This window comes from Photobacterium sp. ABD4_091, assembly GCF_056160145.1.
The window spans coordinates 1,702,627-1,759,623 of record NZ_JBSWWQ010000001.1 but is presented as its reverse complement, the minus strand read 5'-3'; the positions used below and the strand labels follow the sequence as shown (position 1 = coordinate 1,759,623).

Sequence of the window (56,997 nt, the reverse complement as noted above, 5' to 3'; positions counted from 1 at the left end):
TGCAGTGCGGTGACAATAAACGGCTTGGTACTGCTGCCAGTTGTCGGCTGCACGCCAGACAGGGCATTGAGGTTAAAGCAGGCCTGGCGGTCGATAATATCGCCGATAGCCTCGCCACCCTCCAGCGGATAGCGCTGGCCCTGGGTCGCCCACGCCTGACTCAGGTTGACCGTGTCGCTATCGTCGATGCCTTGCTTGATCGCCACTTTGGCCAACTCTTCCATTCCCTGTGCAAACCAATAAGCCTGCTGGTTCTGGATTTGGTTTTCGACCCGGTAAAAATTCAGGTGCAGCCGCTCGGTCATCTGCACCGCCAGCAAGGTCATCATCGACAATAGCAGCAGCACCACAATCAATGCGACGCCACGTTGCTGTTTGGGCGGGGCGAACTTATGTGTCATCGCTCGCCTCCAGTACCGAGGCCGGCAGCATGTAGACCCGTTCGATATCCCCGTAGTCCTCTAGGGTCAGCTTGATCATTACCCCCTCCGGCAGCGCCGCAGGCTTATTCCAGGTTTCCAGCCACTTCTTCTCGCTGTAAAAACGAAATGACAGCTCCTCGACCCCAGACAGGATAGGCCGAACCAATGCCTCGGTGCCCACTACGCTGTCAGGGTAGCGGAACCAGACCCGCTCAAGCTGCTCGTCGACAATCCGGTAACCGACCTTGACGTTTTCCCCGCGCGGGAACATCTGCTGCGGGTTCTGCCAACCGGTACGGGTGAACAAAATACCAAAGCTCGACGAGTCCAGCAGGTACTCACTGCTCTGGAAAATCCGATCGCTGGCCGTTTCGCCTTGGTTGCGAACCTTGCGGGCCACCACCTGGCGGAAATCATTGTCCATCACAACCATCGCCCGCTGGATATCCTTGAGCCGCTCGCTGTGCTCGCGCGACTGCTCGTCACTGCGCTGCACCCCGTTCATCACCTGGTAGGCAGACAGGCTCAGCATGGCAAACACCGCAATTGCCACCAGCACTTCGAGCAAGGTGAAACCGGCTTGCCTGGAACCCATTTGCTTAATACCTCGCAGGCGTGGTTCTCGCGGGTCAGAGGTCGTTTTAATTCTCAACATAAGTTCTCAGCGTCACCACCGACTGCTTGCGTGCTTCATCTGTCGCTACCGTGACGTCCAGCGCCCGCAGGAAGCCATCTGCCGTTTGGGTACTTTTAATCGACCAGTACCAGTCGCGCCCGGCCAACTCTGACTTGCCGCGTTTGGTCGAGGTGGGGATCTCCCCCGACAGCCGGATCTTGGCCATTTCGTTATCTGCCACCATGGCGGCAAAGGTTTTTTCCTCAAGGTAGCCGAGCGTGTTGAGGTGCTGGCTGACCGCTTTCATGACACTCAAGGCGGCTGTTGCAAATACGGCCAAGGCCACCAGCACTTCCAATAAGGTCAGACCCCGGGTGCGCCGGGCTGATGATAGCTGCTTCACGGCTGGTCATTCTCCTGCACGCTGGCAATGGTCTCGCCCGGCGGCAGCAGGAACAGCTGCCCCAGCTCATCGGCCTGTACCCGCCAGAACTGGTTTTCGCCGTTCACTTCAAACTCCAGCGTAAAAGGGGTGTATTCACCACTGGCCATCACCACCACCTGCGGTGGTTTAATCTTGTCTTTGTCAGTTTGCTCAGCAAACAAGTCTTCGTTAAACAGCGAACCCGGCTTGAACAGGCGATCCTTGTCCTGCCAGGAGTAACTGCCAATTTCGACAACCAAACGGATCTCCTCGGGCATCTCCACCTCGGTGAAGAACTTTGACGATTCCATTGGCTGCCATTCCTGACTGGTTAGCTGAAGAAACTGGTAACGGTTACGCTCAACCCGGACACCGTAGTCGTAACCGTTGAGCAAGGCATCCTCGCCCAGCAGCTGGACGAGGTAATGAAAGCGCGCAGCTTCCTCCCTGACTTTATCCTCCTTGCTCTCGGGCAAGGCCACGATGACTGCCACTGCACTGGTTGCCAGCAGCACCAGCACCAACAGTATCTCGATCAGGGTAAAACCCGCTGCACGCTTAGGCATCATCACAACTTAGAAGTCCAGCATGTTCCAGTTACCGATATCGGTATTGACACCTTCGCCGCCTTCTTGGCCATCAGCACCCAGGCTGAAGATATCAACCGGGCCGTGCTCGCCAGGCATCACGTACTGGTACGGGTTGCCCCATGGATCATTCGGCAGGCGGCGGATGTAGCCACCGTCACGGTAGTTGCGTGGCTCAGGGCTAGAAGACGGCTTGCTGACCAGCGCTTCAAGGCCCTGGTCGGTCGTTGGGTACACGCTGTTGTCCAGCTTGTACATGTCCAATGACTGCTCTAACGCACTGATATCGGTCACGACCTTCTGCTGGTCGGCTTTTTCCTTGTTCCCTAACAGGTTAGGTACGACCAAGCTGGCCAATACCCCAAGGATAACGATCACGACCATGACTTCCAGCAGCGTAAAGCCGCGTTGTTTGCGTTGCATTGAGAAAACCTCCAAAAATTACATTCCGACCATGTTGTTCAAAGCAATGATCGGCATAAGGGTAGCAATAACGATAAACATCACGATGCCAGCCATCGCGACGATCAATAAGGGTTCAAAAATCCCGAGAGCCATATTGACCAAGGACTCGAAGTCCCGATCCTGGTTATCGGCAGCCCGGGTAAGCATCTGTTCGAGCTCGCCGCTGCGCTCGCCACTGGCGATCATGTGCAGCATCATCGGCGGGAAGAGTTTGGTTTGCTCGAGCGAGACCCGCAGGCTAGAGCCTTCACGGACCTTGTCCGCCGCCTCGCGGATCTGCTGGTTGACCCAGGTATTGGTCATAACATCCGAGGCCACCTTCATGCCTTCCAGCAGAGGTATGGCACTCGAGGTACAAATAGACAGGGTGCGGGCAAAGCGTGACGTACTCAGGCCACGGGCAACTTTGCCAATCACCGGCAGGCGCATGACCCAGCGGTCCCACTTCAGCCGGAAGTCAGGGCGCCTGAGAGCCACCTTCACCAGCATGAACAAGGCTGCTATCACTAGCAGCACCACCAGCCCCCAGTTTTGGACAAAGTCACTGGCAGCAAGCAGGATTTCGGTAATAGTCGGCAGTTGCTGCCCCATCTGGACGAACTGGTCGACAATCTTCGGTACGACCGTCGCTAGCAGGAAGGCCACCACGGCAATCGCAATCAAGGTCAGCATGGTCGGGTAGATCATCGCCTGCTGCAGCTTACTGCGCATTTTCTGGCGATTCTCGGTGTAGTCCGCCAGGCGGTTAAGTACCGTATCCAGGTGGCCGGATTTCTCACCGGCTGCCACCATGGCGCGGAACAACTGGTCAAAAATATGTGGGTATTCCGCTAGTGAGTCAGACAGGGTATAACCTTCCACCACCCGTGAACGCACACCCAACAGCATGTTCTTCAGGCGTGGCTTTTCGCTCTGCTCCGCCACCGCCTTGAGGCATTCCTCAAGCGGCATCGACGCCTGAACCAAGGTCGCTAGCTGGCGGGTAATGAGGGACAGCTCCGTGGTGCTGATCCCGCGGCGCAGCTGAAAACCGCCGCTGGCTTTTTTCTTCTCGCGCTCGTGGGTCTGCACTACCTCGACCGGGATCATACCCTGCTCGCGCAGCTGCTGACGGATCTGCCTGGCGGTATCTCCTTCAAGAACGCCTTTTTTCTGGCGTCCCTTGGTATCCAGGGCTTTGTATTCAAACGCCGCCATCAGTTACCCCTCCTTGGTCACCCGCATCACTTCCTCAAGGGTAGTGATACCGGCCTTGACCTTGGCCAGGCCATCATCGCGAATACTCGGGGTATGGGCACGAATCGCTTTTTCAATCGCCATTTCGCCAGCCTCGCCATGGATCAGCTCCTGCACCTGGTCATCAATCATCAGCAACTCGTGGATACCGGTTCGACCGCGATAGCCCTTGTTGTTACAGGCTTCACAGCCCTTGGCATGGTAGAGGGTCAGGCTTTCATCTGCCGAAACGCCAAACAATTTCTTCTGCTCGGTATCCGCTTCATACGGCTCACGGCAGGTCGGGCACAGGGTCCGAACCAGGCGCTGGGCCAGTACGCCAAGCAATGACGATGAAACCAGGAAGGGCTCGATGCCCATATCGCGTAAACGCGTAATGGCACCAACCGCAGTATTGGTGTGCAGGGTCGACATTACCATGTGACCGGTCAGCGACGCCTGTACCGCAATCGAGGCGGTTTCGTGGTCACGGATCTCACCGACCATCACCACATCCGGATCCTGACGCAGGATAGCCCGCAGGCCACGGGCGAAGGTCATGTCCACCTTCGGGTTGACCTGGGTCTGGCCGATGCCGTCGATATCAAATTCGATCGGGTCTTCTACGGTGAGGATATTGCGCTCTTTACCATTGAGTTCCTGCAGGCCGGCATACAAGGTGGTCGACTTACCCGAACCGGTCGGGCCGGTTACCAGGATAATACCGTGCGGGCGCTCGATGATATGGCGGAAGTTGGCATGGTTGGCTTCGGTCATCCCCAAGCTGTAGAGATCCAGCCGGGTCGCATTCTTGTCAAGCAGACGCAATACTACCCGCTCACCATGGGAAGACGGCATGGTCGATACACGCACATCGACGGCACGGCCACCGATACGCAACGAGATACGGCCATCTTGCGGAACCCGCTTCTCGGCAATATCCAGCCGTGCCATAACCTTGATACGCGAAACCAACAGCGGTGACAGTTTACGGCTCGGCTGCAATACCTCGCGCAAGACACCATCGACCCGGAAACGGATCGACAGCACTTTCTCGAAGGTTTCGATATGGATATCCGATGCCGCCTCTTTGATCGCTTCGGCCAACATCGCATTGATCAGCTTGATGATCGGCGCGTCGTCCTCCGACTCCAGCAAATCTTCGGTTTCCGGCAGCTCTTCAGCCAGCGAGAAGAAGTCATCGCTGTCAGAGCCTAGGTCTTCCATCAGCTGGCGGGCTTCAGATGAGTCACGCTGGTAGGCTTCGGTCAGCTTAAGCTCGAATGCCTTGTCTTCCAGGGCATGGGGAACAAAGCTGCCCCCGGCCACCCGGCGGACTTCGGCCAGCACCGAACCAGACAGCTGGCCGCTATAGTAAAGCGCAACGTCCTGATCCAATGCCTCCAGCACCACCCGGTGGCGCTTGGCAAAAGAGAAAGGCAGCCGGAACAGCGGCTGCTTATCCTGCTCCTGGCTAACATCATGCATTACTGATCGTTCTCCAGCTGGGCAACAAAGGCACGTACTTCTGGCGGCAACGAGATATCTTCACCGTATTTCGGCAGTACCGGGGTTTCCGTGTTCGGCATCAGGCGCAAGCCCTGGTCCGCCTTGAATAGCTGCTCGGCACGGATGTAATTGTACTTGCGCTGGGTAATACCGTCCGCCGTCACCCCATCGCGGATAATGGTCGGCTTGATGAAGACCATCAGGTTGGTCTTGCCTGTGGTGGTGTTGGTCGATTTGAACAGGTGGCCAAGTACCGGGATATCACCCAGGATTGGGATTTTCTGCTCGCTTTCGTTGGTCTGCTCCTGGATCAAACCACCCAGAGCCAGCATCTGGCCGTCCTGGATCAGGACATTGGTGGTCAGCTGGCGTTTTGAGAAACGGACATCGACTGCACCATCGGCACCAAGAACGTTGGAAACTTCCTGCTCGATTTTGAGCTGGACCGAGTCCCCCTCGTTAATTTGCGGGGTCACGTTCAGCTTGATACCCACTTCCTTACGCTCGACGGTCTGGAATGGGTTGTCGTTGTTAGAGCTCGAGGTCGAGCCAGTCACAACAGGGACTTCCTCACCGACGATGAACGAGGCTTCGCCATTATCCATCACGGTAATACTTGGCGATGACAGGATATTGGAGTTTCGATCCGAGGCAACAGCATTGACCAGCATGGTCCAGTCGCCCATCACGATACCCAATGCAGCACCATTCACCCCGCCCAATACAGAGGCCAGGGTACTGAAATCACCATCTTCCTCGATAGTACGGGTCTGCTCGATACCATTGGCATCAAGGTAGGTTTCGGTTCGGGTTGAGCTTTGCGCCTCTTCCAGGCCAATCGCATACTGGGAAATCGGCACGCCGGAGTTACCGAACTGGATCACCCCGCCGTCTGTGGTACCCCACTGGACACCAAAGTTCACACCGTCACCCTCGGCAAGCTCGACAATCATCGCTTCAATCAGCACCTGGGCACGACGGATATCAAGCTGGGCAATGATATTTTCCAGCGCGCGCATGATATCTGGCGGCGCAGTCAAGATCAGCGAATTGGTATCGACGTGGGCCGAAATCATCACTTGGGAATTGCTGCTTGATGTGGCTTTGGCATTGCCTTGCTTTTCTGCCTGCAGATTATCGGACACCCCTTTAAGCACATCCACCATATCCTCAGCATTGGCATATTTCAGGTATACCACCCGGTTGTTGCCAGAGGAGGCCATCTCGACATCGAGCTGGCGGATCAGACGGCGCAGACGGTCACGCACCTGCGGGTCGCCCGACAGCAGCACCGAGTTAGTACGGTCATCCGCCACCAACTTAGGTTGCAAGAATTCTGGAGTCGATTTGGCATCCGCGGTCTTGTTCAGCGCTTCGACAATGCGGACCATTTCCGCTGCCGAGGCATTGCGCAGCTCAACCACATCGATTTCTTTGTCGCCGGCACGGTCAACACGCTCGATAATCTCCGCCAAGCGGTTTACTGTAGCAGCACGGCCTGTGATCATAATGATGTTGGCTGGGTCATAGTGCACCACGTTACCGGCACCGGCATTATCGTTAAGCTGGCGCAGCAAAGGGGACAGTTCACGGACCGATACATTGCGCACCGCAATCACGCGGGTCACAACCTGGTCGCCAGTGATATTGCTGTTGTCACCAACCACAGGGATGGCCGAGATCTTGGCGTCTTTGTCTCGGACAACCTTCAGTACGCCGTTGTCCATCTCAACGACAGCAAAACCGTAGACTTCGAGCACATTGAGGAAAAACTGGTAATACTGCTCATCGTTGAGCAAATCATAACTGCGAACATTGACCTGACCACGCACCGCCGGATCCACGATGATGGTTTTCTGCAGGTTACGACCAACAATGTTGATAAATTCCTGAATGTCTGTTCCTTTAAAGCTGGCACTAAACTCGCTGGCAAATGCAGAGCTGCACATCAAGCTGCCTAATAACCAGAGGGCACTTTTACCCATCCATTTTTTCACAAAAAACTCCTGCGCTATCGCATGTTCGCTTTGGCTACTATTGCAGCTCAATATAAATATCGTGTAGCTGACCCTCGCGCTCGACGGTCAAAGTGAAATCAGTGGCACTCGACAGTTCGGTCCACAGTTTCGCCATCACAGCAGCATCGGTCAGATCATTGCCGTTGAGACTCACGGCCAAGTCATTGGCCTTCAGGCCCACGGCGTCGAACAACGCCCGCTCTTTACCAGGGTTAACCCGGTATCCCACCAACTCGCCATCCCGTTTAACCTGGGACAGGCGAATATAGCTAAATAAGGTTTGCGGCTTTTCCAGGATTTCCTGCTTGATTCGGCTCAGGTCCGACGTTGGCTCAGCCGGCTCGGCTTGACGCGGCTCTGGCTGGCGGGGCCTTGCTGTCGTTTGCGAGGCTTTGCTGAAGTCCACACCATCAAGCATCAGGGTTTCATCCCGGCCGCTATTGCGAATAATCACCCGGTCAGGGTAGACGGCCTGCAAGGTGGCGCGGGTGCCCTCAATGGCCTCGTTAAGGCCGTAAGTGTTTTGCTTGCCACGGTGCGTGATTACGGCCAGTGCGGTTTGCGGGTTGGAGCTGGCGACCAAGCCAACCAAGGTCAAGTTAAGGCGGGTTTGCGGCGCATCCTGCTTCACTGGCTGCTTGCGCTCGACCACTGGCGCATTTTGCTGGAAGCGGCCAAACATGTTCATGTTCAGCACCTTGGCAATTTCACCACGGTCATTGCCCACATTGGACGAGACAGCCACAGCCGATGCCTGCCAGGATGCTGGAGCCGGGGTTGGTTGCAGGGCCAACCACACCATACGGCCAATGACCCAGGCGAGCATCACCACCAGCCCCCAAGTCAGGAAGCGGGTCAATGAAGAGATTGAGATCTTGCTTTTCGCTTGCAAGCTCCCTAACCAGTTTGCTGTTACCATGAAAAATCCATCATCCTGCGGAAATAAAAAACTAGCGCGTTATACCAAAATGTAATATCAAAACGTATTACTTCTTTCTGTAACCTTTCAATTTTCTGTAATAGTTTATCAAAGATAGGTAGAGAAAAGTTTCTCATACTATCAATAGACTAGCTATTTTCTGTGATTTATTCCCATTTTACTGTTGAAATCCCGATCCTATATCACCATTTATAAACTCTCGATGCCTGCTGACGCTCTGTCGGCAATGTGGTACTTTTAGCGCCCTTTCGGGTTAAGGAGCATACTGTGGGCCAACAAACAGCACATCCTGACAACGTTCAGGTCCGTCTTGATAAGTGGCTATGGGCGGCACGCTTTTACAAAACCCGTTCAATTGCCCGAACCATGGTCGATGGCGGCAAGGTGCAGTACAACGGCCAGCGCTCCAAGCCAAGCAAACTGGTAGAAGTCGGTGCTGAGATCCGTTTACGCCAAGGCAATGACGAAAAAACTATTATTATAGAGAAACTGTCAGACACCCGCCGCGGTGCACCTGAAGCACAAACTCTGTATCGGGAGACTGAAGAGAGCGCCAAGAAGCGCGAAGAGCATGCAAAAATGCGTCGCCTCCATGCCCACGGCAGCCCGAGCCCCGAAAAGCGCCCTGATAAAAAGCAGCGTCGCGATATAATTAAGTTTAAAAGTCATTCCGAATAACGGTATTAGATCAGTGTAGCGCAGAAAAGTTTCGTTATGTTGACGTGAAATACCAAAAATTGGTCAATTAGATACCTGCTGGAGAAATCAAGCTAATGACAAAAGATAGTCTATACCGTTACCTGTTTGACGGTGTATCCGTACGTGGTGAACTGGTTCAGTTGGGCGATACCTACCAACAGATCATTTCCAGCAAGGAATACCCAGCCCCAGTCCAGACCCTGTTGGGTGAACTGCTGGTTGCAACGAGCCTGCTGACCGCCACGCTGAAGTTCGAAGGTTCTATCACTGTCCAGCTGCAAGGCGATGGCCCGGTGAAGCTGGCAGTGATCAATGGCGACCATGACCAGAAACTACGCGGTGTAGCCCGCTGGGACGGTGATGTCCCTGCCGAAGGCAATATCCATGACCTGATGGGCAAGGGCCACATGGTGATCACCATTACCCCGACCAAGGGCGAACGCTACCAGGGCGTAGTTGGCCTTGAGGGCGACAGCCTTGCAGCTTGCCTTGAAGGTTACTTCGAGAACTCAGAGCAGCTGAAAACCCGTATCTGGCTACGCACCGGCGAGCACGAAGGCCAAGCCAAAGCGGCTGGCATGCTGCTGCAGATCCTACCGGACGGCCAGGGCCACGAAGGTGATTTCGAGCACCTTGAGCAGCTGACGGAAACCGTGAAAAACGAAGAGCTGTTCAGCCTGGAAGCACAGGATGTCCTGTACCGCCTGTACCACCAGGAAACCGTCAAGCTATTTGACCCGCAGGAAGTGATCTTCCAGTGTGGCTGTTCGCGCGAGCGCAGTGCCTCGGCTATCAGCTCTATCGAGCGTGCCGAAGTTGAGCGTATTGTAGCAGAGGAAGGCAAGGTTTCCCTGCATTGCGACTACTGTGGCACCAGCTATGATTTCGATAGCATTGATGTCGCAGCCCTGTTCGAACAAGCAGCGACGAACAACAGCAACCAGGTGCATTAATTATTCCTTTTAATAAAGCCTGAAATTGAATTACAAAAGCCGGACGATGTCCGGCTTTTTTTTTACCCAGAGCACAGTTTTGCTGGTTATTTTGTAATCAAGCAACACTCTAAGTGTCGCTTTTTTCAAGAAAAATATTAAAACTCAAGGGCTGGAAAAATCACTTCACACCACGGTAAAATCACCACCTACAATTAATTAAAGGATTTTACTTAACCTTAACTTTTTAATGGTTATTTTTTGATAAACCTCCCTGAATTACCCCTTTAGGGTTGCTAGCATGGTCAACAGTTAAACAACATCTTACCCAAGGAGCACCTATGACTGTCATGAACGTCGAAAAAAAGGTTGCAAAAGAATTAGATTTGTCTCAATACGGTATCGCTAATGTTGCGGAGATTGTTCGCAATCCGAGCTACGAAGTTCTGTTCGAAGAAGAGACCAAGCCAGGCCTGGAAGGATACGAAAAAGGTATCGTTACCGAGTTGGGTGCCGTCGCTGTCGATACCGGAATTTTCACTGGCCGTTCCCCGAAAGATAAGTTCATCGTCAAAGATGACACCACCCGCGATACCATGTGGTGGGCAGACCAAGGCAAAAACGATAATAAGAGCATTGGTGTTGAAGCGTGGAACGATCTGAAACAGCTTGTGACAGGCCAGCTTTCAGGCAAGCGCCTGTTTGTAATTGACGGATTCTGCGGTACCAACCCAGATACCCGCCTATGTATCCGTATCATCACTGAAGTTGCTTGGCAGGCACACTTCGTGAAAAACATGTTCATCCGCCCTACGGAAGAAGAGCTGCAAACTTTCGAGCCTGATTTCGTGGTCATGAACGGTGCCAAGTGCACCAACGAGAAGTGGAAAGAGCATGAAATGAACTCCGAAAACTTCACGGTGTTCAACCTGACTGAGAAAATGCAGCTGATCGGCGGTACATGGTACGGCGGCGAAATGAAGAAGGGTATGTTCGCGATGATGAACTACTTCCTGCCGCTTCGTGATATCGCATCGATGCACTGTTCTGCCAACATGGGTGAGAACGGTGATGTGGCGGTGTTCTTCGGCCTATCCGGCACAGGTAAAACGACTCTGTCGACCGATCCGAAGCGCGCCCTGATCGGTGATGACGAGCACGGCTGGGATGATAACGGCGTATTCAACTTCGAAGGCGGTTGCTACGCGAAAACCATCAACCTGTCGAAAGAAGCTGAGCCAGACATCTACAATGCAATCCGCCGTGATGCACTGCTAGAAAACGTAACGGTCCGCAGCGATGGTGCGATCGACTTCGATGACGGTTCGAAAACAGAAAACACCCGTGTTTCCTACCCGATCTACCACATTGAAAACATTGTTAAGCCAATCTCCAAGGGCGGCCATGCCAACAAGGTTATCTTCCTATCGGCTGATGCCTTCGGTGTATTGCCTCCTGTGTCCAAGCTGACACCTGAGCAGACCAAGTACCACTTCCTGTCTGGCTTCACAGCCAAACTAGCCGGTACCGAGCGTGGCATCACCGAGCCAACGCCGACTTTCTCGGCCTGTTTCGGCAATGCGTTCCTGACCCTGCACCCAACCAAGTACGCTGAAGTTCTGGTTAAGCGCATGGAAGCAGCGGGTGCCGAAGCTTACCTAGTCAACACTGGCTGGAACGGCTCTGGCAAGCGTATCTCTATCCAGGATACCCGTGCCATCATCGACGCTATCCTAGATGGCTCTATCGAGAACACAGAAACGAAGAATATCCCAATCTTCAACCTGGAAGTCCCAACATCGCTACCGCATGTTGACCCAGAAATCCTTGACCCTCGCGATACCTACACTGACCCACTGCAGTGGGAAAGCAAGGCGAAAGACTTGGCTGAGCGCTTTATCAACAACTTCGAGAAGTACACCGACAATACCGAAGGTGCCTCTCTGGTTGCTGCAGGCCCACAGCTAGACTAATAGCCAGCAGCTAACTGCTAGTCACTAAGCCCCTCTTGTGAGGGGCTTTTTCGTTAAATCAACGCCAAAATCCCTGCCCAGTACTTGCAGGTACAATAAAATTGCCGCCTAATAATCATTGCAACAGGTGCCGTTGTACTTGAGGCGATTGACTGGGAGTTGTCAGATGCAGGGAGCTATAATGCGTTTTATCGGGAAGATCATCGCCACCTTGGTTGTGCTTGGTGCGCTGGGAGCCACCATCATCCTAGCCTTGCTGCATACCCAATATGCCGCCCCCCTGCTCACCCAGGCCGTCAACCAACTGACCCCCCACCGCTTATTGCTTGATGACGTCAGCTACCATATCAGTGATCCGTGGCACCTTACCCTCGAGCGCCCAGCGCTTAACGTCCATAACAGCGAACAGCCAATCACCGCCAACCGGTTATCCGTTTGGTTAAACCCTAGCTCCCTGCCCATGTGGCGGTGGCAGTTTGACAGCCTATTGGTAGACGCGCCGGTAGTTCCGGCATCCACGGTATCCAACCTGGCGCTGCCGGAGATCCGCAGCCAGCGCCTCGCAATCAGCCGGTTGAACCTGCGCACCGGGCAGCTTGCCCTCGAGCAGGGAGAGCTCCAGCTCGACAGTTGGCACTATCAACCGAGCGACCCGGCTCCTTGGTGGCAACAGTTTGCAGGTAGTTTCCAGCTCGCCGCCGACAGTGCCCAATGGGAACAGTGGCAAGGCCAGCAGCTACTGCTGGACGGCAATTACACCAACAACCAGTGGACGCTCAATGGCTTTTCGTTCGAGTGGCAGCATGGCAGCGTCAATGGCCAGCTCGAGATTGCCATGGACAGCCATCTGGTCACGATCCACCAGCTCACCCTGTCCGGCCTGCAGGTGCAAGACAAGCTGCTCGCTGACTACCTCCAGCAGCAGGCAGAAACGCTGGCTGCTGGGCACTGGCAAGCCAGCGTCAAGCGGGTAGATATCCTCGACAGCAGCATCGAGCTCCCCTCTTTTGGCCTCAACCATGCCAACCTGTCGCTGACCGACTGGCACTGGCCAGCCAAGCCATTTTCCCAGCATGGCGCCTGGCTTTCTTTCAATGCCGAAAGCGGTAACTGGCACCAGCAGCCCTTTACCGATCCCCTGCTGGATATCAACTTCACCTCTGAGCTGATTACCCTTAAGGGAGCCTCCGTGCAGGCGCTCGAAGGTTACTGGCGCGCAGAGGGGCAACTCACCCCTGACACCCTGCAGCTCAGCAGCCTCACCAGCAAGGGGATAAAGTGGTTCCTGCCTGCCGATTGGGCTGTGCAGCTGGCAAAAGCAATCTCGTCCTACAAAGAGATACAAATAGATTCGCTGGATATCGGCTATGCCCAGCTGACTGCAGCTGACAGTGATATCCCTTGGTTTATCAACGGGCTCAACGTCAATGGCCGTAACCTTCAGCTCCGCCAGCAGCCGTATCCCAGCCTGTGGCAGGGCGATATAACGGCAACCGCCAGGCAAGTGAGCTTCAATACTGTCGACTTATTTGAGCCGCTCATTAAGATGGCCAGCGAACAAGGCCAATGGCAATTGAACCAAGCTTTCCTACCGTTCAAAGATGGATTGCTAGAAGCGACGGGGCAAATCGACCTGGGCAAGGAAGGGCTGCCGTGGCAGGCTGCACTGCAGGGGGATAGCCTGCCTGCCAGCGTTATACCGCAATGGCTATCGGTGCCCTGGCCTGCCAGCGGCCGTATCGATATGACTGCGGCTATCCAGGGGCTCGGCCAGAACTATACCAGCCTGGCCCATAGCCTTAACGGCGAGCTGCGTGCCACCTTCCGTGATAGTGAAGTCGAGCACGGCAGCCAGGCATTATTCGCCGCCTGGCAGAGCGCGCCTCAGAGTGAGGCGATAGCTACTGAGACCACAACCAGTGAGACCAACCCCCTTGAAACAGCAGCCAGTGAGACAATAACCAGCGAGGCAACAGCAGCGCCCGAGGCTACGCCATTGGCAATCACACCACTTAAAGTCACCAGTGACCGGGGGCGGATCACGGTGGCACCGCTCAGTATTACTGGCAAAGAGATCAATGCCGTCTTGAAGGGGCAATGGGATATGGCCTCCCCAGCCGGGCAGCAGATGCAACTGGAGGCGAAGTTAGGCTGCCAGCACCTGAGCAGGCGCTGGCAGGAGGGTCAGCAAACGGTATCCGGCTCGCTCTGCGACGGCAGCAGCATATAAGTACCCGTAAAGGTCGAGGCCAGCTCGTCCCCGCTGTAGACGTTAACCTTGACGATAGCCCGTCCCTTGCGGTTGCTCGCCAGCCGCTCCACATCGCCCTCGAGATCTTCTACCGTGACCACTGCGCGCGGTCGCTCCTTGACCGGAGAGCGGTAGCGGATATGGCTATCGACCAGCACGATATCGGCCTTGTACTTGCGCTCCTTGAGCAGCATCCAGACAAAGCCCCAGCCAGCTAGTGTCGCCATGGTGAAGATACTGCCGGCAAACATATTGGCTTTGGTATTGAGATTGGCGTTGATCAGGGCGCTGACTTCAAACCGGTAGCCGGTGTACTGGCTGATCTTCACGCCCATGCGCTCACTGATCGGGATTTGCGACTGCCACAGCTCCTGCAGCTCCTGGCACCAGTCCGGGTGGCGTACCACTTCGGTAAGCGGGTCAAGGTGCTTGAGCATCTGCTGGTGCCGTACCGGCCCTTTCTCCTCGCTCAGCTCCCCCTGATTGGTGAAGCCACTGCGCAAGTAAAATGGGATCGCATCCTCACGGGCATTACACACCAACCGCTTCGCCCCTTCCTCGCGGGCCAGTGACTCCAACGCCATCAGCACAATCGCCCCCATCCCCTGGTGGCGGTGATCCGGGTGAACCGCCATGTAGCGGATCTGGCCATCGTTATCCGGGGTCATGTACAGCCGGCCAATGGCTATGGTCTTGCCGTGGTCGCTGACAATCATCCGGTGGCTACTCAAATCATCATAGGCATCGCGCTCGGAGCCCACCGGCATGTGCCAGGGCTCACGAAGCATCTGCCAGCGAAAGTCATAGTAACTAGCCAGCTCTTCTTCGGTTTTGGGGGTGACAAGTCGAAACATGAAATCCTTCTCCAGCGTTCCTGAGGCAAAGGTGCCTTATAGATATTATACCTGCAACCAGAAGGTTACCGGGCCATCGTTGAGCAATGCTACTTTCATATCGGCAGCAAAGATGCCCGTCTCCGTCTTGATCCCTGTTTCCTTGCAGCAATCAACAAAATATTCATACATGCGCTCGGCATCTTGCGGTGCCGCACCATTGGAAAAGCCCGGGCGCATGCCTTTCTTGGTTTCGGCAGCTAGGGTAAATTGCGATACCACCAATACACTGCCACCGGCTTGCTGGACGTTGAGGTTCATCTTGCCCTCTTCATCCTCAAACACCCGATAGCCTAGCACTTTTTCGCGCAGGCGCTTGGCCTTGGCTTCATCATCACCTTTTTCGACGCCAAGCAGTACCAGCAAGCCTTTGCCGATAGCGCCAGTCACCTGGCCATCTACCGTTACACTCGCTTCGCTTACCCGTTGGATCAGTGCAATCATTCGTTGTTACCTTTGTCTATTGTTTCTTTTAAGTCAGTACGTTGAGGCTCTGCCTTTAGCCTGTCGGCCTGCTGTATCTCTGACAGTTCTGCCTGGGTTGGCACTGTCGTTTGCCACCCTTTGGCTTCGGGGTGCCAGTGGGTCTTCTCGCCCAGGCTGGCGGTGATCTCCGCGCCGAACAAGACAATACACCAACACAGGTACACCCAGACAAATAAAATCGGCACCACAGCCAGGGCACCGTAAATCACCTGGTAAGAGGGGAAATTGGTAATATAGAGGGCAAAGCCCTTCTTGCTCAGCTCAAATAGGATACTGGCTATCACCGCCCCGACCAAGGCATGGCGGAAGCGTACCTTGGTATTGGGCACCAGCAGGTAAAGCACGAGGAAAGCCGTACTCGACATCACCACCGGCAGCCAGCGCAAGGAGCGCTGCAGCAGGCCGTTGACCGCCTCGCTGCCCAGCAAGTTGAGCGACCCCAGATAAGAGCTAACCGCAATACTCGAGCCAACCAAGATCGGGCCGAGGGTCAATACCATCCAGTAGATCGAAAACGAAATCACCGGCCGGCGCTTTTCATGCACCCGCCAGATATAGTTGAGTGACTTGTCGATAGACGAGATCAGCATCATCGCCACCACGAACAAAGCAGCCACGCCCACCGCCGTCATCTTGCCGGCATTGGCCACAAACTCATTGAGGTACTGCTTGACCACCTCGCCCGCTGCCGGGACGAAATTCTCAATCACGAAATTTTGCAGCAGCTCGCCCAGCCCGGCGAAAACGGGGAAGGAAGACAGCGCCGACAGGACCACGGTGATCAGCGGCACCAGTGACAACAGGGTGACATAGGCCATCGAGCCCGCCGTCACAGTCAGGCGGTCATGGCCGATCCGGTGGTGCACATACCCGGTAAATGCCACCACGCTCAGCACTCTCTGTCGCCAGCTCTGCTTGCTAGATATCGTTTTGTCATCCATAGTCATGTCATTAATTGCTTTTATTTACAGTCACTTTTCACATATTAGGACACACGGAGTCAACTATGCCCTATTTGCTTGCCTTCCTTCTCAGCCTCACTGCCCTGACAGGTTGCCAAAGTGCCTACTACTCGGCCATGGAACAGGTCGGCATCCACAAACGCGATATCATGGTCGACCGGGTCGAGGACGCCAATGAAGCCCAGCAAGACGCCCAACAACAATTTACCAGCGCGCTCGATGCCCTCAAAGCACTCACCCAATTCGACGGCGGCGAGCTGGAAAGTGCCTATAACCAAGTCAACGACCAGTACGAGGCTAGCAATGATGCCGCCGAAAAAGTGCGCGAGCGCATCGCTGCGATTGAAGATGTCGCCGACGCCCTGTTCGACGAGTGGCAAGACGAACTGTCGCTCTACAGCAGCAGCAAATTGCGCCGCGACAGCGAGTCCAAGCTCAACAGCACCAAGGCTTCTTACCAGCGGATGCTCAGTGCCATGCACCGTGCCGAGCAGAAAATGGATCCGGTACTCGATACCCTACGCGATAACACTTTGTACTTAAAGCATAACCTCAATGCCGCCGCAATCGGTTCTCTACAGGGAGAATTCCAGTCACTGCAGCGCGATATCCAACGGGCAATCACCGATATGGAAGCGGCGATTACCGAGTCCGAGCGCTTTATTTCCCAGCTGCAACGCAGCTAACCAGCTGGGCGCTATCGTTCATCCTGTTTAAGCCGGGCCAGCAACCAACTGGCCCGCTGTTCAATGCCATCCCACGGAATATCGACCACCTCGTAGCCCAGCCCGCGGTAAGTCTCGATAAGTTGCTGATGGATCTGCTCAGCTTCGGCAAAGCTGTGCGGGCGCTCTTCATCCTGAATATAAATGTCGGCCTGCGGCGCGCAAACAAAGACCGTCGGGAAGTAGCCCTTGGCCATGGTTTGGTAATGCTCTTCCACTTCGATACCACCGATAGTCAAATAGGCACAGATATCACCGATTGCCCGGTCGACAAAGGCCGGCATGGTCCCACGCCTGGCCTGTTCGCGCTGGTTGCTCATCCTGTCGAGGCAAAGTGCGGCAAAGCGCGGTAGATCCGTCCAGGGCAGCACACCGCCAGGTAGGGCGGCCTGCTCGCGGATCAAGGTGCGGGACACTTCGGGGAAAGTCATGTACCCGCGCCGAGCCAGGGCATCGAGCAGCGAGGTTTTCCCGGCACCCGGTCCCCCGGTAATAATGATGGGTTGCATAGTCGTTCTTCTTTTTTTGTAGGGTTCAGATACAACAATCCCCCCATGGTAGCACCGATGGGGGGATGGTTTAACGGCTAACAGCTAGCAATTATTTTGCTGAGCGGCTTGCACGCTTACGATCAGTTTCTGTAAGTAGCTTCTTACGGATACGGATGCTTTCAGGTGTTACTTCCACTAGCTCGTCATCATCGATGAACTCCAGTGCCTGCTCAAGCGTGTACTTGATCGGCGGAGTCAGCACCTGCGCGTCATCAGTACCCGATGCACGAACGTTAGTTAGCTGCTTACCTTTCAGGGCGTTAACCGTCAGGTCGTTGTCACGGCTGTGAATACCGATGACCATACCTTCGTATACTTCTACACCGTGGCCGATGAACATGCGGCCACGCTCCTGCAGGTTGAACAGGGCGTTAGTCAGGGCTTTACCTGCTGCGTTAGCAATCAATACACCGTTGTTACGCTGACCGATGGTACCGCCTTTGTGTGGGCCGTAGTGGTCAAACGTGTGGTACATCAGGCCAGAACCAGAAGTCAGGGTCATGAACTCAGTCTGGAAACCAATCAGGCCACGAGAAGGCATCATGAAGTCCATACGTACACGGCCTTTACCGTCTGGTGCCATGTCAGTCAGCTCACCTTTACGCAGGCCGATGTTCTCCATGATACCGCCCTGGTGCTCTTCCACAACGTCGATAGTTACGGTTTCGAACGGTTCCATCAGCTGACCATCTTCTTCTTTGATGATAACTTCAGGACGAGATACCGCTAGCTCGAAGCCTTCACGACGCATGTTTTCGATCAGGATAGACAGGTGAAGCTCACCACGGCCAGATACGCGGAACTTGTCCGGGTCTTCCGTTTCTTCAACGCGCAGGGCAACGTTGTGTACCAATTCCTTCTGCAGGCGCTCAAGGATGTTACGTGAAGTTACGTACTTACCTTCTTTACCCGCGAACGGAGAAGTGTTTACCTGGAACGTCATGGTTACAGTTGGCTCGTCAACAGACAGAGCAGGTAGCGCTTCAACCGCGTTCACGTCACAGATAGTGTCAGAAATCTTCAGCTCGCCAAGGCCAGTGATTGCAATGATGTCGCCGGCAGTCGCCTGCTCAACTTCGTGACGCTCAAGGCCAAGGTAGCCAAGGATAGTACCCACTTTACCGTTGCGGGTTTTGCCGTCTGCACCGACAACAGTCACTTGCTGGTTTGGCTTCACGCTACCACGGGTAACACGGCCTACACCGATAACACCTACGTAAGAGCTGTAGTCAAGCTGAGAGATCTGCATCTGCAGAGAACCATCAACGTCAACATTAGGTGCCGCTACGTTGTCAACGATAGCTTGGAACAATGGTTCCATGTCGTCGCCAGTCTCGCCTTCTTCCAGGGTTGCCCAGCCGTTAAGCGCTGATGCGTAAACCACTTGGAAGTCTAGCTGCTCATCAGTTGCACCTAGGTTGTCAAATAGGTCGAATACCTGATCCATTACCCAATCAGGGCGTGCGCCTGGACGGTCGATCTTGTTGATAACAACGATTGGCTTAAGGCCGTGGGCAAACGCTTTCTGGGTTACGAAACGCGTCTGAGGCATTGGGCCGTCAACGGCGTCAACAATCAGCAGTACAGAATCAACCATCGACATGATACGCTCAACCTCACCACCGAAGTCGGCGTGTCCTGGAGTATCTACGATGTTGATGCGGTAATCATTCCAGTTAATCGCTGTGTTCTTGGCAAGAATGGTAATACCACGCTCTTTTTCGATGTCGTTGGAATCCATTACGCGTTCTTCAACTTCACCGCGAGACTCTAACGTGCCAGACTGCTGAAGCAGTTTGTCAACCAGGGTGGTTTTACCGTGGTCAACGTGCGCAATAATTGCGATATTTCTTAATTTATCGATCTGTGGATTAGACATGGATTCACATTCACTCAGAACATGCAGCGACCGGATGGCGCTACTTGGTTAAAAAAACGGCTCATAATCTAACAGATTTTACGCCAAAACCCACGTAATATGTGATTTATATCACCGCCTTTTTCTTCCTTGCCGCTCTATTCAGGCATTTTCCTGCCCCGCAGACCCACAAACCGCTCGCACAGCCCCCCTTTATTACTTACCTTTTCGCTCCCGGGGCAATTGACAATATGCCAAGGTGGGCTAATGTAGTTACGCGCACCAGAAAAGGGATTACTACACCATTTGCACCATAACAGTGCGCAACATCCCCAAAAAGGTGCAACACATGGACTTATTCAGCCCGGGATAGCCGCTAAGTGCGCTATTTTGGGGCTTTTAAAAGTTGGCACGGTTATAGCATTGTATTAGAGCAATAGAGCAGAACACGCTCATTCCTAATTTGTTGTGGCCAATGCCCAACCTAACACCGGAGGTTACTCAAGATGTCAGTAGAAAACGTACTTGCGCTGATCCAGGAAAACGAAGTTAAGTTTGTTGACCTACGCTTTACCGATACCAAGGGTAAAGAACAGCACATCTCTATCCCATCCCACCAGATCGATGCTGACTTCTTCGAAGAAGGCAAAATGTTCGATGGCTCTTCTGTTGCTGGTTGGAAAGGTATCAACGAGTCAGATATGGTGATGATGCCGGATGCAGCAAGCGCGGTACTTGACCCGTTCACAGAAGATGCAACACTGAACATCCGCTGTGACATCCTAGAGCCTTCTACTATGCAGGGCTACGACCGTGACCCACGCTCTATTGCCAAGCGTGCGGAAGACTTCATGCGTGCAACAGGCGTTGCAGATACCGTTCTTATCGGTCCTGAGCCAGAGTTCTTCCTATTCGACGACGTGAAGTTCGCAACAGACATGTCTGGTTCTTTCTTCAAAATCGACGACGTAGAAGCAGCTTGGAACACAGGTTCTGACTTCGAAGGCGGTAACAAAGGCCACCGTCCAGGTGTTAAAGGCGGTTACTTCCCAGTAGCTCCTGTAGATTCATCACAAGACATCCGTTCTGCTATGTGTCTAATCATGGAAGAAATGGGTCTGGTTGTTGAAGCACACCACCACGAAGTAGCAACTGCGGGCCAGAACGAAATCGCAACCCGTTTCAATACGCTAACGACTAAAGCGGACGAAATCCAAGTGTACAAGTACGTTGTTCACAACGTTGCTCACGCATTTGGCAAAACTGCAACCTTCATGCCTAAGCCACTAGTAGGTGACAACGGTTCTGGTATGCACGTTCACCAGTCACTAGCGAAAGACGGTGTTAACCTATTCGCAGGCGACAAGTACGGCGGCCTGTCTGAAATGGCACTTTACTACATCGGCGGTATCATCAAGCACGCACGTGCAATCAATGCTTTCGCTAACCCAGCAACAAACTCGTACAAGCGTCTTGTTCCTGGCTTCGAAGCACCAGTAATGCTGGCTTACTCTGCACGTAACCGTTCTGCTTCTATCCGTATCCCTGTGGTACCGAGCCCGAAAGCACGCCGTATCGAAGTTCGTTTCGGTGACCCAGCAGCTAACCCATACCTAGCATTCGCAGCAATGCTAATGGCTGGCCTTGACGGTATCCAGAACAAGATCCACCCAGGTGAAGCAATGGACAAAGACCTGTACGACCTACCAGCAGAAGAAGCGGCAGAAATCCCAACTGTTGCTGAGTCTCTGCAAGGTGCACTGCAGGCACTGGACGAAGACCGTGAGTTCCTAACAGCGGGCGGCGTATTCTCTGACGACTTCATCGATTCTTACATCGGCCTGAAATCTCAGGATGTTGAGAAAGTTAACATGACCACGCATCCACTAGAGTTCGAACTGTACTACTCAGTTTAAGTAACTGATAAACAAGTCGACATAATAGATTTAGGCCAGCTTCACAAGCTGGCCTTTTTGATCTTGTCCGCCACCAGACCCAATGCCAACAATAAGGGATCACCCACAACCCAACCACTAGCATGCCCAGAACTTCCCGCTTACTACCGACACTCCTGCTACTTTCAGCCACCTGTGTCGCCACCGAGATCTACACCTGGCAAGACGAAGATGGCAACACCCACTTTTCCGACAAGCCCCACCCCGGAGCATCCGTGGTAACCATCCGTGACCCTCAGCGCATAGAGGCCCCCGCTCTTTCAGCCGCTAACGGAGAAACCGAGGCAGCAACTCTCTCAGTAACCGAGCCGGCACTGCCAGCGGCAAGTATTCAGCTGCTAAGCCCGGCCGACCAGCAAACACTGCGTGACAACCAAGGCAACATGACTGTCGTAGCCTCGGCCAGCCGCAAACTCAGCCAAGGCCACAGCGCACGGTTGCGCCTCGATGGTGACATCTACGGCCGCCCACAGGCCCAGCTGACTTGGCCCCTCACCAATATTGACCGCGGCAGCCATACCCTGCAGGTAGAATTGCTCAAACACGGCAAGGTTATTGCATCATCTGAAGAAATCACTGTCTTCTTGCACCGTGCCCGTATCAACCAACGCCCGGTACCGCTCCCAGTGCCCAAATAGCAAGCGTTAGCCATTTTTTCGTTCACGATACCAGGCAGACAGGCTACACTTGATTGCACCAATATGGTGCATTGGCAGTTCCATGCACCATGATGAACTGCACCAACAAGGATGGTAATTGTGACGGCTGACTTTTCTTCCCTGATCCTGGACAACCAAGTCACGGCAATCGCGTTGCTCGATGAGTCGTTGACCATACGCTATGTCAACCCGGCGGCAGAGCAACTGCTGTCGTTCAGCAAGCGCCGGCTCAACAACACCCGCTTTTCGGATCTGCTCCAACACAGCTCGCTAGACCTGAGCTTGATCCCCGAAACACTGCAAAGCGGCCAGGGGCTGGCCGACAGCGATGTCACCTTCGTCATCGACGGCCGACACCATACCCTTGAGCTCAATGCCAGCCCGCTATCCTGGCAGCGCGAGCTGCTTATCCTGCTCGAGCTCAAGCCGATTGACCAGCAGCGGCGGATCAGCCAGGAGCTGAGCCAGCATGCCCAGCAGCAAGCCGCCAAGGAGCTGGTACGCGGGCTGGCCCACGAAATCAAAAACCCGCTAGGCGGCCTGCGCGGTGCCGCCCAGCTTTTGGAAAAGACCCTGCCCGACCCAAGCTATACCGAGTATACCCAGATGATCATCGAGCAGGCCGACCGGCTGCGCAACCTGGTCGACCGCCTGCTCGGGCCGCAGCGTCCCGGCAGCCGCCAGCAGGACAATATCCATGTGGTGCTGGAAAAAGTCCGTCAGCTGATCAGTATCGATTGCGGCGAGAATATCCACCTGCACCGCGACTATGATCCCAGCCTGCCCGACTTCACCATGGATGCCGAGCAGCTCGAGCAGGCCATTCTCAATATTGTCAGCAATGCCTCGTTGGCCCTCAGGCAGCACGGCGGCGGCAATATCACCCTCAAGACCCGTACCGCCCACCAGGCGCTGATCCACGGCAAGCGCTACCGGGTGGCAGCCAAGATCGACATCATCGATGATGGCCCGGGGATCCCGAGTGATATCCAGGACACCCTGTTCTACCCCATGGTGACTGGCCGCGAAGGCGGCACCGGGCTGGGGCTTTCCATTGCACAGAACCTGGTCGACCAGCACCAAGGCAAGATAGAAGTTGTCAGCTGGCCGGGCCATACCAAATTCACCATGTATTTACCGATTATGTAGAGGATTCGCCATGAGCAAAGGACTAATTTGGGTCGTCGATGACGACAGCTCTATCCGCTGGGTACTGGAGCGGACCCTCAACGCAGCCGGGCTGAAATGCGAAACCTTCGCCAATGCCGACAGCGTGGTCGAAGCCCTCGAGCGCAGCGTGCCCGATGTGCTGGTCTCGGACATCCGCATGCCGGGGATGGACGGTTTCTCGTTACTCAAGGTCCTGCAGGCCGACTACCCGACCCTGCCGGTCATCATCATGACCGCGCACTCGGATCTCGATGCCGCCGTGAACGCCTACCAGGAAGGGGCCTTCGAGTACCTGCCCAAGCCATTTGATATTGACGAGGCCGTCAGCCTGGTCGAGCGGGCCGTCACCCACAGCCAGGAGCAGAAACGCCAGCAACAACCGGAAGCCATTGAGAAGAACGCACCGGAAATCATCGGCGAGGCCCCGGCAATGCAGGAGGTTTTCCGTGCCATCGGCCGCCTGTCCCGCTCATCCATCTCGGTGCTGATCAACGGCGAGTCAGGAACCGGTAAAGAGCTGGTTGCCCACGCCCTGCACCGCCACAGCCCGCGCAGCCACAAAGAGTTCATAGCCCTCAACATGGCTGCGATCCCCAAGGATTTGATTGAATCGGAGCTGTTCGGACACGAAAAAGGGGCTTTCACCGGTGCCAACAGCGTCCGCCAGGGCCGCTTCGAGCAGGCCAACGGCGGCACCCTGTTCCTCGATGAAATTGGCGATATGCCACTGGATATCCAGACCCGCCTATTGCGGGTGCTGGCCGACGGCCAATTCTACCGGGTTGGCGGCCATTCACCGGTCAACGTCGATGTCCGGATCATTGCGGCGACCCACCAGAACCTCGAGCGCCTGGTGGCCGAGGGGGACTTCCGCGAAGACTTGTTCCACCGCCTCAATGTGATCCGAGTGCACCTGCCAGCACTCAAAGACCGCCGCCAGGATATCCCGCAGCTGACCCGTCACTTCCTCAAGCGCGCCTCTGATGAACTCGGTGTCGAAGTCAAAACCCTGAACCCGGAAACCGAAGAAGCCCTGACACAGCTGGATTGGCCGGGCAATGTCCGCCAGCTAGAAAACACCTGCCGCTGGCTCACCGTGATGGCAAGTGGCAAGGAAATCCTCCCGGCCGACCTGCCGCCAGAGCTACTCGCCCCGAGCGAGCCGGAAGGCAGTGAAAGCGGCCACCAGCACTGGCACCATGCGTTGGAAAAATGGGCGTTCGACAACCTGCGCCAGGGTCACCAGAACCTGCTGGGCGAAGCACTGCCGGAGTTTGAGAAAATCCTGCTGGAAGCGGCACTGGAACATACCCACGGCCACAAACAGGAAGCCGCCCGCTTGCTGGGCTGGGGGCGCAATACCCTGACCCGCAAGCTCAAAGAGCTCAACGTTGTCATGGACTGACACGGCCCTTCTGAGTCGGAAAGCCCTCCGTTCGTACCAATACCAACGAAGGGCTTTTCGCAGTGAACTAGGGTTAGATAAATTGGTTAGATAAAATGGTTGGATAAATTATTCGCAACCACTGGCCATTTTTTGACCTACCCCCATTCCATCTTCGCTCGTTTTGCGTACAATACCCTCCGGTTTCAGCGCCCCTGGAGCCACACCACACAACGCACCATCACACCAAGAATACAGTGGGAAACCCACCATGCTGGAAAGTCTCTTTTCATTCAGCGTGGCAATGCCTGCAGTCAGCGAAATCGCAGCCAATGGCCCAGGCCATTTTGCTGCCGGGATCCTGGCTCTGATTGCTGCGGTGAATATGTTCAACGGCTAATGCTGCCGTTTAGCCGATACCAAAAAGCCCCCAAACCTAAGGTTTGAGGGCTTTTTGTTTATCCGCGCAAGAAACGGGACTAAATTACACGCGAGAACTGCTGCTGGCGGGCACGGTGGCGCAAATATTTATCAAAGCTCATGCAAATATTGCGGATCAGCAACCGGCCTTTCGGCACCACGTCTATCGCGGTGGCGCTATTCTCCACCAGGCCATCGTTGATAAAGGTCTGTAGCAACTCGATATCTTCAGCAAAATAGCTATCGAACTCGATACCAAACTGCTGCTCAATGGCCTGCTTGTCGAGGTGGAAATTACAAATCAGCGACTTGATTACCTCGCGGCGCAACAGGTCATCACCATCGAGCGATACCCCTTTCCACAGCGCTTCGCGCTTCTCGCCGACACTGGCGTAATACTGCTTCAGCTCTTTCTGGTTCTGGGCATAGCAGTCGCCAATCATCGAGATGGCCGACACGCCAAGGCCCAGCAAGTCAGTATCGCCCTGGGTGGTGTAACCCTGGAAGTTGCGGTGCAAGATCCCCTCGCGCTGGGCAATCGCCAGCTCGTCTTCCGGCAAGGCAAAGTGATCCATCCCGATAAACTGGTAGCCGGCACCGGTCAGTGTTTCAATGGTCTGCTGCAAAATCTTCAGCTTTTCATTGGCCTGCGGCAGGTCTGCATCTTTAATCTTGCGCTGGGCAGCAAACAATTTCGGCATGTGCGCGTAATTGAAGATAGACAGACGGCCCGGGCGCATGGTCAATACCTGCTCCAGCGTTTCGGCAAACCGCTCTGGTGTCTGCTTCGGCAGGCCATAGATCAAATCCAGGTTGGTCGAGCGGAAACCCAACTCGCGGGCGCGCTCTACCATCGCAAAGATAAAGGCTTCGTCCTGCTCACGGTTAACCAGCTTCTGGACTTCCTTGTTGAAGTCCTGCACCCCGATACTCAGGCGGTTGAAGCCTTCGCTGCGCAGGTGGTCAAGCATATCAAGCTCGATTTCACGCGGGTCAACCTCGATGCTGATCTCGGCATCAGGGGCAAAGGTAAACTGCTCACGCAGCAGCCCCATCAACCGGCTTACCTGCGGCTTGGTCAGGAAAGTGGGTGTACCACCGCCCCAGTGCAATTGGCTAACGGTGCGCTCACCCAGCAGCGCCGCGCGCTGGCGGATTTCCTGCTCCAGCGCATCAAGATACTGATCGGCCTTGTGTTGGTGGCGGGTAATGATCTTGTTGCAGCCACAGTAGTAGCACAGCTTGTGGCAGAACGGGATATGAACATACAGCGACAGGTTGCGCTCAGGGTACTGGGCGCACGCCATGTCAAATTCCGCCGGCGTGAACGCTTCATGGAACTCCAGCGCTGTCGGGTATGAGGTATAGCGCGGCCCCGAATAATTATATTTTTCGATTAGGGCCTGATCCCAAATAATTTGCTCATTTGACATGACTTACTTCCACTAAAATTAGAGGGGAGAAATTGACCACCAAGTGTGACACAACTTGGTAAAGATGTAGATAGGAGATAACTAAACTGCTAGCCGGATCAGTATTCCCCTGCCTGTGAGTATAGACAGGGGAAACAATCGCCGATATCAAGCAGCTGGCTTGGCTGCCAGGATAAGATCCAACTCGGTTTTGATCGACTCAACCAAGCGGGCTTCGGCCTTCATACGGATCAGGTCAAGCTGCATGCGCTCTTTCTTGGCCAAGGTCTTGCGTGCATCGCCGCGCGGCATGTCTTTCACCACCTGGTAAAGCTCATGCATCGCCGGATACTGGTTGGCAAAATCCACCCGGAGTTCACCCTGCAAGACTTCCATCAGCTTGTACAAGCGAATGGCAATCTCAGACATGTCACACTCATCCTGTTTGCCGGCCTCGGCAATGATCAGCACGCTTTCCATGATATTGGCATTGCGCTGCTTGATCCCCTCTTCCTGCTGGCGCTGGGCGCGGGCAAGAAAAGCCTTATGGCGCTGGGTCTGCTGGTAGAGCTTAAACAACAAATAGCCGGCATAGCTTGCCAGCACTGCCACAATCAGGCCGGCCAGTCCTAGCCACAATGTCATATCCTGCAAGGCTTACTCCTTGTCTAAACCGTCAAATTCCATGTTTTCAAACTGGTCGAGCAAGTCGTCATCAGAACGAGGGGCACCCGGTGCGATCTCATCCATTTCCGGCTCGTCTTCGTCAAGCAGGCCAAGCTGGTTCATCAGCTGCTCGATACGGTCCAGTTTCTGGTCGACTTGCTTCTGCAGGCCAGCACCCAGTTTTTCACCCGCTTCGATACGGTCTAGCAGTACCATTAGCTGGGCATCATTTTCCAGCATCTGCAGCTCCTGCTCGGCAGTCATGCGACGCTGTTGCTTGGTCATCGGCTTCTTCGGCTCGACAATCAACGGGATCGCTTTCTTGCTGCCATGGCGCGGGTCTTTGCGCTGGGCGGCCTTGCGAGCATCTTCTGGCGTAACCATTGAGTGGCGGCTGCCAGACTTAAGGCCCTTGCGCTTGCGATCTTTCTTACGCTGCAAACCGTCTAGGTCATGCTGGCTACGGGTCTTAATAGTGACTACCTGATCGGACATCCCGGTAGTACGGCTTCTTTTCTTACGGGTCATTACTGGGTTTTCCTCAGCAAAATTACATCATTCCCGACAAATTCCACATCCAGGCCGTCTCGTTGGGCCAGGTATTGGAATGTTTCGCGGCTAAAAAAGCTCACGTGGGTCGGGTCGTTCTTGTAATGCCATTGCGCAAAGGCATCTGCATCTCGTGCCAGTTTGGTCATCAACCCCAGCCAACCACCGGGTTTTATCATACCAACCAGCTGCCCCCACTCCTTCGCAGGCGTATAAAAGTGTTCGATCGCCTCGGTGCAGGTGACAAAATCATACTGCACTTCCAGCACTGCCGGCTCAGCGGCAAAATACGGATCATAGACCGCCATATTATGGCCAGACTCCGCCAGCATCAGCGACAGGGTTGGGCCAGGGCCGCAGCCAAAATCCAGGCCATTGAGGGTTCGATCCCCCAGGCGCTCCGTGAGCGGGTCGGCAAGGCGAGCAAGAAAACGTCGGTACCCCATATCTTCCGGGTTGTTCTCATGCAAATCATAGTGCGCTTTCTCTTCTTGCGGCGATAATCTCGACGCAGGATCGGCAAATATCAATGCACACTCACCACAGCGGAGATACTGCCGGCGCTTGTCTTCAAAAAACAGCGCACTGTCTTGGCTATGGCACAGCGGACAAGGGATCATTATCGCTCTCCAGTTAAGTCTAACGCACAGGACATCGCCACGGCGCCCAAATGAAGCCGGGTATCATAGCAGATTTGATTGAGAAATGTGCACTACAAAGCGCGCGCAGGAAAAGCGCCAAACAAGAAAAAAGCGACAGGTTGGCTAACCTGTCGCTCTGTGGGGTCGCCATTGCTGGCTATATCCTGTCTAGTCTGTCCTTAACCAGTTAGTAACATCCCGGTCTGGCAATATCCATTTGTTATTAGTGCTTCCGTACCAACTTGTTGTTTTTCATCATCCTGATGAGTTTTTGTGTCCTTAAGACGCTTATCCCTGTCTTCGCGGCTATCCTTCACCGGCTTTTCCATCAGCATGTTGCCATCAGGCAACCAGTTCACCATCCGTGTGTGCACCCCGTCCCTAGAATGCTGCTTCCTATGTTGTGTTTTCTTTTCCGTAAGGGTCTTTCCTGACAATCCTTACCACATCTTGCGGTCTACCCGGCTCCTTGCCGGACATCCTGTATTCCTTCGGGCTTCTTGCCCATGCCGTCAATGGCGCTTTCCTTCCTGTGCCAACTCCCTGTCGACAAGGCATACTTTACGCCGATCCTGGCCTGAAACAATGGAGCGGAAAAGGAAGGCCTGGCTGTAACTTTATTTCAATTCTCACAAAGCATTGTTTTGAAAAATTTTAATGAAAAAAGCATGAACAACTTCATCAACATCGACCGGTTCAAATAGCCGATCTCTCACAAGCCACCAAGCACATTGCTTTTTAGCCGGAAAAAACTGTCATTTTCTTGCAAGATCAGCGCGAAATTGGCAATAAAAAAGGCAGCCGAAGCTGCCTTTTCTCACCACCGACTGGAAGCCAGGCTGAAGGAAAACTTAGTGCAAGCCGCCAACGTACTGGGACAAGGCAGCAATTTCGTCGTCGGTAAGCTTCGCTGCCACCGCACGCATCATGGCATTCATGTCGTTGACACGCTGGCCATCGCGGAATTTCTCCAGCTGAAGCGTAACGTATTCGGCATTCTGACCTGAGATTTTCGGGAACCCGGACAGGCTGGTGCCATTACCACGAGGGCCATGGCAAGCCGTACAAGCCGTCACACCACGCTCGGCATCGCCGAAGTTATATAGGGCCTGGCCGATTTCAACCGAAGATTCAGGCGTGGTGTTATCAGAGATAGGTAGTGAGGCATAGTAGGCTGCTAGATCAGCCATGTCCTGCTCGGTCAGCGGCATAGCCATGCCACCCATAACAGGATCGTTACGGCCTTGAGCGCCGCCGCTGCTCATCGCAAGCTTGAAATCTTTGAGCTGTTTTTCAAGGTAACCGGCATGCTGGCCGGCAATCTTAGGGTATTGCGCCATAATACCGTTACCGTCTGCGCCATGGCAGGCGGCACATGTTGCGGCTTTTGCCTTTCCGGCTTCTGCATCTCCCTGGGCCCAGGCTGAGCAACTGGCCAGCAGAGTCAATATCAGTGCTAATTTCTTCATGACATTCCGTTTATAATTATAGAGCTTCCAGTACCACAAGTAATGCTCAGTAACATGGTATACAATGCGACCACTAACCGAGCTCGGTTTTCGTACATTTTACACAATTTCACATAAAAGTAATCAGTCGACTACATCAAGACTTGACGGAGTTAACAGTGAATCAACCTCTCAACTATAGAAACACAGGATTTATCACAAGTGCGCCGACTATCCGACACTTGCCAAACGACACAGGCGTTGAGATCGCATTTGCTGGCCGCTCCAATGCAGGTAAGTCGAGTGCCCTAAACCGCATCACCGACCAAAAAAGCCTGGCCCGTACCTCTAAAACGCCTGGCCGTACCCAATTGATCAATATGTTCGAAGTGGTACCGGGCTGTAACCTGATTGACCTTCCAGGCTATGGCTATGCCCAGGTTCCGCTGGAAATGAAACTAAAATGGCAGGAGTCGCTGGGTGAATACCTACAAAAGCGTGAGTGCCTGCAGGGCCTAGTGGTACTGATGGATATCCGCCACCCGCTCAAGGATCTGGATCAGCAGATGATCATGTGGGCGATCGAAAGCCGCCTGCCAGTGCTGGTCCTACTGACCAAAGCCGACAAGCTCAAAAGCGGAGCCCGCAAGCAGCAGCTTATGAAGGTTCGCGACAACGTCAAGACGTTCGGTGGCGACGTGCAAGTCGAAGCCTTCTCGTCACTCAAGGGGATCGGCGTGGATCAGGTTCGCCGCAAGCTGGACAAGTGGTTTGCCCCTGAGCTAGAGCGCCAGCTGGCAATGCTCGAAGACGACGAGGCGCAAGACGAAGAATAAGCCTTCGCCCTATGCAATAACCCACAACAAAGCTCCCAGACGGGGGCTTTTTTTATTTGTGGCCGTTGCAACGGCACCTGTGACTTGCCGACATAAAAATACCCCACCAGCAAGGCGGGGCAATGGGAGAGAAATAGGAGGTTTTTATATTTGTCCCGAAAGCATCAGTGATTTCCCCCACCAACGCAAGTTTTTTCTCCCATAAGTGTGTTTTGGGCAACATACCAGCTCAGATCCTGCCTTGGTTTCCCGCCGCAAATATCTAGTTTTAGACTGTTGGCGCACAATCTAGGGGAAAGTTGTTTTTTATCAAAAATAAAGATAGTGACAAGCGGATTTTGACATCCCAAAATGGAATAAAATTACAGTTTAATGACAGGCAGGATAAAAAAAAGCCACCCCAAAACCAGGATGGCGATTTCATGTATTTGTTGGCTAGCCGGTATCAAACCCACTACCGAAAACAAATATGAACAAGAAGCAAGCAATAGTATAGCCACCTCCCCAGCAAAATTAAAGTAATTACTCTAAATTTTACTGAAACAAATGTCAGCAACAGGCATAGAAACTGGCAACAAAAGCTTCCAGTACTGGCATTCGGTAACTAAATAGATGAGTTGGCAACCAATCAGCACCAGAATGATCAAAATATAAACGGGGAGTTTGCGGGGGATGGATTTTTCTTTGGCACAATAAAAAACGCCCTGGTCAAATGACCAGGGCGGCTGAATCAGCCAAATCCAATAACGTGAAACAAAAGGTCTGAAAGATAGAACATCTTACCTCTGTACCCTACGTCTCTAACTGTATATCAATTGCTCAGTTTTGAAAAGACTTTTTGTAGTTTTTTTTCAAGATCTCGTAACTAATTTCTAAACCTCGTAAGTCACTGAACGAATAATTTCAGCAAAAAAATAGCCAGCATGGCTGGCTATTTCTTGTTGGAATTGGGTATTAAGCTGATTTAGTGCGCTTGATCCCAGTTATCACCGATACCAGCGTCGGCAATCAACGGAACAGCCAACTCTGCAGCAGCTTCCATCAAGCGTTGGACCTCGGCTGAAACGTTGTCGACCTCCGACTCCTGTACCTCAAATACAAGTTCGTCATGAACTTGCATTAGAAGGCGAACACGCCCTTCAGGTTGCTGGCCAACCCACTCGTCAACCAAGACCATGGCACGCTTGATGATATCGGCAGCGGTTCCCTGCATCGGGGCATTGATCGCTGCACGCTCAGCGGCCTTGCGGCGCATGCCATTACGCGACTTGATATCAGGCAGGTGCAAACGGCGGCCAAACAGGGTTTCGACATACCCTTGCTCGCTCGCCTGATTGCGCGTACTTTCCATGTATTCCAGTACGCCCGGGTAACGCTCGAAGTATACATTCATGTAATCCTGCGCTTCGTTACGCCCCATATCCAGCTGCTTGGCCAAACCGAATGCGCTCATACCGTAGATCAGACCGAAGTTGATCGCCTTGGCACGGCGGCGCTGCTCGCTGGTCACCGATTCAAGCGGGATCCCCAGAATCTCGGCAGCCGTCGCGGCATGGATATCTTTGCCGTGGTTAAAGGCATCCAGCAGGGCCTGATCACCCGACAGGTGCGCCATGATACGCAGCTCGATTTGCGAGTAGTCGACCGCCAGTACCTTATAGCCAGTCGGGGCAATGAAGGCTTGGCGAATACGGCGCCCTTCTTCGTTACGGACTGGAATATTCTGCAGGTTAGGATCGCTTGACGACAAGCGGCCAGTCGCGGTCACAGCCTGGTGGTAAGATGTGTGGACACGGCCTGTTGCCGGGTTCATCATCTTCGGCAGCTTGTCGGTGTAGGTCGATTTCAGCTTCGCCAAACTGCGGTATTCCAGGATTAGCTTCGGCAACGGGTAGTCCAGTGCCAGCTCCTGCAGCACCTCTTCATTGGTCGAAGGGGTACCCGATGGGGTTTTCTTCAGTACCGGCAGGCCCATTTTCTCGAACAGGATCGCCTGAAGCTGCTTTGGCGAGCTCAGGTTGAACTCTTCGCCTGCGATGTCGTAGGCTTGTTTTTCCAGCTCATCAAGGCGCACGGCGATCTCGGTCGACTGCGCGCCAAGCTGCATGCTGTCAATCAATACCCCGGTACGCTCCATGCGCGACAGAACCGGTACCAATGGCATCTCAATATCGTCAAAAACCGACTTTAGCTTGGCATCGGCATTCACTTTCTCAAGCAATACATTGTGCAGGCGCAGGGTGATATCGGCATCTTCGGCTGCATAAGGGCCGGCCTGCTCCAGATCAATCTGGTTGAAGGTCAGCTGCTTCTTGCCCTTGCCGGCAATGTCTTCGAAGCTTATTGTCTTGTGCTCAAGGTAGCGCAGCGACAGGCTATCCATATCGTGGCGGCCTACCACACTGTTGAACACGTAGGATTCCAGCATGGTGTCAAAGCGGATCCCCTGCATCTCGATACCGTAGCGAGCAAGAATGCTGGCATCGAACTTGAGGTTCTGGCCGACCTTGTCCTTGCTTGGGTCTTCCAGCAGCGGCTTAAGCTGTGCCAGCACCCAATCGCGATCAAGCTGGGCCGGAGCATCAAGGTAGTCATGGGCTACCGGCACGTAGGCCGCTTTGCCTTCTTCCACCGCAAATGACACACCGACTAAGTTTGCCGTCATGTAATCCAAGCCATCGGTCTCGGTGTCGAACGCCACGACTTCAGCCGTATTGAGTTTTTCCAGCCACTGGCTGAATGCCGCTTCGTCCAACACGGTTTCATAGCCACTACGATCAATCACCGGGGCAACCGGCTTGGCTTCAGCAGCCGGTGCCGCCGATTTTTCATCGGCAACAATACGACCGTCACTGCCATCAAGCATTTCTGACAGCCAGCGACGGAACTGCAACTGGCCAAACAGCTTGGTCAGCTCATCGGTGTCCGGCGTGGTTTTCACCAACTGATCCGGGGTGACATCCAGCTCGACATCCAGCTTGATCGTCGCCAGCTCGTAGGACAGGTAAGCCGCTTCCTTGTTATCAAGCAGCTTTTTCGACATGGTTTTCGAGCCACGGAAACCCAACGGCGCAATATCATCAAGGTTGGCGTACAGCGCATCCAAACCGCCGATACCAGTCAGCAATGCCTTAGCCGTCTTTTCCCCGACTCCCGGTACACCCGGGATGTTATCGACCTTATCCCCCATTAGGGCAAGGTAGTCGATGATCAGCTCAGGACCGATACCAAACTTATCAACCACCCCAGCCGGATCCATCACCACATCGGTCATGGTGTTGATCAGGGTAATATTCTGATCAACCAGCTGGGCCATATCTTTATCACCGGTACTGATCAATACCGGCATACCGGCTTTCGACGCCTGGCTGGCCAAGGTACCGATCACGTCATCGGCTTCTACCCCGGAAATCGAAATCAGCGGCAGGCCCATGGCCTTGATCACGGCATGAAGCGGCTCGATCTGAGAGCGAAGATCATCCGGCATTGGCGGACGGTTGGCCTTGTATTCCGGGTACATCTCGTCTCGGAATGTTTTTCCTTTCGCATCAAAGATGACAGCAATGTGCTCGGTGGAAAACTGGCGCAACATACTGCGCAGCATGTTCACTACACCATACACCGCACCGGTTGGTTCACCGTCTGAATTAGTGAAGTTCGGCGCAGCATGGTAGGCACGATAAAGATAAGATGATCCATCAATCAGAATAAGTGGATTTTCTGGGATAGTTGCCATAAAGATATTCTTATATCCGGGGGATGAAAGAGTTAGGTCACTAGGATGCCATGACTACCATCAACTGTTAACTGCTGTTTTCCAATTTGGGGGGCGCACCTGTGGATAAGTTTGTTGGTAGTTCATTTTAAAGCGTTGATCAATTATTTAAACCATAAAAACCGAAGACATAAAAACAAATAAATACAACACGTTAAATACATATCGCTCATAAGATCCACGATCCGAAAATGATCGTTAATTGTGGAAAAAGTTAACAACGCGTACTGAAATAAGATGAACTGAGAGTAAAAATAGACAAATCTGACGAGAAAGGGAGCCATTATGAAGAAAATCGCAGTTATTTTGAGCGGCTCAGGAGTGTTTGACGGTGCCGAAATCCATGAATCCGTCCTCACCCTGCTTGCCATCGAGCAAGAAGGTGCCAGCTGGCACTGCTTTGCCCCGAATATGGATCAACACCATGTGATTAACCACCTGACCGGTGAAGAAATGGCAGAAACACGGAATGTATTGATCGAAGCGGCCCGGATCGCCCGCGGTCAAATCGATGATCTGGCCACGCTGGATCCCAGTCAGTATGACGCCCTGCTGCTTCCCGGCGGTTTCGGCGCAGCCAAGAACTTGTCTGACTTCGCCTTCAAGGGCAGCGAGTGCACAATCCATCCCGAGGTGAAACGGGTATGCCAGAAATTTGCCGAAGAGGAAAAGCCCGCAGGTTACCTGTGTATAGCCCCGGCAATGATCCCGCTCATTTATGGCCCAGGCGCCAAAGGTACCATCGGCACCGATCCAGATACCGCCAAGGTATTCACCCAAATGGGCGGCGAGCATATCAAGTGCCCGGTCAGCGACTACGTGCTAGATCAAAAACGCCGCCTGCTGACTACCCCGGCCTATATGCTGGCTGGCAGCATTTCCGAAGCGGCGGAAGGGATCAATAAACTGGTCAAGGAGCTAGTGAAGATAGCCTGATGCCTGGTCATAATTTCTGAAATGATCAAATCGCAGATAAAGAAAAAGCGGCACTACTTTCCATTATCAAGACCTGGAAGTAGTTGCCGCTCAGCAGAAGGGATTGTGTTTTCAGCCCTACACTAAAAACCCACCCTAGCTAAAGTACACTGGAAGCAATGTGAGCAATGTCGTGCCTTCAAACGAGAACCCTTTGTTGCCGTTCTCGCTGAGTGCAAGTTAATAATAACTATTCTCATTTAAGATGCAAGTATTTTATTGAGAATTATTGTCATTTAGTTGTTTGATGAAATGCAGCCGGTAATCTTCAATGCCGTCTTTCTTTTCCAGGTGCTCAACTTGGTAGCCATTTCTCAGCAACAAACGCAGCATCGCCGGGAAACGATTACGGGATTTGACCCTCAGCTCCTGGTAACCTTCTGCCACCACCCATTCTTCCTGTGCTTCAAGTAGGGCTTGGGCTACCCCACCCCGGCGGCCAGCCGGGGCCACACCACCCAGCCAGCTGTAAAAACAGTCTTCCGATAATTGGTAGCCGATTTTAACCCCGACCATTTCACCGTTAAGCTCAGCCACCAAAACCAGAGCGCGGTGACCTCGAAGCCGTTGCTTGATTTCTTCCTCGGTGGCTGGGCGGGCAAACTCAGTAATGGCGGCCAATACGGTTACCGCTTCTTCAATACTGGCCTCTCGGATATGCATAATTCCTCCTATTAAAAAGGCCAGCAATGCTGGCCTTAAACTGTGCTTATTATGGTGCGAAACCCAAGGAAGGGAAAGCTAGACCTCCAAGGAGTTGTGCGATCTGCTTTCACCGTCCGGCTTGGCCGGGGACAAAGTCGTCAGCTTGCCAATCAAGTAGTTGAGCAGCACACCGTACATCGGCACAAACAGACCAAGGCTGATCAGCAATTTGAAGCCGTAATCCACCAGGGCGATCTCAACCCAGTTTTCAGCCATAAAGGCATCAGGGCTGTTGTAGAACGCAATCGAGAAGAAAGCCAGCGTATCAAGTGCGTTGCCGAACAGAGTCGAGCAGCTCGGCGCCACCCACCACTGCTTGGTCTGGCGCAGGCGGTTGAATACTGATACATCCATGATCTGACCCAGTAGGTAAGCCATGAAACTCGCAATTGCTATCCGCGCCACAAACAGGTTGAATTCACCCAGATGAGCCAGCCCTTGATACTCACCCTGGTAGAACAGGACCGACAGTACATAGGAAATCACCAGCGCCGGCATCATCACCCTGAGGATGATCTGCCTTGCCATCGCCGCCCCGAAGATACGGACAGTCAAGTCAGTAGCCAGGAAGATAAACGGAAAAGTAAAGGCACCCCAGGTGGTATGGAACCCCATCACGGTGAAGGGAAGCTGAACCAGGTAGTTGCTCGATGCGATGATAAGCAGGTGGAAAACCACCAAGAAAGAAAGCGCCTTGCGCTGCTGCGCGGGCGTAAATTGAGAAGTCGTCATTGTCAGACCTTTTTGTCATTGGGGGAGAGGGAACCCAAAACACCACTGTCAGCTCTCACACTGCCAGTAGCAACCGAAGGCGGGCATTATACAGCAAACCACCGCTTTGCCCAGTGCTTCACCGCTTTCCTAATAGCCCAGCCAAGAATAACAGTGTTTCTTCGGTATCACTGTCCAGCCCTTCCAGCCACATCTGGCCACTGTAGTGCTCCCCTTTGAGCAGCAGCCGGCAGCCTTCGAAATCCACCAGCCAGACATGCAAATCGGCATTGGACTCTTTTTCCACCACGGTCATCCCCAGCAACTGGAGCAACTCACTGGCAATGGCAGCAAAAGTATCATAGTCGATTTCTGGCCCACCAATTTCGAGCAACCGTGCCGCAGGGTCCAAGCGGCGGCACCAAAAGTCAGCGCTTATTGTCATAGCTATTATTCCTTTTTGCCATGAATGGCTTCAGGAGGTTTCCTGTAACCAATTGTTTCTCTGCGTATCAAGCAATAACCAGCCTCTAGCCAAGGGGCAAAGTTCATGGTTTTATGAAGTTGTTGCCAATCGGGGAGACCCGGTTAGCAATCGGTGAATTTAACATTCTCACCAAATACGCAAGCTGTTTTGTAGCGAACAGAGCATGCCGGGGCAACGCCCCAGTTTGTATCTAAAACGCATTTTGTACCGGACGCGGATTGTCCGGTATTTTTTTATCCGGCCTTTTTATCTAGCCGATCCCAAAACCGACTTCTTCACCCGCGGTGAGGTGATCTTCAATCAGCCCCAGGAAGGCATTACCGTATTTTTCCAGCTTACGATGCCCGACCCCGTTGACCGCCAATAGCTCCCCTGCCGAAGTCGGCAAACGCTCGGCCATCTCCATCAGGCTGGCATCATTGAATACCACATACGGCGGCAGATCTTCCTCATCCGCAATCGCCTTGCGCAGTTTGCGCAGCTTGGCAAACAGCTTCTTGTCGTATTGGCGGTTGGCCATTTTATCGCTCTTGGCACTGCGAGCCGCAATATCCAACCTCGGTACCGCCAGCTCGAGCGACACTTCGCCCCGCAGTACTTCTCGCGCCTTGGCGGTGAGCTGCAAAATAGAACTGCGCACGATATTCTGGGTCAGGAAACCGCGGTGGATCAACTGGCGCAAAATGCTGACCCAAAACTCGTGGCTGTGCTCGCGGCCAATACCATAGGTACTGACCTTGTCGTGGCCATGCTCGCGAATGCGCTGGTTCTGCATACCGCGCAGCACTTCTACCACATGGGTAATACCAAAGCTCTGGTTCACCCGGTAAACACAGGACAATGCCTTCTGAGACACCTCAAGGGCGTCGAAGTGCTTGGGAGGGTCAAGACAGACGTCACAGTTGCCGCACGGCTCTTCCCGCGCCTCGCCAAAGTAATTAAGCAACACCTGACGACGACAAGTCTGCGCCTCGGCAAACGCTCCCATGGCGTTGAGCTTGTGGCTTTCCACTAATTTTTGCGGCCCCTCTTCCTTCTCATCCAGGCAGCGACGCAGCCAGGCAAGATCCGATGGGTCATAGAACAGGATAGCCTCCGCCGGCAGACCGTCACGGCCAGCACGCCCGGTTTCCTGGTAATAGGATTCGATATTGCGCGGAATGTCGTAGTGGACCACAAAGCGCACGTTGGGCTTGTTGATCCCCATGCCGAAAGCCACGGTCGCCACCACAATCTGGACATCATCACGCTGGAACGCTTCCTGAACCCAGGCCCGTTCATCATGCTCCATCCCGGCATGGTATGCCGCGGCACGGACCCCGCTCTCGTTGAGCTTTTCGCTGATCTGCTCGACCCGCTTGCGGCTGTTGCAGTAGACAATGCCGCACTGGCCCCGGACACCGGACAGGTAGCGGGTTAGCTGGGCCATCGGCTTGTATTTTTCCTGCAGGGTATAGCGGATATTCGGCCTATCGAAGCTGCCGAGATAAGTATGCTGGTCCTGCAGTGCCAGGCGGGCCACGATATCCTGCCGCGTGGTCTCATCCGCAGTAGCCGTCAGGGCGATCACCGGCACCTCCGGGAAGGACTGGCGCAAGCTGCCAATTGCTGCATACTCCGGGCGGAAGTCATGACCCCACTGCGAGATACAGTGCGCCTCATCCACCGCAATCATACTGAGCGGCAAACTGGCTAGGCGCTCGGAGAAGTCACGGCTGAGCAACCGCTCAGGGGAGACATAGACCAGTTTCAACTGATCCTGTGACATCGCCTGAAAGGTATCCTGCATCTCTTCCCACGACATGGTGGAGTTAATGCAGGCTGCCGCCACCCCGTTGGCCTTGAGCTGGTCGACCTGATCTTTCATCAGGGAAATCAACGGGGAGACCACCAAGGTCAGGCCATCACGCAGCAAGGCAGGAATTTGATAGCACAGCGACTTGCCGCCACCGGTCGGCATGATCACCAGGCAGTCCTGGCCGGACACCGCCGCCTCGATAACAGGCTGCTGGCCCTCACGGAATTCCTGATAGCCGAATACCTCCTGCAGGACCTGCTGGCAGGTCATAGGGCTCTCGGTCTGGCTCGGCTGGCTTGCTGGCATAACGTTCTCATTGGCACTGGTGACCCGAACCCGGGGCACCTGAAGATGGACAAGGCTGGCTATTCTATACCATTCAGATCACCGATGGGAGTCACACCCGGTTCAAATCATTTGCTCTGCCAGCGGCTATAGTTGTAGAGGAAAAAGGCAATAGTATTGAGATCGATCACGATTTATACTGCCCGTGCATACACAACTGAATTTTTATTTCTCCCCGCCAGCTCGGCACCAACTTTTCAGGTAACCATGGAAGCGCAAAATACCCAGACCCAACGCGGCGTCATCCTCGCCCTATCGGCCTACACCATGTGGGGAATAGCACCGATCTATTTCAAATCCCTCCAGCATGTCAGTGCGATGGAAATCCTTAGCCATCGGGTGATCTGGTCGTTTATCTTTCTTGCCTTGCTGCTGGTTGCCAGCAAGGGCTGGGGACAGGTCCGCGCCGTACTGGGCCGGCCAAAGGTATTGATGCTACTACTGGCAACCTCGTTGTTGGTCGGGGGTAACTGGCTGATTTTCATCTGGGCGGTGAATAACAACTACATGCTGGATGCCAGCCTCGGCTATTACATCAACCCGCTGCTCAATGTCCTGCTCGGGATGATGTTCCTGGGTGAGCGCCTGCGCCCACTGCAATGGGTCGCGGTCGCCCTGGCTGCCACCGGGGTTGCAGTCCAGCTGATCCAGTTCGGCTCACTGCCTTGGATTGCCCTAGCACTGGCCGCCAGCTTCGGCCTCTACGGCCTGCTACGCAAGAAGGTCAACCTTGACGCAGCTACCGGATTGTTCATGGAAACCAGTCTGCTGCTGCCTCTAGCACTCGGCTACGTGTTTATCTTTGCCAACAGCGCCACCTCGGACTGGTCGGCCAACCCGATGAATACCAACTTGCTGCTGATGGCTGCCGGTATTGTTACCACCCTGCCATTGCTGTGCTTTACCGGTGCCGCCACCAAGCTCAAGCTCTCGACCCTGGGCTTTTTCCAGTACATCGGCCCGAGCCTGATGTTCCTGCTGGCAATCACCGTTTACGGCGAGAGCTTCACCGCAGACAAAGGCTATACCTTTGCCTTTATCTGGGCAGCCCTAATTGTGTTCAGCTTCGAAGGTTTGCGTAACCACCGCAGCAATAAAAAACAAGCAGCCGTCAGCTAAATTTTCAACGAACTAAAAAACGGTGCTGCATATTGGCAGGCAGCACCGTTGATTTTTTACAAGCGCTGCCGCCATGGTTATGGTGTACTCATAGCCAACCATGAACCGCAAAGGGGAGCGAGATATGAATAAAATCAGCCATCGCAAAAGCCCCATTGATGACATCAGCCTGATTGATGCCCATTACCAAAGCTTTGCGTTCAAGCGCCATTATCACCTCGATTACCATGTCGGGTTGATCACTCAGGGCCAACAGCAATATTTCTACAACGGCAGCAAGCATATTGCCGGTGCCGGGCAATTGGTGATCATGCCACCGGACGAAATCCACGACGGCCAGCCCAACGAGCACACGGGATACCAGGTCAAGGTCTTCAGCATCACCCCCGACTGGCTCAGCCAGCAGGCCAACGACGTCTCGGGCAAGGGCCACTATAGTTTCCCGCAAAATAAGATCGCTGATCATACCCTGTTCCAGCAACTGACTATGCTTCACCAACAGTTGGACAATCCGCTGGTGTCACAACTGGCCAGAGACAGCTTGCCGATCGAGTCCTTTTCCTATTTGTTGACCCACTACGGCCAGGTTCGCGAAGCTAATGTCACGGCTCTGGGCTCCAAAGACTTAGCTCAGCTGCGCGACTATGTAATGGCTCATCTGGATCAGAAAATCAGCCTCGAACAACTGGCCAGCCTGTGCGATCTCAGCCCATCACAACTGCTACGCCAATTCAAAAAAGCCACCGGCATGACTCCCTATGCCTGGTTGGCCCGGCTTCGCTTGGAACATGCCATGGCACTGCTGAAAGCAGGTTACACCAGTACCGAAGTGGCCTACCATGTGGGTTTTTACGATCAGGCTCACTTCGCCCATGCCTTCAAGCAAACCTTTGGCGTCACCCCTTCGCATATCAAATAACAAGCCTTCAATTCACGGCATCGAATAACTGTCATTATTTTACAAGCGTCCACCACACAGCTAAGGCATGCTACGCCTTGCTGGGCATTGTGCCCTGATGTTTGAAGGATAACGTACACACTATGATCAACGAAGTAACCACCCTTGCCACCCTAGTCACCGTTCATATCGTCGCCTTGATGAGCCCGGGGCCCGACTTCGCCTTAGTGGTACAAAATGCTGGCCGCTATGGGCGCCAAACCGGCATCATGATCGCCCTTGGCCTGTCGCTCGGGATCCTGCTCCATTCCATTCTCAGCCTGACCGGTGCCAGCCTGCTGATCCACCAGCATCCGATGCTGTTTGCCCTTCTGCAAGCCGCTGGCGGCAGCTACCTGCTGTGGCTCGGGATCGGTGCCCTGAAAGGCACATGGCAACACTGGCAGCAGCGCCACCAAGCCGAGGCAGGACAGCCAAGTAAATCTTCGCAGCGAGTGCTTGCTAACCGTAAACAAGCGCTGGCCAAAGGTTTTACCACCAATATCCTCAATCCCAAGGCTCTGGTCTTTTTCATCAGCCTGCTATCGACACTGGTACCTGCCAGTATGTCCCTCGGTGGTAAGGCCACAGCCATCGGTCTGCTGTGGATCACCTCGTTCCTGTGGTTTGCCCTTTTGGCCTGGCTGCTGACCGGAGCCCGCCTGCAGCAAAAACTCAAGCAATGGACACCCTGGATTGATGCCACCTGCGGTGCCCTGTTCACCGTGATCGGCAGCCTGATCCTAGTCAGCATCATTTCATCGTGATCATTGATGCTGACTGCCGCACAGGTTGACCCGCAGCACAAAAAACAACCAACGGTTAGACATTGCCCCCACTCCTTACTTAGGCTAACTACAGCCTAAGTAAGGAGTAAATTGACCATGGAATGGAACCAACACCGGATTGCCTTGTTGTCAGCCTGCCTGCTGACCCTGCCTGTTTCCACCTTTGCCAAAGACAGCCAGCAAACTGCTGACCAGCTTGCCCCGGAAGCAGCAACCGGCCTGACCGAGCAGCAAGCCGTGGCCGGCAAGGACTGGATGGTTGCCTCTGCCAATCCTTACGCCAGCGAAGCCGGTGCGGAGATCCTGCGCCAGGGAGGCAACGCCATCGATGCCATGGTGGCTACCCAGTTGGTGCTGGGCCTGACCGAGCCGCAGTCCTCCGGCATTGGCGGCGGCGCATTCATGGTCTATTGGGATCAAAAGAAAAAAGCCCTGACCACCTTCGACGGCCGCGAAACCGCCCCATTTGCTGTCACCCCGCTACTCTTCCAGGATGACAAGGGTCAGCCGCTTAAGTTCTTCGATGCCGTGGTCGGCGGCCGTTCGGTCGGCACCCCGGGTACCGTTCGGCTGATGTGGTATACCCACCAGCGCAACGGCAAGCTGGACTGGAAGAAACTGTTCGAGCCCGCTATCAAGCTTGCCAAAGAGGGATTTGTTGTGAGCCCGAGGCTGGCAGCTTTGGTAGAAAAGGACAAAGCCCACTTGCAGCGTTTCGCCGCGACCAAAGCCTATTTCTTCAATGAAGACGGCACGGCTATTCAAGCCGGGCAAACTTTAAAGAACCCAGAGTATGCCGATACCCTGCGGCAAATTGCCGAGCGCGGTGCCAGCGCCTTCTACACCGGCGAGATTGCCAAAGACATCGTCAAGGCCGTCCGCACCGCCCCCGGTAACCCGGGGGTGCTTAGCACCATGGATCTGGCGACTTACCAGGTCAAGGAGCGCCCTGCTATCTGCGCGCCTTACCGCCAGTACGAGATCTGCGGGATGGGACCACCAAGCTCCGGCGCCCTGACACTGGGGCAGATCATGGGCATGCTCAGCCACTACCCGCTTGGCGAACTGGGACCGGATAACCTCACCAGCTGGCGCTTGCTCGGTGATGCCTCGCGCCTCGCCTTTGCCGATCGCGGCCGCTACATGGCCGACAGCGATTATGTGCCGATGCCGACCAAAGGGTTGCTGGCCGATGACTACCTCCAGCAGCGTGCCGCCCTGCTCAATAGCGACCAAGCCCTGGCCACGGCAGAAGCGGGCAACCCGCCATGGGATCACGCCATGCGCTATGCCATGGACGAATCACTCGAGCTGCCCTCAACCAGCCACTTTTCAATTGTCGACAAGGGCCGTAACGTAATTTCAATGACCACCACCATTGAGAACGGCTTCGGCTCGCGGGTGATGGTACGCGGCTTCCTGCTCAACAACGAGCTGACCGACTTTTCCTTCCGCAGCCATGACAACGGCATGCCGATTGCCAACCGGGTCGAGCCGGGCAAACGACCGCGCTCCTCGATGGCGCCGACCATCGTGATGCAAAAAGGCAAGCCATACCTTGCCATTGGCTCACCGGGTGGTAGCCAGATCATCGGTTATGTCGCCAAAACCCTGGTGGCCCACCTCGACTGGGGCATGGATCTGCAACAGGCCATCAACCTGCCGAACATGAACAACCGCTTCGGCCCGTTTGAGCTAGAAGCCAATACCGCTGCCGAGCAATGGGCACCGAAGCTGGAAACCCTCGGCTTCAAAGTCCAGGTCAAGGAGCTCAATTCCGGTGTCCAGGCCATCAAGCTCAGCGACAAAGCCCTCACCGGCGCTGCCGACCCACGCCGCGAAGGCAAGGTCATCGCGGAATAAAAAGCCTGTGCTCCACCAACAAAAAAACCGTGGCGCCTGCCACGGTTTTTATTTCAGTCTCGACACTGTGCCAGCCGGTAATTACATCGGCTCAAGCTTGGCATACTGGGTGACCAGCCATTTGATCCCCTCGCCATTGAAGGCGACCTGAACCCGGCTCTGGGCACCGCTGCCCTCGAAGTTGATGATTGTCCCTTCTCCGAATTTCGGGTGCTGGACCCGCTGGCCAAGGCTGTATCCGGTCTGGTTGAAGTTCTCGTTCACCTGGCTCTGGCTGAAGCGGCCGCTGCTGGCCGGGCGGGAGACCTTGGCCTTCATCCGCACTTCTTCAATGAACTCTTCCGGGATCTCGCGAATAAAGCGTGACGGCTTGTGGAAGTTATCCTTACCGTAGAGGCGGCGCATTTCCGCATACGAGATGTAGAGCTTCTGCATCGCACGGGTCATCCCCACGTAGCACAGGCGGCGCTCCTCTTCCAAACGGCCCACTTCCTCGGTGGTACGCGAGCTCGGGAACATGCCCTCCTCGACACCGACCATAAACACTACCGGGAACTCCAGGCCCTTGGCACTGTGCATGGTCATCAGCTGGACCGCATCCTCGAAGTCATCGGCCTGACCTTCGCCGGCTTCCAGTGCAGCATGGGACAAGAATGCCGACAGCGGGCTCATCTCCTCGGCTTCTTCCGGGATCTCGAACTGGCGGGTTGCCGTTACCAGCTCCTCCAAGTTTTCAATACGGGCCTGGGCCTTCTCGCCTTTCTCTTGCTCGTACATGGCGCGCAGGCCGGAGTTGCGGATCACCTCATCGGTCTGCTGGTAGAGCGGCAGCTCGCGGGTGTCGTCTTCCAGTGCGTTGACCAACTCGATGAAGCGGCGCAAGGAGTTGGCGGCACGGCCAGCCAGCACTTGCTCTTCCAGCAGGGCAACACTGGCCTGCCACATCGTGGCGCCACGGTCGCGGGCTGCCATGCGGATAGTTTCCAGGGTGCGGTCACCCAAGCCGCGCGTCGGGGTGTTGACGACCCGCTCGAACGAGGCATCATCGTTGCGGTTGGCAATCAAGCGCAGGTATGACAGAGAATCTTTGATTTCCTGGCGCTCGAAGAAGCGCATGCCGCCATAGATGCGGTATGGCATCCCGGCCTGGATCAAGGCTTCTTCCAGTACCCGCGACTGGGCATTGCTGCGGTATAGCAAGGCCGCTTCGCTCAGCGCCCCGCCCTGATCGCGCAGCTCTTTGATTTTGCCAACCACAAAACGGGCTTCGTCCAGCTCATTGAAAGCCGAGTAAATCGAGATCAGCTCACCCTCTGCACCATCGGTCCACAGGTTCTTGCCCATCCGCTCGTTGTTGTTGGCGATCAGGCCGTTGGCCGCTTTTAGGATGTTGCCGGTCGAACGGTAGTTCTGTTCAAGGAAGATAGAGCTCGCGCCCTTGAAGTCATTCAAGAAACGCTGGATGTTTTCCACCTTGGCACCACGCCAGCCGTAGATAGACTGGTCGTCATCACCCACGATCATCACGTTGCAATCAGGGCCAGCCATTAGGCGCAGCCAGGCAAACTGGATGTTGTTGGTATCTTGGAACTCGTCCACCAAAATGTGCTTGAAGCGTGCCTGGTAGTGCTCGCGGATATGCTTGCTGCGCTGCAGCAGCTCGAACGCACGCAGCAGCAACTCGGCAAAATCGACCAAGCCAGCACGGTCACAGGCTTCCTGGTAGGCAGTGTAGAGGCGCAGCCAGGTCTGCTCGACCGGGTCATTAAAGGTATCAATGTGCTGCGGCCGCAGCCCCTCGTCTTTTTTCTCGTTGATATACCACGCCGCCTGACGGGCTGGCCACTGCTTCTCGTCCAGGTTCTGGGCCTTGATCAAGCGGCGCAGCAGGCGCATCTGATCTTCGGAGTCCAGGATATTGAAGTCTTCCGGCAGGCCGGCATCAAGGTAATGGGCGCGCAGCATACGGTGGCACAAGCCGTGGAATGTACCGTTCCACATCCCGGCCGACGAACCGTGCATCAACTCATTGATCCGGCCACGCATTTCGGCGGCCGCCTTGTTGGTAAAGGTCACCGACATAATGGAGTACGGCGAGGCTTGCTCTATCGTCATCAACCAAGCAATGCGATGGACCAAGACCCGGGTCTTGCCACTCCCGGCGCCGGCCAAAACCAGGTGGTTACCCAACGGTGCTGCCACCGCCTCGCGTTGTTTGTCATTCAGGCCATCTAACAGAAGTGAAACGTCCATCGCTCTCTACTGGTTATTTATACAATGGTGATGATTATAACCACAAAGCCCCCCACGATGCGAGAAACCTCCCTAGCCGCCGAGATACTACCCTCTACAGATGACAAACCCGTCAATAATGGGCGACAAAAATTTCACCTAATCAACCTCTTGCCAGATTGTTTTGTTCTATGCTTGGAATTACGCAAAGTTAACAGAAAGTTAAAAAATTTAAGAAAGCGTGAAAGTTATTCCCAACTCGCCCTTTCTTATGTACCGAGAGCACCAAGAGGTGCCAGTTAATCAAAAAGGAAACGTTGCATTTTCCAGCAACAGTCAGCGTATTTAAGAGGAATGAACATGAAAAAGACCACCAACATCGCACTCGCCACTGCCGTAACTGGCCTACTTGCTCTAGCCGGTACCGCCATGACCACCACAGCAGCGGTAGCCGCCGACGAGAAAGAGAAGTGCTACGGCGTTGTAAAAGCCGGTAAGAATGACTGTGCCACCAAAACCAGTTCTTGTGCCGGTACCTCGAAAACCGATGGCCAGAAAGATGCCTTCGTGATGGTTCCTAAAGGTTTGTGTGATCGCCTAGCCGGCGGCTCAACCAGCTCATCATAACCCTTAACCACCTACCAACTTGATAACACTTAAATGAAGGAATCATTATGAAAAAGTCTAATCTTGCTGTTGCTACCGCGGTTTCAGGTCTGCTTGCTCTTGCGGGTACTGCTTTAACCCCTTCTGTTGCGGTCGCAGCAGACAAAGAGAAGTGCTACGGAGTGGTCAAAGCTGGTAAAAACGACTGTGCGACCAAAACCAGCTCTTGTGCCGGTACCTCGAAAACCGATGGTCAAAAAGATGCTTTCGTCATGGTGCCTAAAGGCCTTTGTGATCGCCTGGTCGGTAGCTCAAAAGAGGCTAAATAATTGAGCAGGTTGTCTTATGACAAGGTGGTAGGGGTGGGGCTTCGCTCCCCCCACATCCATCAATTTCTCGCCGAACAGCCAGATATCGGCTGGCTGGAAATTCACAGCGAGAATTATTTCACGGCCAACTCACCGGCCCGTCAGCAGCTCCGGGATATTGCCAACCACTACCCCATTAGCTGCCACGGGATCGGAATGTCCCTCGGCTCCGCCGACGAGTTGGACAAACGACACCTCAGCCAGCTCAAGCAACTGGTCGAGGAAATCGACCCGATAGCGGTCTCCGATCACCTGAGTTGGAGTTCGGTTGACGGCCAGTATTTCAATGATCTGCTACCGCTTCCCTATACCGAAGAAGCCCTATCCCACTTCTGCCGCAAAGTCGAGCAGGTACAGGATACCCTCGGACGCCAACTGTTGGTCGAGAATCCGTCCAGCTATCTGAGCTTCAACCACTCAACCATACCTGAGTGGGAGTTTCTGCGGGCAGTCCAGCAACGTACCGGCTGTGGTTTGTTGTTTGATCTCAACAACATCTATGTCAGCAGCTTCAACCATGGCTTTGACTGTCAGACCTATCTCGATGCCATCGACCCGCGAACCGTTAAGGAAATCCACCTAGCTGGTTTTACGGTCAAGCAGTTCGAGCAAGGGGAAATCTGGATAGATACTCACAGCAAACCGGTCAGCGAACCGGTGTGGCAACTCTACCGCCAGTGGGTACGCCAACATTTCGCCGCACTGGGCGGGGTACCAACACTGATAGAGTGGGATCTCGATATTCCAGAGCTTAATGTATTACTTGGAGAGGCAGAAAAAGCGCAACAGATTATTGCCAAGGAGGCCAGTGATGGGATCTCCGCAGCCTAACAACCTCCATCAGCTACAGCAGGATTTCGCTGAAGCATTGCATTACCGGCCCAGTTCGGCCAGCGAGCATATTGCTGACAGTACATTCGGCCCGGAACAACTGATCCAGGTTTACCGAAATAATTTTATTATCAGCCTGTCAGAGGTGTTGGAAGCCACCTACCCATGCTGCCTAGCCGTCGTTGGCGAGGAGTGTTTTGCCCAGATTGCCCGCCAACATGTCCTCAACCAGCCGCTTGGCGAAGGCAATGTCACCGACTACGGCGACGGGTTCAGCGACACCATCAACAACCAACCTGCCTTGGTTGAGGCTGTCCCCTATTTGGCTGATCTGGCCCGCCTTGAATGGCTGGTAGACCGTGCCAGCCAGCATGTTCCGGTCAACGCGGATTTTCCGTTCGAGCAACTCACCCAGATCACCGAGGACAGTCTGGCCCAGTTGGTGATGGAAGTGGCCGAACCTGTTTACAGTTTCGACGCCCCATACCCAGTCGCCAGCCTGTGGCAGATGATCACCCGAGATCAGATTGAGCAACTTGACCTCAACCAGCCGGAGTCGGTCATTATCCAGCACCGCCCACAGGGGATGCAGGTATTGGCAACCACTCCATCGGCCACGGCACTGCTGCGCCTGTGCCAGCAGGGGAAACCGCTGGGTGAAGCCGATGAAGCCATGCTGGCCATTCTCGGCGAACTTATCCAACAACAATTCTTTACCCGTATCCACGGCTTGCCTGAGGGAGAATGCGCATGCTGAATTTTCTCAAACAAATCGACACTACGTCCCAGCGGATCACCGAGCCACTGATCCCATTCCTGCTACTGTTCACCCGCCTTTGGGTAGCCTGGGTCTTCTTCAAATCGGGCATGGTGAAATACAACAGCTGGGACAGTACCCTTTACCTGTTCGAGTATGAATACCAGGTGCCGCTGCTGCCCTGGCAATTTGCTGCCTACATGGGGACCGCAGCCGAGCTGATCCTGCCGGTATTCTTGGCACTGGGCCTGTTTACCCGCCCGATGGCGCTAGCTTTGTTTGTATTCAATATCATTGCGGTGGTGTCCTACCCACTATTGTGGGAGAAAGGGTTCTTCGACCACCAGCTGTGGGGCATGATGATGCTGGTCAACGTGTTCTGGGGGGCAGGGATGATCTCGGTCGACCATTTGATAAGCAGCAAGCCGAAGCAGTCTCTGTTGCAGTAGCTTGTTTCATCAATAGAAGATCAATGTAATTCATTCATCTGGATAGAAGTTTCAAAAACGCATAAATACATCCATGTAGCTCTGACTCGCCATCCATGGCGAGTAGGTTTTGAAACTTCATCCAGAAAAATGAAGCTCAAGTTAAATGGCTCTTATTAGTCACTCACCAACGCCAACAGCTGTGAAAGCTGGCTGATTTCGACATCCGGCAGCCACTTGGCACGCGGCTCGCGGCTCAGCACCCGTTGCTGGTCGTTGAACCAGCAGGCTTTGAAGCCATTGCGCTTGGCCCCGCCGACATCGGTCACCAGGTGATCGCCGACATGGAGGATATCGCCCGGTGCCAGACCGAGCCCTACGGCTGCACTGGCAAACAAATCCGGCTCGGGCTTTGACAGCCCATCACGGCCGGCCATCAAGACGCTATCAAAATACTGCGCCAGCCCAATTTTACCCGCATCGACATTGCCATTGGTAATCGCCACCAATGGCAGCTGCTGTTTGAGCAAGGCCAGCACCCTGTGGGTCTCGTCAGGAACATCAACCTGGTTCCTGACCTCCAGTACCACCGCCACGCCTTCGTTTGCTGCTTGCTCGGCTGCCGACAAAGAGTAGCCCAACTGCATAAAGCCAGTTTTTAACAACTCGAAGCGCCATTGGGTCACGTCATGGCGCAGCATAGGATCAGCCTTGGCCAGGCGCATTTTAAGCTGTAGCCAACCCGTCTTCCCGACGCCTTGCGTGCGCGGGTGGTGGGCTGCCAGCCAGTCATGCATCGCTTGCTCGGCCCGGCGGATCACCGGGCGGTTGTCATAGAGGGTATCGTCAAGATCGAAGGTCAGTGCCTTGGGCGCAGGCAAGCGGCGGTAGAACTGCATCAGCTGTTACTCTCGAAATAGCCCCGGCTCAGCGCTTGTTGCGCTTGGCGCGGGGATGGGCTTCATCATACACCTGTGCCAGATGCTGGAAGTCCAGGTGGGTATAGATTTGAGTGGTCGAGAGGTTGGCATGGCCCAGCAACTCCTGGACGGCGCGCAGATCCCCCGAAGACTCGAGCATATGGGTCGCAAAGCTATGGCGCAGCTTGTGCGGGTTGATATGGCTGGAAACAGCCTGCTTTTGGCCCCATTCCGCCATCCGTTTCTGGACATTGCGGTTGGAAATGCGCTGCCCTAGCTTGGAGACAAACAGCCCCGGCTCACCTGGCACTGCCAACTGGCCCCGTACCTTGAGCCAGTGGCCGACCCATTCGCGGGCCAAGCCGGCAAACGGCACCACACGCTCTTTGTCGCCCTTACCGATCACCCGCAAGTCGCCCTTGCGCAGGCTGACATTCTTGACATCCAGGCCGACCAGCTCCGACAAACGCAAGCCAGCACCGTACATCAGCTCCATCATCGCCCGATCACGGATAGCCAGCGGGTCATCCTCATCGACACTGAGCAGCTGATCCATTTCATCAACATCGAGGTTCTTCGGCAGCGGCCTCGCCTTGCGCGGTGCCGACACGCCCTTGGCCGGGTTGGCCTTGAGCACGCCTTGCTGCACCAGGTAGTCGAAGAAGCTGCGCAGCGCCGACAGGCGCATCGACAGGCTGCTGGCCTTGAGGCCATCACGCATGCCCTTGGAGGCAAGCTGGCGCACCCAGCCGGCGTCCACCGCCTGCCAGTTGTCAACCCCCAAGGAGACCAACTGCTCAGCCAAGGTTGTCAGCTGGCGCTTGTAATTCTGCTGGGTATGCAGGCTGAGCTCCCGCTCGCTGCGCAGGTATTCATAGAATCGCTGCAACGGTTTTTCCAAACCGGCAGGCAGGCTCATTCAATCACCTCACGGGTATATTCCCAGTGGTGAATGAGTTTAGCCAGCACCATGGCCAGCTGCTCGACAAACAGCGTATCCATCTCCGGCTGGAAATGGCCGCCATCAACACTGGCGAAGCTCAGGGCACCAAACGGCCTGTCGTTGCCAAGCGGTAATACCAGAAAAGAGCCCAGCTGCGGCGGTTGCTCAAATAACATCTCCGCCTCATGCTTGCGCAGGCGGCCAAGGTAGACCGGGCGGGATGACAGCCGCGAGCGGCTGAAGCTATCGAAACTGCGGCGCTCGAGGAACAGGTTGTCATCCAGGCTATCGAACAGCCGCAGGCTGACATCCAGTCCCAGCTCATCAGCCAGCGTTTCCAGCACACACAGTGCCTGGTAGATATTGTGGGTCTGGAACAGCTGCTGCTGCGCCTTGGCAAAGGTATGGTAGAGCTGGCTGTTCTTGGTTGCCGCCCCGACCAAGCCGGTAATTTTCTCTTCCAGTTCGCCGACATTGCTGCGCAGGCGTTCCAGCTGGATATCCACCAGCGACACCACGCCGCGGTCGGCATGGTGAACCTGTATCCGGCTCAGCAGCTCCGGGTGGCGAACAAAGAAATCAGGGTTAGCCAACAGAAAGTCAGCCACTGCCTGTTCGTCCAACGAGACGGTGTCCGCTTCCGGGGTACACACATCCAGCTGAGAAATATCGGTCATAATACAATTTGTCCATCAAACACGTGCGTTGCTGCACCTGTCATATACAAAGGCTTGCCTTCGCCCGGCCAGCGGATCTGCAGGTCGCCGCCCGGCAGCGACACCTTCACGCTATCATCCAGCAGGCCCTGGGCCCGGCCAATGGCTACCGCGGCACACGCCCCGCTGCCACAAGCCTGGGTTTCACCAGCACCGCGTTCATAAACCCGCAGCTTAACTTCATTGCGGTTGATCACCTGCATAAAGCCCGCATTGACCCGCTCAGGGAAACGCTCGTGGGATTCCAGCAATGGCCCTAGGGTCTCAACATCCGCGGTATCAACGTCATCGACCACCGTCACGCAATGGGGGTTGCCCATGCTGACCGCCCCGCAGAACACGGTTTTCTCACCGGCCCGCAAGATGTAAGTTTTCTCACTCTGCTTGGCACGGAAAGGGATTTTCGCCGGGTCAAACTCAGGCACACCCATGTTGACGGTGACCTGGTTGTCGTTCTCCAGCTTGAGCACCATCTTGCCGGCTTTGGTGCTGACCGAGATGTGGTATTTATTGGTCAGCCCTTTCATCCAGACAAAACGGGCAAAGCAGCGCGCACCATTACCACACTGCTCGACCTCGCTGCCATCAGCATTGAAAATCCGGTAATGGAAATCCGTCTCGGGATCATAGGGAGGCTCCACCACCAGCAGCTGATCGAACCCCACCCCGCGGTGTCGGTCAGCCAACCTCCGGATAGCATCCGGCGAGAAGAACACGTTCTGGGTGACACAGTCAACGACCATAAAATCGTTGCCCAACCCATGCATTTTCGAAAAATTGACCTGCATGTTGTTCCTTCTCATTATTCCGGCAACAGATGCTCGGACTGCCACAGCTGCGCCAGCTCTTCACGCTCACGCACCACATGGGCCTGGTTACCATCAACCATGATCTCTGCCGCACGGGCACGGGTGTTGTAGTTCGATGACATCACAAAACCATAGGCTCCCGCCGAACGCACCGCCAGCAAATCACCGGTCTCAAGGCACAGTTGGCGATCCTTGCCGATGAAATCACCGGTCTCACAGATAGGGCCTACCAAGTCATAGGTCACCTTCTCACCTTCGCGTGGGGCAACTGGCACGATATCTTGCCACGCCTGGTACAACGTCGGGCGGATCATGTCGTTCATCGCCGCATCGACAATGGCAAAGTTCTTGTGCTCGGTATGCTTGAGGTACTCCACCTGCGTCAGCATCACGCCGGCATTCGCTGCGATTGCACGGCCCGGCTCGAAGATCAGTTCAAGGTTGCGATGCTCAGTCAGGCGCTCCATCAGGGCCTTGGCGTATTCCGATGGCTGAGGCGGGCGCTCGTCACTGTAGGTCACACCCAAACCGCCACCCACATCAAGGTGGTGGATAACAATGCCTTCCGCCTTAAGGGTATCAATCAACGCCAGCAGGCGATCGGTAGCATCGATAAACGGGTCAATAGCCGTCAGCTGCGAGCCGATATGGCAGTCCATCCCCGTCACTTCAAGATGAGGCAGGCTATGAGCCAAACGGTACACATCCGGCGCCCGGTCAAAGGCAATGCCGAACTTGTTATCGCGCAGACCGGTCGAGATATACGGGTGGGTTTGGGCATCGACATCCGGGTTGATACGCAGTGAAATCGGCGCCACCTTGCCCAACTCGCTAGCTACCTGGTTGAGACGCTCCAGCTCAGGTTCGGATTCTACATTGAAACACTTGATGCCAAGCTCCAGGGCCCGTTTCATTTCCGCCGCCGTCTTGCCGACACCGGAGAACACCACCTTGGCCGGATCGCCACCGGCGGCAACCACTCGCTCCAACTCGCCACCCGAAACGATATCAAAACCCGAGCCGAGCCTTGCCAGCACGTTAAGTACGCCGATGTTGGAGTTGGCCTTAACGGCATAGCAGATCAGATGGGGATGATCGGCCACCGCCTGGTCAAACGCATGCCAGTGACGCTCCAGCGTCGCACGCGAATATACATACAACGGTGTGCCAAAACGGTCAGCCAGTTCGGCCAGTGGAATGTCTTCGGCCCATAGCTGGCCATCTTGCTGATAATTAAAGTAATCCAATGTAGTCTCTTCCCTGTCTGAACCGTTTATTGATCGTTTTGCTGTTGCTGCTCGCTGTCGTCAGGCATGTACAGTGCCCCGCTCTGACCACAACCGGTGAGGGCCAGTACGCCCAACACCAAAATTGCTAATAAACCTTTACGCATTTTTGAAAGCCAGTGATTATCATTTCATTGCCCTCTATAATCGCACCCACACTAGGAAAAGCAATAGGACGATCGGGGATGAATGATACAGAATTTCATAAGTTAGCAGATGAAGTGCTGATGAGCATCGAAGAAGGCATCGACGAATCCGGTGCCGACATCGAATACGAGACTACCGGCAACGTACTGACGCTGGAATTTGAGAACCGCAGCCAAATCGTGATTAACCGCCAGGAGCCGCTGCACGAGATCTGGCTGGCATCAAAATCCGGTGGCTACCACTTCAAGTTCAATGGCAGTGAGTGGCGCTGCACCCGCAGCGACAACGAGCTGATCGCCCTGGTCAAACAGGAATGCTCGCTGCACGCCGGTGAAACCGTCGACTGGTGATCACTCCAGCAGGCCACTGATACCAAGATCGGTACAAAACCGGTACAAAAAAGCGGAAGCCCAGGCTTCCGCTTTGTGTTTGTGTCTGAGTTTGTTTTCTCAGCGCGTCATATTGGCATTCATCAACGGCTGGGGCGCCACCACCGCACGGCGCGATGGCTGCTGGCCACTCTTGTACGGCAGTACCTGCGGCTCACCGCTCTCGCTGTGAACAATGTCGTAGAACTGCGGCAGGTTGAAGTTGATAAAGTTCGCACTGTAGCTGAAACGATCATGGGCCGAGGTATAAAAACGGTTCACCCCGTGTACCATCTCGTCTTTGTCGCCGCTGCACTGGCGGTATACTTCAATCCGGTTCGACTCATCGAGAATATAGATATTGAAGCCTGAATCGCAGTCTTCGAAGAAGAACTGGATCAACCCCTCACTGGCATAGGCATCAACGATTTCCGGCGGATGCGGCTCGTCAGTCTTGCCCATCACCAAATTGGCCGAGCCCAATAGCTTGTTGGTCGAGATACAACTGTAGAAATCGACCGAGTTTTCCAGCTTCTGGACCGATACACCACGGCGTTCGAAGAACAAGCCATGGGTCTGACGCGCAATACGAATCGCCTTGAAACGACGGCGCTTTTCCTGCTCAACGGGCTTGAGGCGCATCTCGATACACTCGGCCACTAGCTGGTACACCAAGTTACGGATCAACCCGCGCATGTGTTTGCTGTAACAGAATACGTCCACCGACTCCGGTGGCAGCGCATCCTGGTGCATCTTGCCCAGCACCGTCTTCAAGGCGTCGAGCATCGCATTGTCGCCGGTAAAATTCAGGGTACGCACTTCGTTCCACGAGTTGCGGTACACCAAATCGACACTGCCGACCAGGCACATCTGCTCCGGGCCATAGCTGAAAATATCAGTATTCTTGAAGTCGAACTTGACCGAGCGGTTACGCAGCCGGGTGGTCGGATCGTTTTCCAAGTTAACAAACAGGCCAAGCTGGCGGATCTCGCACGGGCTCGACAGCGCCTGCAGGCTCGGCTGCGGGCGGCGGATCGGGAAGGTGTTACGGATATCACTCACCAGTTGGTAAAGCTTATCGATATCCACCGCCGAATTGCGCACCACGCTATGCAGGCAGGTAGACTCTGTCAGCAAGCCATTGAAGTAGGCCCAAGCCACCAGCTTGCTAAGGTAACGGTTATGCTCCAGCGCCGGGCGCCCCATAATGGCGATCGGGTCGAGCGACTGCTTATAAAGGTACCACCCAGCGGTATTGGTACGCCCTGCCGGTACCTGAATAAGGCTCAGGTCTTGCTCGTGCAAATCAGGTGACAGCTGCGGGTTGAGCAGGGTCACTTTACCCGGCAGCACCTCGAACGCAGCATACAGCTTGCGCGCCAAGATACTGATATCTTCTGGGCTGATCGCCGAGGTAATGTTGTTGCGGCGGGCAAAACGGATCAGATTACGGTAGCTGAGCATCAAGGCATCAAGCAGTTCGTTGTGCGCGCTCTTGACCTGCTCGACCTTCCAGTCACGGCGGCGGTCGAGCTCGACAAGCACCTCTTGCGGCCACTGCCACTCATTGGTCAGCTCCTGCAACACCTTGCGGCGCCAAGGCACCGAGCCAGACGCCGGCTCGCGGGTCAGCTTCTCATGGGTTTTGAGGTAGAAACAGCGACGGACCAAGTCGAGGCGACGGTGATCATCGATACGCTCAAGGTAACGGGTCACCTTCTCTAGCATCAGGTAGTACGCGTCCATACAGAACTCAGTGCGGTCGATCGCAAAGAAGCGACGCTTGCCGTCGACACTGAGCAGCTGGGTATGCGGGTATTCCCACGAATAGGCTTCAAGCAGGATCGCCTTCAATACTGATTTGTACGGCGAGTCGATACTCTTGTAGAGCTGCCACAGGCTGGAGCCGAAGTATTCCTCGGCCGGAATGCGCGACAGGCCACCGAAATCAATCCATTCATCACGATGGATATACCCGCCACCTTCGAGATAGCAGATGTAGTCATCGTAACACTCCTCCATTTCCGGCGGCACCATGAACCACAGCAGGCGCTGGCCAGCTAAGTTCACCGCCGAGCGGTAGAACTCATCCAGCAACAGCAGGTGCTGGCTCGAACCACAGTTCTCACCGGTCATTTGCTCGGAGAAGTTATCGCGGAAGCGGTTTTCGTCGATCAGGAAGAAGTTCGCCTCGACCCCCTGCGCCAATGCCCACTCGGAGATCACCGCACACTTGGCTTCCAGCGCCCGGCGGCTGTCTGAAGGCATATCGGTACGGATACACACCCAGATATCCAGGTCGCTGGTCAGGCTTTGGCCAAGCGAGGCCGTACTGCCCATGGCATAGAGGCCTTGGATAGGGAAAATATCAACAACAGGAGGAGAAATTGGGGTAGCACAAGCCAAGCCACAGTCAT

General features: G+C 54.5%; 56 protein-coding genes (2 of these 56 cut by a window edge). 22 read left to right on the top strand and 34 right to left on the bottom strand.

What is annotated here, in order from left to right; genetic code table 11:
- The 9 genes in view from gspK to gspC are tightly spaced (at most 46 nt apart) and all read right to left on the bottom strand, a layout consistent with a single transcriptional unit that may run on beyond the window.
- Nucleotides 1-401, bottom strand: partial view of a type II secretion system minor pseudopilin GspK gene (gene gspK / locus ACXAGQ_RS08230; RefSeq protein WP_475253154.1) — the 5' portion only. 628 nt of this gene lie to the left of the window's left edge; the window shows 401 of its 1,029 coding nt (coding positions 1-401); its start codon is at nt 399-401; its stop codon lies beyond the left edge, outside the window.
- The gene (gspJ, locus tag ACXAGQ_RS08225; protein ID WP_475253152.1) at nt 391-1,017 is read right to left on the bottom strand and encodes a type II secretion system minor pseudopilin GspJ; all 627 of its coding nucleotides are present in this window, start codon (nt 1,015-1,017) and stop codon (nt 391-393) included. Before gspJ ends, gspK begins: the two co-directional genes overlap by 11 nt.
- 46 nt (nt 1,018-1,063) lie before the next feature.
- On the bottom strand, nt 1,064-1,441 hold the full coding sequence (gene gspI / locus ACXAGQ_RS08220) for a type II secretion system minor pseudopilin GspI (protein ID WP_475253150.1): 378 nt from the start codon (nt 1,439-1,441) through the stop codon (nt 1,064-1,066).
- Nucleotides 1,438-2,028 (bottom strand): type II secretion system minor pseudopilin GspH, encoded by a 591-nt coding sequence (gene gspH, locus ACXAGQ_RS08215; protein WP_475254703.1) that lies wholly within the window; start codon nt 2,026-2,028, stop codon nt 1,438-1,440. Before gspH ends, gspI begins: the two co-directional genes overlap by 4 nt.
- Nucleotides 2,029-2,037: 9 nt before the next feature.
- Complete coding sequence (gene gspG, locus ACXAGQ_RS08210; protein ID WP_475253148.1) at nt 2,038-2,472, bottom strand: type II secretion system major pseudopilin GspG; 435 nt, start codon at nt 2,470-2,472, stop codon at nt 2,038-2,040.
- An 18-nt stretch (nt 2,473-2,490) separates the two neighbouring features.
- Nucleotides 2,491-3,711: a type II secretion system inner membrane protein GspF gene (gene gspF / locus ACXAGQ_RS08205; protein WP_475253146.1), complete on the bottom strand. Its 1,221-nt coding sequence runs from the start codon at nt 3,709-3,711 to the stop codon at nt 2,491-2,493.
- A gap of 3 nt (nt 3,712-3,714) precedes the next feature.
- Entirely contained in the window at nt 3,715-5,217 is a 1,503-nt protein-coding gene (gene gspE / locus ACXAGQ_RS08200) for a type II secretion system ATPase GspE (RefSeq protein WP_475253144.1), read from the bottom strand.
- The gene (gspD, locus tag ACXAGQ_RS08195; RefSeq protein ID WP_475253142.1) at nt 5,217-7,235 is read right to left on the bottom strand and encodes a type II secretion system secretin GspD; all 2,019 of its coding nucleotides are present in this window, start codon (nt 7,233-7,235) and stop codon (nt 5,217-5,219) included. Before gspD ends, gspE begins: the two co-directional genes overlap by 1 nt.
- Nucleotides 7,236-7,272: 37 nt before the next feature.
- Nucleotides 7,273-8,175, bottom strand: coding sequence for a type II secretion system protein GspC (gspC, locus tag ACXAGQ_RS08190; protein WP_475253140.1), 903 nt, complete (start codon nt 8,173-8,175; stop codon nt 7,273-7,275).
- Nucleotides 8,176-8,463: 288 nt separating this feature from the next.
- On the opposite strand from gspC, the gene hslR reads away from it, so the two are divergent.
- The 4 genes from hslR (at nt 8,464) to ACXAGQ_RS08170 (ending at nt 14,030) form a co-directional block, all read left to right on the top strand.
- The gene (gene hslR, locus ACXAGQ_RS08185) at nt 8,464-8,874 is read left to right on the top strand and encodes a ribosome-associated heat shock protein Hsp15 (protein WP_475253138.1); all 411 of its coding nucleotides are present in this window, start codon (nt 8,464-8,466) and stop codon (nt 8,872-8,874) included.
- Between the two features lie 95 nt (nt 8,875-8,969).
- Nucleotides 8,970-9,848, top strand: a complete 879-nt coding sequence (gene hslO, locus ACXAGQ_RS08180) for an Hsp33 family molecular chaperone HslO (protein WP_475253136.1) — start codon at nt 8,970-8,972, stop codon at nt 9,846-9,848.
- Nucleotides 9,849-10,168: 320 nt separating this feature from the next.
- Nucleotides 10,169-11,800, top strand: coding sequence for a phosphoenolpyruvate carboxykinase (ATP) (pckA, locus tag ACXAGQ_RS08175; RefSeq protein WP_475253134.1), 1,632 nt, complete (start codon nt 10,169-10,171; stop codon nt 11,798-11,800).
- 181 nt (nt 11,801-11,981) lie between these two features.
- A complete protein-coding gene (locus ACXAGQ_RS08170) occupies nt 11,982-14,030 on the top strand; it encodes an AsmA family protein (protein WP_475253132.1) in 2,049 nt (682 codons plus the stop codon).
- Here ACXAGQ_RS08170 and ACXAGQ_RS08165 read toward each other — a convergent pair.
- From ACXAGQ_RS08165 to ACXAGQ_RS08155, 3 genes are read right to left on the bottom strand one after another with little or no spacing between them, the layout of a single operon-like run.
- Nucleotides 13,985-14,905: a bifunctional GNAT family N-acetyltransferase/hotdog fold thioesterase gene (locus ACXAGQ_RS08165; protein ID WP_475253130.1), complete on the bottom strand. Its 921-nt coding sequence runs from the start codon at nt 14,903-14,905 to the stop codon at nt 13,985-13,987. The genes ACXAGQ_RS08170 and ACXAGQ_RS08165 overlap by 46 nt on opposite strands.
- Before the next feature lie 45 nt (nt 14,906-14,950).
- Entirely contained in the window at nt 14,951-15,388 is a 438-nt protein-coding gene (gene dtd / locus ACXAGQ_RS08160; RefSeq protein WP_107300278.1) for a D-aminoacyl-tRNA deacylase, read from the bottom strand.
- Nucleotides 15,385-16,371 (bottom strand): virulence factor BrkB family protein, encoded by a 987-nt coding sequence (locus ACXAGQ_RS08155; protein ID WP_475254702.1) that lies wholly within the window; start codon nt 16,369-16,371, stop codon nt 15,385-15,387. Before ACXAGQ_RS08155 ends, dtd begins: the two co-directional genes overlap by 4 nt.
- Before the next feature lie 65 nt (nt 16,372-16,436).
- On the opposite strand from ACXAGQ_RS08155, the gene ACXAGQ_RS08150 reads away from it, so the two are divergent.
- Nucleotides 16,437-17,078 carry a DUF2959 domain-containing protein gene (locus tag ACXAGQ_RS08150; RefSeq protein WP_475253128.1) on the top strand — a complete coding sequence of 214 codons (642 nt, stop codon included), beginning with the start codon at nt 16,437-16,439 and terminating at the stop codon, nt 17,076-17,078.
- A gap of 11 nt (nt 17,079-17,089) precedes the next feature.
- Here ACXAGQ_RS08150 and ACXAGQ_RS08145 read toward each other — a convergent pair whose 3' ends face one another.
- Both ACXAGQ_RS08145 and typA read right to left on the bottom strand, forming a co-directional pair.
- Nucleotides 17,090-17,626, bottom strand: a complete 537-nt coding sequence (locus ACXAGQ_RS08145; protein WP_475253126.1) for an AAA family ATPase — start codon at nt 17,624-17,626, stop codon at nt 17,090-17,092.
- A gap of 91 nt (nt 17,627-17,717) precedes the next feature.
- Nucleotides 17,718-19,547: a translational GTPase TypA gene (typA, locus tag ACXAGQ_RS08140; protein WP_107300281.1), complete on the bottom strand. Its 1,830-nt coding sequence runs from the start codon at nt 19,545-19,547 to the stop codon at nt 17,718-17,720.
- A 485-nt stretch (nt 19,548-20,032) separates the two neighbouring features.
- On the opposite strand from typA, the gene glnA reads away from it, so the two are divergent.
- From glnA to ACXAGQ_RS08115, 5 genes are all read left to right on the top strand, one after another.
- The gene (gene glnA / locus ACXAGQ_RS08135; RefSeq protein WP_475253124.1) at nt 20,033-21,442 is read left to right on the top strand and encodes a glutamate--ammonia ligase; all 1,410 of its coding nucleotides are present in this window, start codon (nt 20,033-20,035) and stop codon (nt 21,440-21,442) included.
- A gap of 122 nt (nt 21,443-21,564) precedes the next feature.
- A complete protein-coding gene (locus tag ACXAGQ_RS08130; RefSeq protein WP_475253122.1) occupies nt 21,565-22,119 on the top strand; it encodes a DUF4124 domain-containing protein in 555 nt (184 codons plus the stop codon).
- 120 nt (nt 22,120-22,239) lie between these two features.
- Nucleotides 22,240-23,289, top strand: a complete 1,050-nt coding sequence (glnL, locus tag ACXAGQ_RS08125) for a nitrogen regulation protein NR(II) (protein ID WP_475254700.1) — start codon at nt 22,240-22,242, stop codon at nt 23,287-23,289.
- Between the two features lie 10 nt (nt 23,290-23,299).
- The gene (gene glnG, locus ACXAGQ_RS08120) at nt 23,300-24,715 is read left to right on the top strand and encodes a nitrogen regulation protein NR(I) (protein ID WP_475253120.1); all 1,416 of its coding nucleotides are present in this window, start codon (nt 23,300-23,302) and stop codon (nt 24,713-24,715) included.
- Between the two features lie 250 nt (nt 24,716-24,965).
- Complete coding sequence (locus tag ACXAGQ_RS08115; RefSeq protein WP_261397041.1) at nt 24,966-25,094, top strand: hypothetical protein; 129 nt, start codon at nt 24,966-24,968, stop codon at nt 25,092-25,094.
- 79 nt (nt 25,095-25,173) lie between these two features.
- On the opposite strand, the gene hemN is transcribed toward ACXAGQ_RS08115, so the two are convergent.
- The 6 genes from hemN to ACXAGQ_RS08085 all read right to left on the bottom strand — a co-directional run bounded on the left by hemN (nt 25,174) and on the right by ACXAGQ_RS08085 (nt 29,851).
- On the bottom strand, nt 25,174-26,547 hold the full coding sequence (gene hemN / locus ACXAGQ_RS08110; protein WP_475253118.1) for an oxygen-independent coproporphyrinogen III oxidase: 1,374 nt from the start codon (nt 26,545-26,547) through the stop codon (nt 25,174-25,176).
- Between the two features lie 147 nt (nt 26,548-26,694).
- Nucleotides 26,695-27,180: a DUF2489 domain-containing protein gene (locus ACXAGQ_RS08105; protein ID WP_475253116.1), complete on the bottom strand. Its 486-nt coding sequence runs from the start codon at nt 27,178-27,180 to the stop codon at nt 26,695-26,697.
- Nucleotides 27,181-27,183: 3 nt separating this feature from the next.
- On the bottom strand, nt 27,184-27,720 hold the full coding sequence (gene yihI / locus ACXAGQ_RS08100; RefSeq protein ID WP_475253114.1) for a Der GTPase-activating protein YihI: 537 nt from the start codon (nt 27,718-27,720) through the stop codon (nt 27,184-27,186).
- Nucleotides 27,720-28,361, bottom strand: coding sequence for a class I SAM-dependent methyltransferase (locus ACXAGQ_RS08095; RefSeq protein WP_475253112.1), 642 nt, complete (start codon nt 28,359-28,361; stop codon nt 27,720-27,722). The genes yihI and ACXAGQ_RS08095 overlap by 1 nt, the downstream gene beginning before the upstream one ends.
- A gap of 200 nt (nt 28,362-28,561) precedes the next feature.
- Nucleotides 28,562-28,744, bottom strand: coding sequence for a hypothetical protein (locus ACXAGQ_RS08090; protein WP_475253110.1), 183 nt, complete (start codon nt 28,742-28,744; stop codon nt 28,562-28,564).
- Nucleotides 28,745-29,233: 489 nt separating this feature from the next.
- Nucleotides 29,234-29,851 carry a c-type cytochrome gene (locus ACXAGQ_RS08085; protein WP_475253109.1) on the bottom strand — a complete coding sequence of 206 codons (618 nt, stop codon included), beginning with the start codon at nt 29,849-29,851 and terminating at the stop codon, nt 29,234-29,236.
- A 158-nt stretch (nt 29,852-30,009) separates the two neighbouring features.
- On the opposite strand from ACXAGQ_RS08085, the gene yihA reads away from it, so the two are divergent.
- Nucleotides 30,010-30,666, top strand: coding sequence for a ribosome biogenesis GTP-binding protein YihA/YsxC (gene yihA / locus ACXAGQ_RS08080; RefSeq protein WP_475253107.1), 657 nt, complete (start codon nt 30,010-30,012; stop codon nt 30,664-30,666).
- Nucleotides 30,667-31,396: 730 nt separating this feature from the next.
- On the opposite strand, the gene spfP is transcribed toward yihA, so the two are convergent.
- Both spfP and polA read right to left on the bottom strand, forming a co-directional pair.
- Nucleotides 31,397-31,444: a small protein SpfP gene (gene spfP, locus ACXAGQ_RS08075; protein WP_438616993.1), complete on the bottom strand. Its 48-nt coding sequence runs from the start codon at nt 31,442-31,444 to the stop codon at nt 31,397-31,399.
- A 186-nt stretch (nt 31,445-31,630) separates the two neighbouring features.
- Nucleotides 31,631-34,402: a DNA polymerase I gene (polA, locus tag ACXAGQ_RS08070; protein WP_475253105.1), complete on the bottom strand. Its 2,772-nt coding sequence runs from the start codon at nt 34,400-34,402 to the stop codon at nt 31,631-31,633.
- 324 nt (nt 34,403-34,726) lie between these two features.
- On the opposite strand from polA, the gene elbB reads away from it, so the two are divergent.
- Complete coding sequence (gene elbB, locus ACXAGQ_RS08065; RefSeq protein ID WP_475253103.1) at nt 34,727-35,377, top strand: isoprenoid biosynthesis glyoxalase ElbB; 651 nt, start codon at nt 34,727-34,729, stop codon at nt 35,375-35,377.
- 255 nt (nt 35,378-35,632) lie between these two features.
- Here the strand turns inward: elbB and ACXAGQ_RS08060 are convergent, their stop codons facing one another.
- The 4 genes from ACXAGQ_RS08060 to recQ all read right to left on the bottom strand — a co-directional run bounded on the left by ACXAGQ_RS08060 (nt 35,633) and on the right by recQ (nt 39,423).
- A complete protein-coding gene (locus ACXAGQ_RS08060) occupies nt 35,633-36,079 on the bottom strand; it encodes an N-acetyltransferase family protein (RefSeq protein WP_475253101.1) in 447 nt (148 codons plus the stop codon).
- A gap of 78 nt (nt 36,080-36,157) precedes the next feature.
- Entirely contained in the window at nt 36,158-36,853 is a 696-nt protein-coding gene (locus ACXAGQ_RS08055; RefSeq protein ID WP_475253099.1) for a 7-cyano-7-deazaguanine/7-aminomethyl-7-deazaguanine transporter, read from the bottom strand.
- A gap of 118 nt (nt 36,854-36,971) precedes the next feature.
- Complete coding sequence (locus ACXAGQ_RS08050; protein ID WP_475253097.1) at nt 36,972-37,277, bottom strand: DUF3630 family protein; 306 nt, start codon at nt 37,275-37,277, stop codon at nt 36,972-36,974.
- A gap of 292 nt (nt 37,278-37,569) precedes the next feature.
- Complete coding sequence (gene recQ / locus ACXAGQ_RS08045) at nt 37,570-39,423, bottom strand: ATP-dependent DNA helicase RecQ (protein WP_475254699.1); 1,854 nt, start codon at nt 39,421-39,423, stop codon at nt 37,570-37,572.
- 246 nt (nt 39,424-39,669) lie between these two features.
- On the opposite strand from recQ, the gene rarD reads away from it, so the two are divergent.
- The 4 genes from rarD (at nt 39,670) to ggt (ending at nt 44,169) form a co-directional block, all read left to right on the top strand.
- On the top strand, nt 39,670-40,581 hold the full coding sequence (rarD, locus tag ACXAGQ_RS08040; RefSeq protein ID WP_475253095.1) for an EamA family transporter RarD: 912 nt from the start codon (nt 39,670-39,672) through the stop codon (nt 40,579-40,581).
- Between the two features lie 124 nt (nt 40,582-40,705).
- Nucleotides 40,706-41,500, top strand: coding sequence for a helix-turn-helix domain-containing protein (locus tag ACXAGQ_RS08035; RefSeq protein WP_475253093.1), 795 nt, complete (start codon nt 40,706-40,708; stop codon nt 41,498-41,500).
- A 125-nt stretch (nt 41,501-41,625) separates the two neighbouring features.
- The gene (locus ACXAGQ_RS08030; protein WP_475245806.1) at nt 41,626-42,285 is read left to right on the top strand and encodes a LysE family translocator; all 660 of its coding nucleotides are present in this window, start codon (nt 41,626-41,628) and stop codon (nt 42,283-42,285) included.
- Nucleotides 42,286-42,402: 117 nt separating this feature from the next.
- The gene (gene ggt / locus ACXAGQ_RS08025; RefSeq protein ID WP_475253091.1) at nt 42,403-44,169 is read left to right on the top strand and encodes a gamma-glutamyltransferase; all 1,767 of its coding nucleotides are present in this window, start codon (nt 42,403-42,405) and stop codon (nt 44,167-44,169) included.
- Nucleotides 44,170-44,250: 81 nt separating this feature from the next.
- Here the strand turns inward: ggt and uvrD are convergent, their stop codons facing one another.
- On the bottom strand, nt 44,251-46,422 hold the full coding sequence (gene uvrD / locus ACXAGQ_RS08020; protein WP_475253089.1) for a DNA helicase II: 2,172 nt from the start codon (nt 46,420-46,422) through the stop codon (nt 44,251-44,253).
- A gap of 339 nt (nt 46,423-46,761) precedes the next feature.
- On the opposite strand from uvrD, the gene ACXAGQ_RS08015 reads away from it, so the two are divergent.
- Genes ACXAGQ_RS08015 through ACXAGQ_RS07995 form a run of 5 tightly spaced genes read left to right on the top strand, consistent with a single transcriptional unit; the run spans nt 46,762 to nt 49,412 of the window.
- Nucleotides 46,762-47,028 carry a BufA1 family periplasmic bufferin-type metallophore gene (locus tag ACXAGQ_RS08015; RefSeq protein WP_475245742.1) on the top strand — a complete coding sequence of 89 codons (267 nt, stop codon included), beginning with the start codon at nt 46,762-46,764 and terminating at the stop codon, nt 47,026-47,028.
- 47 nt (nt 47,029-47,075) lie between these two features.
- Nucleotides 47,076-47,336, top strand: a complete 261-nt coding sequence (locus ACXAGQ_RS08010; RefSeq protein ID WP_475245740.1) for a BufA1 family periplasmic bufferin-type metallophore — start codon at nt 47,076-47,078, stop codon at nt 47,334-47,336.
- Nucleotides 47,337-48,206, top strand: coding sequence for an MNIO family bufferin maturase (bufB, locus tag ACXAGQ_RS08005; protein WP_475253087.1), 870 nt, complete (start codon nt 47,337-47,339; stop codon nt 48,204-48,206).
- Nucleotides 48,187-48,963 (top strand): HvfC/BufC family peptide modification chaperone, encoded by a 777-nt coding sequence (locus tag ACXAGQ_RS08000; protein ID WP_475253085.1) that lies wholly within the window; start codon nt 48,187-48,189, stop codon nt 48,961-48,963. The genes bufB and ACXAGQ_RS08000 overlap by 20 nt, the downstream gene beginning before the upstream one ends.
- A complete protein-coding gene (locus tag ACXAGQ_RS07995; protein ID WP_475253084.1) occupies nt 48,957-49,412 on the top strand; it encodes a DoxX family protein in 456 nt (151 codons plus the stop codon). Before ACXAGQ_RS08000 ends, ACXAGQ_RS07995 begins: the two co-directional genes overlap by 7 nt.
- Before the next feature lie 155 nt (nt 49,413-49,567).
- On the opposite strand, the gene yigB is transcribed toward ACXAGQ_RS07995, so the two are convergent.
- From yigB to lptM, 6 genes are read right to left on the bottom strand one after another with little or no spacing between them, the layout of a single operon-like run.
- The gene (yigB, locus tag ACXAGQ_RS07990; RefSeq protein WP_475253082.1) at nt 49,568-50,290 is read right to left on the bottom strand and encodes a 5-amino-6-(5-phospho-D-ribitylamino)uracil phosphatase YigB; all 723 of its coding nucleotides are present in this window, start codon (nt 50,288-50,290) and stop codon (nt 49,568-49,570) included.
- 28 nt (nt 50,291-50,318) lie between these two features.
- Nucleotides 50,319-51,230, bottom strand: coding sequence for a tyrosine recombinase XerC (xerC, locus tag ACXAGQ_RS07985; RefSeq protein WP_475253080.1), 912 nt, complete (start codon nt 51,228-51,230; stop codon nt 50,319-50,321).
- Complete coding sequence (locus tag ACXAGQ_RS07980) at nt 51,227-51,931, bottom strand: DUF484 family protein (RefSeq protein WP_475253078.1); 705 nt, start codon at nt 51,929-51,931, stop codon at nt 51,227-51,229. The genes xerC and ACXAGQ_RS07980 overlap by 4 nt, the downstream gene beginning before the upstream one ends.
- The gene (gene dapF, locus ACXAGQ_RS07975; protein WP_317525032.1) at nt 51,928-52,758 is read right to left on the bottom strand and encodes a diaminopimelate epimerase; all 831 of its coding nucleotides are present in this window, start codon (nt 52,756-52,758) and stop codon (nt 51,928-51,930) included. Before dapF ends, ACXAGQ_RS07980 begins: the two co-directional genes overlap by 4 nt.
- A 14-nt stretch (nt 52,759-52,772) precedes the next feature.
- Nucleotides 52,773-54,026: a diaminopimelate decarboxylase gene (gene lysA, locus ACXAGQ_RS07970; RefSeq protein WP_475253076.1), complete on the bottom strand. Its 1,254-nt coding sequence runs from the start codon at nt 54,024-54,026 to the stop codon at nt 52,773-52,775.
- A gap of 26 nt (nt 54,027-54,052) precedes the next feature.
- Complete coding sequence (gene lptM, locus ACXAGQ_RS07965) at nt 54,053-54,172, bottom strand: LPS translocon maturation chaperone LptM (protein ID WP_255041592.1); 120 nt, start codon at nt 54,170-54,172, stop codon at nt 54,053-54,055.
- 78 nt (nt 54,173-54,250) lie between these two features.
- On the opposite strand from lptM, the gene cyaY reads away from it, so the two are divergent.
- Nucleotides 54,251-54,562: an iron donor protein CyaY gene (gene cyaY / locus ACXAGQ_RS07960; protein ID WP_475253074.1), complete on the top strand. Its 312-nt coding sequence runs from the start codon at nt 54,251-54,253 to the stop codon at nt 54,560-54,562.
- A 99-nt stretch (nt 54,563-54,661) separates the two neighbouring features.
- Here cyaY and ACXAGQ_RS07955 read toward each other — a convergent pair whose 3' ends face one another.
- Nucleotides 54,662-56,997, bottom strand: partial view of a class I adenylate cyclase gene (locus tag ACXAGQ_RS07955; RefSeq protein WP_475253072.1) — the 3' portion only. 223 nt of this gene lie beyond the right edge of the window; the window shows 2,336 of its 2,559 coding nt (coding positions 224-2,559); the start codon falls outside the window, past its right edge; it ends in the stop codon at nt 54,662-54,664.

What these genes read in the sequence shown, in the direction of transcription:
- dapF (WP_317525032.1), bottom strand. Translation starts at nt 52,758, where the DNA reads ATGCAGGTCAATTTTTCGAAAATGCATGGGTTGGGCAACGATTTTATG.
- typA (WP_107300281.1), bottom strand. Translation starts at nt 19,547, where the DNA reads ATGTCTAATCCACAGATCGATAAATTAAGAAATATCGCAATTATTGCG.
- lptM (WP_255041592.1), bottom strand. Translation starts at nt 54,172, where the DNA reads ATGCGTAAAGGTTTATTAGCAATTTTGGTGTTGGGCGTACTGGCCCTC.
- gspJ (WP_475253152.1), bottom strand. Translation starts at nt 1,017, where the DNA reads ATGGGTTCCAGGCAAGCCGGTTTCACCTTGCTCGAAGTGCTGGTGGCA.
- dtd (WP_107300278.1), bottom strand. Translation starts at nt 15,388, where the DNA reads ATGATTGCACTGATCCAACGGGTAAGCGAAGCGAGTGTAACGGTAGAT.
- yihI (WP_475253114.1), bottom strand. Translation starts at nt 27,720, where the DNA reads ATGACCCGTAAGAAAAGAAGCCGTACTACCGGGATGTCCGATCAGGTA.
- ACXAGQ_RS08095 (WP_475253112.1), bottom strand. Translation starts at nt 28,361, where the DNA reads ATGATCCCTTGTCCGCTGTGCCATAGCCAAGACAGTGCGCTGTTTTTT.
- ACXAGQ_RS08060 (WP_475253101.1), bottom strand. Translation starts at nt 36,079, where the DNA reads ATGCATATCCGAGAGGCCAGTATTGAAGAAGCGGTAACCGTATTGGCC.
- hslO (WP_475253136.1), top strand. Translation starts at nt 8,970, where the DNA reads ATGACAAAAGATAGTCTATACCGTTACCTGTTTGACGGTGTATCCGTA.
- ACXAGQ_RS08035 (WP_475253093.1), top strand. Translation starts at nt 40,706, where the DNA reads ATGAATAAAATCAGCCATCGCAAAAGCCCCATTGATGACATCAGCCTG.
- ACXAGQ_RS08055 (WP_475253099.1), bottom strand. Translation starts at nt 36,853, where the DNA reads ATGACGACTTCTCAATTTACGCCCGCGCAGCAGCGCAAGGCGCTTTCT.
- hemN (WP_475253118.1), bottom strand. Translation starts at nt 26,547, where the DNA reads ATGTCAAATGAGCAAATTATTTGGGATCAGGCCCTAATCGAAAAATAT.
- ACXAGQ_RS08165 (WP_475253130.1), bottom strand. Translation starts at nt 14,905, where the DNA reads ATGTTTCGACTTGTCACCCCCAAAACCGAAGAAGAGCTGGCTAGTTAC.
- ACXAGQ_RS07995 (WP_475253084.1), top strand. Translation starts at nt 48,957, where the DNA reads ATGCTGAATTTTCTCAAACAAATCGACACTACGTCCCAGCGGATCACC.
- ACXAGQ_RS08130 (WP_475253122.1), top strand. Translation starts at nt 21,565, where the DNA reads ATGCCCAGAACTTCCCGCTTACTACCGACACTCCTGCTACTTTCAGCC.
- glnA (WP_475253124.1), top strand. Translation starts at nt 20,033, where the DNA reads ATGTCAGTAGAAAACGTACTTGCGCTGATCCAGGAAAACGAAGTTAAG.
- ACXAGQ_RS08000 (WP_475253085.1), top strand. Translation starts at nt 48,187, where the DNA reads ATGGGATCTCCGCAGCCTAACAACCTCCATCAGCTACAGCAGGATTTC.
- rarD (WP_475253095.1), top strand. Translation starts at nt 39,670, where the DNA reads ATGGAAGCGCAAAATACCCAGACCCAACGCGGCGTCATCCTCGCCCTA.
- ACXAGQ_RS08085 (WP_475253109.1), bottom strand. Translation starts at nt 29,851, where the DNA reads ATGAAGAAATTAGCACTGATATTGACTCTGCTGGCCAGTTGCTCAGCC.
- ACXAGQ_RS08010 (WP_475245740.1), top strand. Translation starts at nt 47,076, where the DNA reads ATGAAAAAGTCTAATCTTGCTGTTGCTACCGCGGTTTCAGGTCTGCTT.
- cyaY (WP_475253074.1), top strand. Translation starts at nt 54,251, where the DNA reads ATGAATGATACAGAATTTCATAAGTTAGCAGATGAAGTGCTGATGAGC.
- yigB (WP_475253082.1), bottom strand. Translation starts at nt 50,290, where the DNA reads ATGCAGTTCTACCGCCGCTTGCCTGCGCCCAAGGCACTGACCTTCGAT.
- ggt (WP_475253091.1), top strand. Translation starts at nt 42,403, where the DNA reads ATGGAATGGAACCAACACCGGATTGCCTTGTTGTCAGCCTGCCTGCTG.
- ACXAGQ_RS08145 (WP_475253126.1), bottom strand. Translation starts at nt 17,626, where the DNA reads ATGCAACCCATCATTATTACCGGGGGACCGGGTGCCGGGAAAACCTCG.
- ACXAGQ_RS08170 (WP_475253132.1), top strand. Translation starts at nt 11,982, where the DNA reads ATGCGTTTTATCGGGAAGATCATCGCCACCTTGGTTGTGCTTGGTGCG.
- gspG (WP_475253148.1), bottom strand. Translation starts at nt 2,472, where the DNA reads ATGCAACGCAAACAACGCGGCTTTACGCTGCTGGAAGTCATGGTCGTG.
- ACXAGQ_RS08115 (WP_261397041.1), top strand. Translation starts at nt 24,966, where the DNA reads ATGCTGGAAAGTCTCTTTTCATTCAGCGTGGCAATGCCTGCAGTCAGC.
- glnG (WP_475253120.1), top strand. Translation starts at nt 23,300, where the DNA reads ATGAGCAAAGGACTAATTTGGGTCGTCGATGACGACAGCTCTATCCGC.
- pckA (WP_475253134.1), top strand. Translation starts at nt 10,169, where the DNA reads ATGACTGTCATGAACGTCGAAAAAAAGGTTGCAAAAGAATTAGATTTG.
- ACXAGQ_RS07980 (WP_475253078.1), bottom strand. Translation starts at nt 51,931, where the DNA reads ATGACCGATATTTCTCAGCTGGATGTGTGTACCCCGGAAGCGGACACC.
- uvrD (WP_475253089.1), bottom strand. Translation starts at nt 46,422, where the DNA reads ATGGACGTTTCACTTCTGTTAGATGGCCTGAATGACAAACAACGCGAG.
- xerC (WP_475253080.1), bottom strand. Translation starts at nt 51,230, where the DNA reads ATGAGCCTGCCTGCCGGTTTGGAAAAACCGTTGCAGCGATTCTATGAA.
- recQ (WP_475254699.1), bottom strand. Translation starts at nt 39,423, where the DNA reads ATGCCAGCAAGCCAGCCGAGCCAGACCGAGAGCCCTATGACCTGCCAG.
- gspF (WP_475253146.1), bottom strand. Translation starts at nt 3,711, where the DNA reads ATGGCGGCGTTTGAATACAAAGCCCTGGATACCAAGGGACGCCAGAAA.
- ACXAGQ_RS08150 (WP_475253128.1), top strand. Translation starts at nt 16,437, where the DNA reads ATGCCCTATTTGCTTGCCTTCCTTCTCAGCCTCACTGCCCTGACAGGT.
- gspC (WP_475253140.1), bottom strand. Translation starts at nt 8,175, where the DNA reads ATGGTAACAGCAAACTGGTTAGGGAGCTTGCAAGCGAAAAGCAAGATC.
- ACXAGQ_RS08155 (WP_475254702.1), bottom strand. Translation starts at nt 16,371, where the DNA reads ATGGATGACAAAACGATATCTAGCAAGCAGAGCTGGCGACAGAGAGTG.
- gspE (WP_475253144.1), bottom strand. Translation starts at nt 5,217, where the DNA reads ATGCATGATGTTAGCCAGGAGCAGGATAAGCAGCCGCTGTTCCGGCTG.
- ACXAGQ_RS08050 (WP_475253097.1), bottom strand. Translation starts at nt 37,277, where the DNA reads ATGACAATAAGCGCTGACTTTTGGTGCCGCCGCTTGGACCCTGCGGCA.
- elbB (WP_475253103.1), top strand. Translation starts at nt 34,727, where the DNA reads ATGAAGAAAATCGCAGTTATTTTGAGCGGCTCAGGAGTGTTTGACGGT.
- ACXAGQ_RS08090 (WP_475253110.1), bottom strand. Translation starts at nt 28,744, where the DNA reads ATGGTGAACTGGTTGCCTGATGGCAACATGCTGATGGAAAAGCCGGTG.
- polA (WP_475253105.1), bottom strand. Translation starts at nt 34,402, where the DNA reads ATGGCAACTATCCCAGAAAATCCACTTATTCTGATTGATGGATCATCT.
- gspH (WP_475254703.1), bottom strand. Translation starts at nt 2,028, where the DNA reads ATGCCTAAGCGTGCAGCGGGTTTTACCCTGATCGAGATACTGTTGGTG.
- ACXAGQ_RS08015 (WP_475245742.1), top strand. Translation starts at nt 46,762, where the DNA reads ATGAAAAAGACCACCAACATCGCACTCGCCACTGCCGTAACTGGCCTA.